Raw genomic sequence first — 56,387 nt, forward strand, 5'->3', positions numbered from 1 at the left:
GTACTGCGGGACACCACCCTGGCGATTGTGCGTGAGCGCGGTGTGATTTCAGATGAGGTATCAGAGCGGTTTTACGCAGTGGGCTATAACCGCCAAAACCTGCTGGAGATTATTGTTGGGGTTGTGCAGAAAGTGATGAGCAATTACATCAATCATCTTGCAGATACGCCGGTTGACCCCCAATTTGCCGCGTTTGTTCGTTAGATTGCGTGGGCCGGCACGGGAAAGCTATAAGGCCGGCATTTGCCGGCCTTTTCATAAAATCCACAAGCGGTGGCTATTTGGGGGAATCAGTTACTGGCCGCTGCCACTGCCGCAGCAGCGTCGACAATGCCAGAGCCACAGCGCGAGCAAGAGGATGGGAAACTGCGCGCGGTGCTGGTGAGAATAGACTCTACCTGATCGGGTGTCACATTGGGGTTCACCGAATAGATCAGAGCTGCGGCACCGGCTACATGGGGGGTGGCCATGCTGGTACCGGGATAGTAAGCATAGGAATCCGTACCGGCTACAGTGTTGCCGCTGTTGAGAGTGGATAGCACACCATCACTGCTCACCACATTGGTCTCACCACCCGGTGCGGCTACGTCGACCACATTACCGTAATTAGAGTAGTAGGCGCGACCACCGGAGCGATCAGTGGCGGCAACAGTAATAACCCCCGAGCAGCTTGCTGGCGTGTAACGGCGAGCGTTGCGAGCGGAGTTGCCGGCGGCAACCACGACGGTGGCACCGAGGCTGCGTGCGGTATTGATGGCATTCTGCGTTGTGGTAGCGCAGCTGCCGCTACCACCCAGGCTCAAGTTCAGTACCTGGGCGGGGTTGGCGTTGGTTGGGACACCGCTGACAGAGCCGCCGGCACTCCAGATGATACCGTCGGCAATATCTGAAGTGTAACCGCCACAGCGGCCGAGTACTCGCACGGGTACGATCTTCGCTTTGGAGGCCACACCGGCTACGCCCATATTATTGTTGGTCACTGCCGCTATGGTGCCGGCGACATGGGTACCGTGCCAGCTGCTGTCCGCTTCCGGATATCGTGGGTCACCACAGTAGGTATTGGTATACCAGTCGCCGGGGTCGGTGGCGTCGCTGTCGCGGCCGTCGCCATCCACAGAGACATCGGTATCGGAAATCATGTCATAACCGGGCAGCAGGTTAGCGGCCAGATCTGCGTGGGGCAGGAAGCCGGTATCGATAACTGCAACGACCACACCCTCGCCCTGAGTGGTATCCCAGGCTGCTGGCAGATTAAGGCCACCGGTGGACTCAAAATAGTGCCACTGGTCGTAATAGCTGGGGTCATTGGGTACGGCCATGGCCTTCATCATCAGGTCGGGCTCTGCATACTCGACATCGGGGTCCTGCTTAAGGCGGCTGATAATAGCCTCGAGCTCTGCTTTGTTTTTGCGTCCCTCGAGGCGCATCACCTGAGCACCTGTGGCCATACGGCGCAGGTGACGCATTTTATGGCCGGCGCGGCGGGAGGCTTTATCTACGGCTTCTGGGGCCAGTCTGGCCGCCTGCCCTATTTTAGCGCCCTGCTTGTATTTGACGATAATGCGGTCGGTGATTTGAGCGTTGCTGGTATCTTCGACCTGGGCGGCGAAGGGGCTTGCACACAGCAGTGAAAATACGCCGGCCAGTGCGGACTTATGCAATAGATTTTTCAGTGATGTTTTCATTATTGTTATCTCTCCGTGATGGATGGTTATCACCCTGGTCAGTATTTAGCTGACAAGAGGGGAAATCCGGGTGCTTGGCTTTCGGTTGAATTGCAAAAAAAGCGTGGCACCGTTAGAACACAGGCAAAATATGTGCCCGAAAAAAGTGCATTAAGGAATTTTGTCGATACAGCTGGCAAAGTTCGGGGTTGGTGCAGGGGGCAGAGGCAAGGCCTCTTACTTAGCCGCGTAACGCACAGCTCGTTATTTCCCTTTCCCGCGCACTAATTGGGTGAGGTACTTTGGTTCTTTATTGCTAATCCGCACCAAAATACCTCTTCCGTGGCCGGAGCTTTTGGCGCCGGCCTATGTCGTCAATTAGGGAGTGGTTTCAGCCTTAAGGGTGACGCCGCTGTAGGAGTCGTAACCGTAAACACTGACATACCAGGTACCCGAGTCAGGGTTGCTAATAGTACAGCTCTCTTCATTGCCCCAGAGGTAGGGGCGGCAATCGTACCGGCGCAGAGTGGGGTAGTTGGCATGGCGGACATAGAGGTCGACCTCGCCATTGCCGCCAGACATCTCTATATTCAAGCTTGTGGTACCCGCAGCGACTTCGATGGTGAAGTCGTTCCAACTGCCGGAGCTGCCGGAAAGGTTGGATTCGGTCCAGCTGACACCGCCGCCATTTCCGTTATCGCCACCGTTGTCTCCATCGCTACCGCCGCTCGCCATGGCCACTGCTGCTGTAGCATCGACAATACCGGCACCACAGCCGCTGCATGAAGATGGGAAACTGCGTGCGGTGGTGGTGAGTATCGATTCGATGTCGTCCGGGCCCAGGTCAGGGTTTACCGAATACAGTAGTGCGGCAGCACCGGCAACATGTGGGGCAGCCATACTGGTGCCTTGCATATAGACGTAGCTATCGCTGCCCGCGACGGTACTGCCACTATTGTGGGTGGAGAGAATGCCGTTCGGGTCGTTAGCAAAACTCTGCGCTCCCCCTGGTGCTGCAACATCCACTACGCTGCCGTAGTTGGAGAAGTAAGAGCGGCCGCCATCGCGGTTCGTTGAGGCAGTAGTTATTACGCCATCGCAGCTGGCGGGAGTGTATTGGCTGGCGTTATCGGATTCATTACCGGCAGCGACTACGATAGTGGCGCCTAGGCTGCGTGCGGTGTTGATAGCATTCTGAGTTGTCGTGGCACAGCTGCCACCACCACCAAGACTCAGGTTGAGTACTTGTGCGGGGTTGGGGTTGGATGGCAGGCCGCTGACAGAGCCGCCGGCGCCCCAGATGATGCCATCGGCGATATCTGAGGTATAGCCACCACAGCGGCCGAGCACGCGTATCGGTACAATCTTGGCTTTGTAGGCGACACCGGCGATACCCATATTGTTATTGGTGACGCCCGCGATGGTGCCGGCGACATGGGTGCCGTGCCAGCTACTGTCGCTTTCCGAGGGGATGCGAGGATCATCGCCACAGGCTTTGTCCGTATACCAGTCGCCTGGGTCTGTGGCATCGCTATCACGGCCATCGCCGTCTACAGACACGAAAGTGTCAGAAATCATGTCGTAGCCCGGCAGAATATTGCCCACCAGATCAGGGTGTGGGCGGTAACCGGTGTCGAGCACCGCGACAACCGCTCCCTCACCCTGAGTGACATCCCAGGCCGATGGCAGGTTCAGACCGCCGGTGGACTCAAAGTAGTGCCACTGGTTGAGATAGCTAGAGTCATTGGGCACAGCCATTGCGCGCATCATCAGATCCGGCTCAGCGTACTCCACATCCGGATCCTGTTTCAGACGGTTGATAATCGCGTTCATTTCCGTTCTGTTTTTGCGACCTTCCAGGCGCATTACCTGAGCACCAGTGGCCATACGGCGCAGGTGACGCATTTTGTGGCCGGCGCGACGGGAGGCCTTTTCCACCGTTTCCCTGGCCATGCTGGCAGCCCGGCCAACCTTGGCACTTTCCTTGTATTTAACGATGATGCGGTCCGTCAGCAGAGCGTTGTCTGCTTGTTGTGCCTGGGCAGTGAAGGGCGCAGTGCATAGCAGTGTAAAAACGCTCGCTAGAGCCGTCTTCTGCCGAAGGTTCTTGAGTGGTGAAGTCATTATTATTTGCTCTTCGAAATTATTGTTATCCGACAGCCAGCCAATCAGCTGGTCTATCGGTCACTCCTGAAAAGATCTTTCACTGACAGAAATATATCCGCCAATAGAAAGTCCCGAATAGCCGCCAGAATAGGCATTTGGCGGTTAAAAAGACCAAAATTAGTACCAAAGTTTCACATTGGCACAGATATATAACGACTTTGAGATTATTGTCCTCAGCTGAGGAACCTGAAATTGTGTGGCTTATGACGACAAATTTATAATTTTTTAGAAAAAAGTCAGGTAATGAGAACTTAGTCAGTGAGAAGGTGTGTCTTAGTTCACGAGCTCAGTTGGTGAGGGGTGGTTATCGGTTTTGCAGAAAAAAACAGTAAATCACTGTTTGGCAGGAAATGATTTTATGCCTTTCTGGTGCGAGGTAATTTTAAGTATTTTTGTCACAGCGCATGCTAATCCCCAGTGGTAGCTTCTTTCAGAGTTCGCGCTGAATACTGACTGGTAATTTTTCTGACATCACAATGACTTCAAAACAGCATTCAGCCGTCTATACGAACTATGGCCGGAAACTTGTTTTTATTTTTTTGAGTGCACACAGTGAGCGGTCATCCGGCTCCCTGTGTGCCTGCTGTGAATTTGCTAGAGAAAAACTATGAATTTTTAGATACAGCTTGTCGGTCCGTAATAGGGGTGGGTGTGTGGGCCCATATTTTTGCAGCCATTATACCAAACAGAAAACCGAATAGATGCGATTCCCAGGAGATATACATTCCTTGTGGCAGCACACCAAAAATAAGCCCGCCATAAACCAATCCGACAAAAATGGATATCAATAGTCGAACAAACTGCTTGCTGATAAAGCCGGCCAGCAATAAGAATCCAAAATAGCCATAAATTACTGAACTTGCGCCCAGATGATTCCCGCCTCTAGCAAATAGCCAAACGGCAAGACCAGTGGTGACAATAATCGTCAGAGTGACTTTTAGGTAGGTTTTCACTCCATATTGCAACAGCAAAAAACTGAAAACGCACAGGGTTACTATATTGGATAGAAAATGCCAGATGCTTCCGTGTAGCAATGGAGCGGTAAAAATATGGGGCAGATGGTCGATGGATCTAGGGACTAGGCCGAAGTCATTCAATGAGCGGCCGGATAATATATTAATAATTTCAATAATGGTTACAGCTAAGAATATAGCCCCAACCCATTTAATATTATTTCGCATATAAAATGTATTTCAATGTTAGTTGGGTAAAGCAGCAGATAGTTGTTTAGCAGAACGTGAATACGGGGCTCTTATTTTGGTTTTAAAAAAGCCCCATAATATGCTTACTCAATATTTTGTACTTGCTCACGCATTTGTTCGATCAAGACCTTCAGCTCTACTGCAGCCTGGGTGGTGTCGGTTACCACGGACTTGGAGGATAGAGTGTTGGCCTCGCGGTTAAATTCCTGCATAAGAAAATCCAAGCGCCGACCTATAGCGCCGCCTCCAGCGAGCACCCGGCGGGTTTCTACAGTGTGGGCATTTAGGCGATCGAGTTCTTCATCGACGTCGGCTTTTTGAGCGAGCAGCACAATTTCCTGTTCCAAGCGCTCTTTATCCAATTCTATAGAGAGCTCTTCCAGGCGGTTGCGCAGTTTTTCCCGCTGTGCCTCTAGAATCTGTGGTAGCAGTTCCCGCACTAGGGCGACTTGTTCTTCAATGCCTTTTAAGCGGGCTTCAATAAATTTGGCTAACTCCGCACCCTCACGCTCACGATTCGCGCGCAGTTGTTCTAGCGCTTCGCGAAACGCCTGCAAAATAGTGGCGGATTGCTGCTCAGTATTGGCTTCCGGTTCGCTAATAACACCGGGCCATTGGAGAATCTGCAGGGGGTTGAGTGGTTGGGCGCCTTCACCGCCGGTCACTTGTTTGGCGGCGTTAATCAATGCTTGTGCCAGCGGCTGATTAATTTCAAGCCCACTCGTTTCCACACTGTTGGGTTTTACTGTAAGCGTGAGTTCCACTTTTCCACGGGATAAACTTTTCCGCAAAATATCTCGTAACTGCGCTTCCAGAGGGCGGGCGACCTCGGGCAGACGGAAGTGCGGCTCCAGGTAGCGATGGTTGACCGAGCGCAGCTCCCAAATGGCGTTTCCTGTGGCATAAGCGGCTTCGGCGCGACCGAAGGCTGTCATGCTTCGCACTTTGTTCTGTTCCCGGTTATTGGCCATTGCTCATCCCCTGCAGGCGTATTTATCGGCTCGGCATCATAGCACAGCGTTCGGATATCCATGTGGGGGTATATAATGCAGGGCTTTCATTCATTGACCGAGGTGAGCTATGCAGCGTCCCAGTGGCCGCGCGGCGGCGCAGATGCGCCAGATAAAAATTACCCGAAACTACACCCGCCACGCCGAGGGCTCTGTGTTGGTAGAGTTTGGCGACACAAAAGTTCTGTGTAATGCCTCAGTGTCGAGTGAAGTACCGCGCTTCCTGCGCGGTCAGGGCAGCGGTTGGATCACCGCGGAGTATGGCATGCTGCCGCGCTCTACAGGTTCCCGCATGCCGCGTGAGGCAGCCAAGGGTAAACAGAGCGGCCGCACTATAGAGATCCAGCGTCTGATTGGCCGCTCCCTGCGCGCAGCGGTGGATCTGGAAAAGCTTGGAGAGAATCAGATCACCCTGGATTGCGATGTTATCCAGGCCGATGGTGGCACACGCACGGCGGCTATTACCGGCGCTTGTGTAGCCTTGGTGGATGCGCTGCGCCATATGCAGCGGGAAAAAATTCTCGCTGAGGATCCGTTGCTCAACCTTGTCGCGGCGGTCTCTGTCGGAATTTATGACGGCGAGCCGGTTTTGGATCTGGACTATCCAGAGGACAGCGCGGCTGATACGGATATGAATCTGGTGATGGCGGCAGACGGAGGTATGATCGAAGTACAGGGTACCGCTGAAGGTAAGCCTTTTTCCGAGAAAGAGTTCGCGCAGATGCTGGGCTTGGGTAAAGCGGGAATCGATGAACTGATCGAGATACAGCAAAAAGCCTTGGATGAGTGAGGCTTTGTATTTTGCTGAGTTAGGACCGCTCCCGCTGTAAAGCGGGTCGGTTCGCGACAGGACTCGGCTCCCCTACTCTCAGCCGAAATGGGCCGAGTCCTTAACGGTTTATACTTCCAGGTCGTAATCCATCATTAGTGGTAGGTGGCTGGAGAAATTCACATTCTTGTTAATCGCACCGTATTCAATACGATTTTTCAACCCGTGTGAAACGATCTGCATGTCGGTACGCCAGCCATCACCTTCGCCTACGGTGCCACTCGGCCACCAGGTAAATTCATCGGTGTCTTTGACCACGCGGCGAAAGGCATCGACATAGCCAATTTCATTGAACAGCTGGTCCAGCCAGCGCTGTTCGTGACGCATGAAACCAGGGTTATCCTGGTGGTCCTGCCAGTTCTGCACATCGGCACGACGGTGTGCCATGCCCCAGTTACCGCAGAAAATAAAATCGCGGCGCTTGCGGCTGATTTTGTGCAGGTGCGCTTGCATGTCGTCGAAAAACTGGACCTTTTTTTCCAGTGAAGCCTCGTCAGTGGCTATTGGCGCTAACAGAGAACCCACACTCAGGCGTTCAAAATCTGCCTGTAAATAGCGCCCATACATATCCTCGCCGTTGGCGAAACCCATACCGAAAATAATGGCTTTGGGCTGGTTGCGTGTATAGATCGCCACGCCGTTTTCATGGGGCGTTCCCGAATCGAAGAAGTAGCTGTAATAGCCATCGGGGTGGAATATGGGGTGGTCTAGCTCCGGCTCCAGAGAGCGCAGGTCTTGAAGGCAGATAATGTCTGCATCCTGCTCAGCTAACCAATCGTAGAGACCGCGCTGTGCGGCCTGATGAACGCCGTCTACAGACAAGCTTACTATTCGCATTATTAGCCCCTTACCAGCGGACTGTGTATCATTAGAAACATTATTTGCATGCCTATCCCCGGAAGAAATGCTACGGGGAGGTCTCCCTTCACCTTAGCTAATAGTTAACAATTTTCCATGCAGCAATATCAGCGCAATTTTATCCAATTGGCCCTGGATCATCAGGTGTTGTGTTTTGGTGACTTCACTCTGAAGTCAGGCCGTCAAAGCCCCTATTTTTTCAATGCTGGCCGCTTCCACACCGGTGCGGCATTAGCCGCACTAGGACAGGCTTACGCCGAGGCGATTATCGCTTCGGGAGTGGAGTTTGATGTCATTTTCGGACCGGCTTACAAGGGTATCCCGCTGGGTGCGGTGACTGCCGTGGCACTGGCTCAGAAAGGTATCGATAAGCCTTTCTGCTACAACCGCAAAGAGGCCAAGGATCACGGCGAAGGCGGAACCTTAGTGGGTGCGCCGCTGAATGGCAAGGTTTTGATCATTGATGATGTGATTACGGCCGGTACTGCGGTGCGTGAGGTGATGCAAATCATCGAATCTCACGGTGCCGAAGCGGCCGGTGTGGTCATCGGTTTAAATCGTCAGGAAAAGGCCAGCGAAGATTGTGAATTCTCCGCTATTCAGAAGGTCGAACAGCAGTTTAATATCCCAGTCATTAGCATTGTACAGCTGGATGATATAGTCAGTTTCCTCGAGCAGGAGTCTCAGGATAGTGAAACCCTGCAAAAAATTGTCGATTACCGGCAGCGTTACGGCGTAACGGGTTAAGTGAGAGGCCCGCTCGTTATAGCGGGCCGCATCAATTTAGTGAGAAGAGCGATGGCAATCGCCCCCATAAAATGTTTCCTGGTTCCTGCCATTCCGTTGTTTTGTACCCTGGCGAGTGCCGCCAGCGGTGAGCAGTTACTCTATCGCTATACCGATGAGCAGGGCATCATGGTACTCAATGAAATGGTGCCGCCGGAGTACGTGGCTAAGGGCTACGAAATTCTCAACCTTTCTGGCCGTGTTATAGAAGTGGTTCCACCGCAGTTGAGTCCCGAGGAGTTCAAAGCGCAGCGCCGACAGGAAGCACGCGAGGAAGCGGACCGCAAGCTGCTCAAACGCTATAACAGCCTTGCCGACATTGAGAGTGCGCGCAAACGCAAGCTGGCAATTGTTGAGCAGGATATGGCGATCATGCACTCGAATATCACCAGTCTCACTCGTCAAATTACCCAGGAAGAGACACAGGCGGCGCGCACCCAGCGCGGTGGGCGCGAGGTGGCTCCGGAGCTCCTGCAGCGTATTGCCGATTTGCAAAAAGAAGTGGCAGTACTGCGCGAGCGCCTTAAACGGCGCGCCGACGAGGCCAGTTCTATCGGTGAGGAATTTGATAAAGCCGCCGCGCGCTACGCAGAAATTACTAACAGATCCTGATAGTGCAGGACCATTAGCGCCTTTCTGGCTTCGTTACACGTGCGTCCTTCCAGTTATCTTTCACTTTCCATACCGCACAGCCAGTTACCTGGCTGCGGCGACGGTCTCGCGGAAAAAGCCGGAGGTCAAAACCGGCCATTGCTCGGCCCAGTACTCGGTGGGCTTGCGCTTAAAGCCGCTGCGTACATATTGCACGATACGGCCCTCGGCACTGGCCAATAACAGGTTGGCGGCACCGCCCAGGGGCAGGGTTGGACGCAGGTGTTCACGCAGTTCCGCTTCACGCAAAATCTGACGGATTTGGGTTTCCAGACGATCGAACAGCTGCAGGATACGCCCGTGCAAACGCTCGGTTTCGCCGGTCAACGCATCGCCAGTGAGAAGTCGGGTAATACCCGGATTGCGCTCACAAAAAGCCAGCAGAAGGTGCAGGATTCTCTGGCATCGCTCCAAAGCAGAGGGTTCTTCCTGAAGGATCAGCGCTATGCGACTGAAAATAGTCTCCTCGATAAACTCGATCAGGCCTTCGAACATTTTTGACTTACTGGGGAAGTGGCGGTAAAGCGCCGCTTCAGAAAAGCCAACTTCCTTGGCCAGGGCTGCAGTTGTAATACGTGCGCCGGGACTGGCTTCCAGCATATGTGCCAGAGATTCCAGAATTTGCTGGCGCCGATTGATTTTTTCGCTGCTCATTGATTGCCTTTAGTCCACTTGGGGGGTGGACGGTGATTTTTGCTCTTGTCGCCTTAATATTTCGGCGGCGGAATCCTACCGATTCGGACGTCTGTCTTCAATTGCCAAGCGCTACTGTGCGATGGCTTTATGTCTCACTATTGGTAATCAAGGTGCCGACGCCGGTATCGGTAAATATTTCCAGCAGGACCGCGTGAGGTACCCGACCGTCGATAATATGGGCAGAAGTGACCCCGTCTTTTACCGCGTCGAGTGCACAACTGATTTTCGGCAGCATGCCGCCATGAATGGTGCCATCTTCAATCAACCCTTCCACCTGAGGCGTCGTCAGGCCGGTGAGTACCTCGCCCTGCTTATCTTGCAGGCCCGCAACATTGGTGAGCAGCATCAGCTTTTCTGCCTGCAAGCACTCGGCGACCTTACCGGCCACCAGATCGGCATTGATATTGTAAGAAACCCCCTCTTTGTCGACGCCGATAGGGGCGATTACCGGAATAAAGCCGCCCTGGATCAGCATATTGATGACATCGGTATTGACCTTTTCCACCTCGCCTACCTGGCCGATATCAATAATTTCTGAGGCGTGCAGGCCGGCGCTCTCATTTTTGCGGCTCAGTTTGCGCGCTTCGATTAACAAGCCATCCTTGCCGGTAACGCCCACTGCGCGGCCTCCGTTCTGATTGATCAGATTGACAATTTGCTTGTTGACCGTGCCCCCCAATACCATTTCCACCACATCCATGGTCTCGCTATCGGTTACGCGCATGCCATCGACAAAGTGAGATTCGATATTGAGTTTGTTCAACAGCAGGCCTATTTGCGGGCCGCCGCCGTGTACCACTACCGGGTTCATGCCCACCAGCTTCATCAGGATAATGTCGCGGGCAAAGTCGCTTTGCAGTTCGTGATCCACCATGGCATTACCGCCAAACTTTACCACCACGGTTTTATTGGTGAATTGCTGGATATAGGGCAAGGCTTCATTCAAAACCTGAGCAATACGCAGAGCGGACTTCTTATCGAGGGACATGGCAATTCCTTTATGGTGGGGTGCGGTTGGATAGCTTTCCCGCTGTCCAGCCGCTGCTGTAGATACTGCGCGGTCGAGATTTTTTTGATTAAAGCACGGAGCGCTAGTCGGTTGCGGCACCTGCCTGTGCCACACAGGTTTAAAACTGGTGCGCTAGTTGAGCAGTTCCCAATTGGGAACGACAACTGTGGGAGCAATTTTCTTGATCTGCGCCATGACTACTTTGCGAATACGCTCCAGAGCCTCTTTATTTTCGGCCTCGAAGCGCAGGGTCAACGCGCTGGTGGTATTGGAGGCGCGCACCAGCCCCCAGCCATCAGAAAATTCTATGCGCAGACCGTCGGTAGTATTGATATCGGCATTGTCAAAATTGCCTTGTTCGCGCAACTGCTCAATCAGGGAGAACTTCTCCTGCTCCTCTACGGGCAACAATATTTCCGGGGTGCTCTCCATTTGCGGCAGTGAGTCGAGGAGTTCATCCAGGCTCTGTTCCCGCAGGGCCATAATCTCCAGGAGCCGCGCCGCTGCGTAGATACCATCGTCGAAACCAAACCAGCGATCCCGAATAAAAATATGGCCGGATAACTCACCGCCAAGAATTGCCTTGGTTTCTAGCATTTTGTTTTTCATCGGCGCGTGGCCGGTCTTCCACATTACCGGGCGACCGCCGTACTGGTTTATCAATTGAGCAAGGCTACGGCTGCTTTTCACATCGAAGACAATCGTCTCCCCTGGGTTGCGTGCCAGGATGTCTCTCGCCAGTAGCATAACCAGCTGATCGGCCCAGGCGATGCGCCCGCTGCTGGAAATCAGAGTGACACGATCACCATCGCCATCCAGAGCTATGCCCAGGTCTGCGCCGGTTTCCGCCACTTTGTCGATCAATGCTTGCAGGTTTTCCGGGCGCGTGGGATCGGGTGGATGGTTGGGGAAGTCCCCATCCACTTCACAAAACAGCGGAGTGACTGCGCAGCCCAGCTGCTCAAACAACCGGGGTGCCAAAACGGAAGTGGCTCCATTGCCCGCATCCACTACTAGGTGCGGTTGTCCGGCGAGGGCGACGTTGTTAAAGATCTCGTCAATATATTTGTCTTTAATATCCTGCTCGCGGTTACTGCCTTCCCCGCTTTTGAAGGGCCCCTGCTGCATAAGCTGGTGCAGGCCCTGTAGCTTTTCTTCAGAGAGGGGGCGGCCCTTGAGCACAATCTTGAAGCCATTGTATTCCGCCGGATTGTGGCTCGCGGTCACCATAACACCGCTGCTGGTGTTCTTGCCCTTGGCGCAGGCGTAGTAAAGCAGTGGTGATGGGATCAGGCCCAGATCGATACTGTTACAGCCGCTATCGAGAATCCCCTCCATCAGGCAGTTGCTGAGCAGTGCACTACTGTTGCGGCCATCGCGCCCCACTAGCAGGATTTGCTCTCCGGCGTGCTGTGCCAGGGTACCGAGGGCCTTTCCCAGCTGGTAGGCAAAGGGCTCATCAATTTCCTCACCGGCGATGCCGCGGATATCGTATGCGCGAAACACATGAGGGGGAAACTCGGTAGTTAGCGGATGTTGGGGCTTACCTGATTTGGTCGCAGACCTTGCCTCAGCGCGATTTGTCATATTCTGTTGTAAAGCTTCGGGAGCGATGCTGGGTGCCGATGCGAGCCCTTGGGGTAAAGCTTCATCCGCCAGCAGAGCATCCTGCTGCGACTCGGGCGCAGGGAATTTTTCACTTTCGCTTCTTCCACCTTTCTGGCTGCGCTCCCAGGGGGCACGGTTGTCTCGGGGCAGGAAGCGTAGAAGTACCAGCAAGGAGAGCAGTAGGCCGGCGCCGGCTGTGAGATAGATCCACAGAAGTGGCAAGCTGTGTTGCTGGATAAATGCAGGGGAGGGGCTGAACTGCACCTGCAGGTAGCTATCCGGAATTGCTTCAGAATGGCTGAAGCCACTGCCCTGCCCGCCGCGCCAAAGGGGCTGTGCAATCGAATCGGGAAATTTTTGAAGCAGCTGAATCTGTCCCTGGTTTTTATCGAGCGTTTCCAGGGATGTTTGCAAAACAGCGAAGGGCTGGCTGATCAGAAGTTGTTGCCCCGCCAGGTTAACAGCATTGTGAAGCTGCCAGCTGTTGTCGGGGCCGGTACGCAGTATCTCTAGGGGCTGTTGACTGTCTTGTCGGGTACGCTTAAGCAGATCTACTAGCGCGAAGTTCAGGGTTGGCTTTTCACCTGCGCCCACGCGGATTTGTGCCTCTGAAAAGACCTGAATTCGCGATTGTTTCGGTAGTTGTGCTGTTTTTAGCTGTTCTTCAAGGGGTTGTCCATTGCGTTCAATTTGTTGCAGCTGCCGCGTGCGTTCGGCTAACAGAGACTCTACATCTTGCGCGAAGATTTTTCCCTGCGCCCGGGCTGCCTGTTGTACTTGCGCTTGATTGTGGGGGGTGACTATATGCTCAACGATTAGATAGGCGCCGCAGAGCCAGGCGACGGCCGCCAGCAACGAAGGCAGCAGCAACCCCTTGTGCAATAGTCCTTGGCTCTGATTTTTCTTGTTGAAAACCACTGATTTTCCTGCCTGTTGATCTTTATTTCTGCGCTTTGACGGCAATAATTTCTATTAACTGTCGCGCTAGGTCGGCCTTTAGAGCCTCGGGCAGTTGTGTATTGCCGTGGCGATCTATCACCGTGACGGCATTGCGGTCACTATTGAAGCCGGTTTCACTGCCACTGACGTCGTTGGCGATAATCATATCGAGGTTTTTCCGTTGCAGTTTGCTTTGCGCATACTGTTCGACTTGCTGTGTCTCAGCGGCAAAGCCCACGGTAAAGGGGCGTCGCTCGCTGCGCGCGGCGATGCCGGCGACGATATCCGGGTTTTTAACCAGGGTAATAGCGCTCTCGTCGCAGCCCTCGCGTTTCTTGATTTTTTGTTCCGCCACCGAGGCGGGGCGAAAATCGGCAACAGCGGCAGCGCTGATAAAAATATCGCAGAGGTCGGCCGCACGCTCGGCGGCATCGCGCATATCCCGCGCATCGATGACATCGACGCGCTTCACATGTGCGGGAGTGGCCAAATTTATCGGCCCGGCGATCAGTGTGACCTCGGCGCCGGCCTTCCGGGCGGCCTCGGCCAGGGCGAACCCCATCTTGCCGGAGCTGTGGTTGCTCAGGTAGCGTACCGGGTCCAGGGCCTCGCGGGTTGGGCCGGCGGTAATCGCCACGCGCTTGCCGCGCAGACAGTCGCTAGAGCCGAACTGTGACTCGGCCTGCAGGGCCAAGTCAGCGGGCTCCAGCATGCGGCCGGGTCCCACGTCACCACAGGCCTGGCTGCCAGCCGCCGGTCCCCACAGCTGTACCCCACGGTCACGCAGGGTTTTGGCATTGGCAGCGGTGGCTGGGTGGCGCCACATGGCCTGATTCATGGCGGGGGCCAGGGCCACTGGTGCTTCGCTGGCGAGACACAAGGTGGTGAGCAGGTCGTCGGCCATGCCACAGGCCAGTTTTGCCATCATCTGGGCACTGGCGGGGGCAATCAGGATCAGGTCGGCCCACTTGGCCAGCTCGATATGCCCCATGGCGGCTTCAGCGGCTGGGTCCAGCAGATCGGTGTGTACAGGGTTGCCGGATAGGGCTTGGAAAGTCAGCGGCTGCACAAACTCGCGCGCGCCGGCGCTCATTACCACTCTCACCTGGGCACCGCGTTCTTTTAGGCGGCGTACCAGGTCGGCGCTCTTGTAAGCGGCAATACCGCCACTGATTCCCAAAAGTATGCGTTTATCGGCCAGTGAGGACATAGATACAGTTTCCGAATATATGCGAGCGGGTTAGATTAGCATTTCTGCGTCTGGACTTATAAGGCGCAGAATAGACGCGAAAATCGTGCTTGTGGTGAGTTGGGGAGAGAGTTCACAAAAAAAGACAGTCAGGGAAGGCGAGAAACGATTATGAAGATCAAGGATTGGCCGGCGGCTGAGAGGCCCAGGGAGAAGCTGTTGGCGCAGGGTGCCGCGGCGCTGTCGGATGCAGAGTTGTTGGCGATATTTTTGCGGGTGGGGCTGCCGGGCGTTTCCGCAGTGGATTTGGCGCGGGGCCTGCTCAGTGAGTTTGGCGGCTTGCGTGCCCTGTTGGAGGCAGGTAGGGAGCAGTTTTGTCGCGCCCGCGGATTGGGGGATGCCAAGTTTGTACAGCTGCAAGCGGCTCTGGAGATAGCGCGACGACACCTGGCAGAAACGGTGCGGAAGGGCAGTGCTTTGTGCAGTCCGGCGGCAGTGCGAGACTACCTGGCTATGCAGTTGCGCCATCGCTGCCGCGAGGTCTTTTGCTGCCTTTTCCTGGATACCCAGCACCGTGTTATCAGTTTTGAGGAATTGTTCGAGGGCACTCTGAATGCCGCCAGTGTTTATCCCCGTGAGGTGGTGCAGGCTGCTTTACAGCGGGGTGCGGCGGCAGTGATTCTGGCGCACAATCACCCTTCGGGCATTTGTGAGCCTAGCCAGGCAGATATCTGGATTACCGAGCGTTTGGTACAGGCCCTGGAGCTTGTGGATATCAAGGTGCTGGATCATCTGATAGTGGGCGAGGGCCAGGCCCTATCCTTTGCGGAGCAGGGGCTGCTGTAGGCACTGCAATTGAGAAGCTGCGATTGGCGCAGAAGTACTGTACAAAACTTGCTCCCTACGGGCTCTTTTGGTATAAAACGCCGCTCTTTGCGGCCGGGCCAGATTCTGCACAGGTTCCGCCGCCATCCAGGAACCGGATTAGAATCCCGATTTTTATGTTCCCGCACACCCTTTTCCTCTTCAGGATTGGCGCCATGCGGGCACAAGCGTTTTGAAGAGGCCAACAGATGTCCAAGGTATGTCAGGTAACCGGTAAGCGTCCGGTAACCGGAAACAATGTATCCCACGCTAAGAACCGCACCAAGCGTCGCTTCGTGCCGAACCTGCACAGCCACCGTTTCTGGGTTGAGTCCGAGAAGCGTTTTGTGAAACTGCGTGTTTCCGCAAAAGGCATGCGCGTTATCGATAAGAAAGGTATCGACGCTGTCCTGACTGAGCTGCGCGCCCGCGGCGAAAAAGTATAATTAGCTGTATTCAGCTAACTGATTGGAGATTGAGCAATGCGTGAGAAGATTCGTCTGAATTCCAGCGCCGGTACTGGCCACTTCTACACCACTACCAAGAACAAGCGCAACATGCCTGAGAAAATGGAGATCAAAAAGTACGATCCCGTTGTTCGCAAGCACGTTATGTACAAAGAAGGCAAAATCAAGTAATTGCCTTCCGCGTACTCGCAGAAGAGCCCGGTTCTTGCCGGGCTTTTTTGTGTCCGCTCCTCGGCTACAGCCATCGTGAGATGAGAAATGCCTGAACTCCCAGAAGTAGAAACCACCTGCCGTGGCCTCGCTCCCTATCTAGAGGGACAGTGGGTGCGATCGGTTGTGGTACGACAGGCGCGACTGCGCTGGCCTGTAGACCCGGACTTCGCCAAGCACATTAAAAATGCCCGTATTCTGAAGCTGGAGCGTCGCGCCAAATACTTACTGGTGCATACAGATAAGGGATGTGCCATCTGGCATTTGGGGATGTCTGGAAGCCTGCGCCTGGTCGAGCAGGAAGAATCCCCTGAGAAGCACGACCATATCGACTGGCGACTCGATAGTGGCCTGACCCTGCGCTACAGGGATCCACGCCGGTTTGGCGCTCTTCTGTGGACCGCAGCAGACCCCCTGGTCCACGATCTACTCAGTCATTTAGGGCCAGAGCCGCTGTCGGAGAGTTTTAGTGGTGACTACCTGTTCGCCGCTTCCCGCAAGCGTAAACAGTCGGTGAAAACGTTCATAATGGATGGGCGTATCGTGGTGGGGGTGGGGAATATTTATGCCAGTGAATCGCTATTCCTGGCAGGTATCCGCCCGGATCGTGAAGCGGGCTCTATTTCAAAAGCCCGCTATCTGCGCCTTGCAGAGGCGATCAAAAAGGTATTGAGTCGTGCCATTGCCCAAGGTGGCACTACCCTGCGGGACTTTATCGGTGGTGATGGCAAGCCGGGATATTTCGCCCAGGAACTCAATGTCTACGGCCGCGCGGGAGCACCTTGCCCCAGTTGTGGGAGTCCGGTGCGGGATATGGTTCTGGGCCAGCGCAGTACCTTCTTTTGCACTCGTTGCCAGCGTTGAGCTTACTTTGCGCTAGGGCATTGGCGGGAATTTACTACTAATATCAGAGTATTGCTGTCTGTGGAGATGGCCCGTGGTATTGGTACTGCCTTTTCTCACCGTTCTGATTGCAGCCTGGTATATATGGAAGCGCCGCCAGCGCGCGGCCACCCTGTGGTGGTTGTTGACTATGGTGATTTACATCATCTGGTTGATTTATCACTCGAACACAACGCTGGACCTCTCCTTCTAGCCGGGGTGCCGCTATGGTGTATATGGTCCGAAGGCTCGATGCCCTGGCTCTTCTCGGCCTCTCTGCGGTTCTCTGGGCGGCTTTTATCATCGAGCTTTACGAGCACCAACTGCCCTGCCCCATCTGCCTGCTTCAGCGTGTAGCCTTTACCATGGCTGGCTTGGGCTTGCTGATGAACCTGCGATTTGGTGTACGTCCCGCTCACTACGGAATTGTTATCCTCTCGAGTATTGCCGGGCTGGCTGCTGCCGGGCGCCAGGTGTTGTTGCATATTCTGCCCAATAACCCCGGATTTGGAGAGCCCTTTCTCGGCTTGCATCTCTATACCTGGGCGGCCGTGGCTTTTTTTGGGCTGCTTACTTATTGCGGGGTCGCAATGATGTTGGGCTTCTTGCGGCGCAACCTGTCACCGCGTCGATTCACCTTTCCCGAGAAATTTATCGCGGTGCTGTTTCTCACTATTGCCATGGCGAACCTGGCCAGCACCCTATTGGAGTGCGGGCTAGGCCCCTGTACGAGAGGCTCTTTCGGCTATCACTGGCTGTGGCCTTGAGAGAATCGTTGAATTACTAGTCTCGCTGAATTTTTTCACAGTGGAAAATTGAGGGGATAGGGCAAATCCGTGGGAAGCTATATGCGTTTATTCAGTTTGCTATCGGTTCTTTTGCTCCTCTCCTGTGATCCTCTAGAAAAGAGCGTAGGCTCCATTCCCACCGCCAATCCCACCCCAAGCAAGCCCGCTCAGTTAATTATCCGCAACGCCACTATTTATACCGCGGATAAAGCCCGATCTATTGCTGCGGCGATGGCAATCAGGGATGGGCGAATTGTCTTTGTCGGCACTGAGGCAGGTGTTGAGGCTTATATTGGCGGGGATACTGAAATTGTAGATCTGAATGGTAAGCTGGTTTTACCTGGCTTTTTCCAAAGGGCAAAAATTCGGGGGGCGGCATCCAGAATCAACTTATTTTCTGGAGGCTCCATTGAAGATTACCGTTTTGCGGTAGCGCGTTATATTCGAGAGAATCCGCAACAGCAAGTGATTGTGGGTGATGGTTGGAATTTGCAGGCATTTTCTGTTGAGCCTCCGCACAAAGGGATTCTCGATCAAATTAATGACCTGATCCCGATTATTTTATTTTCTTCAGACCGAAACAATATCTGGACAAATTCAGAAGGTCTGGCTGCCGCAGGAATTAATAACGATAGTGTGAATCCTCCTAATGGATTTATAGAAAAAAACGAACACGGCATTGCTACTGGTTGGTTGCGGGGTCCTGGCGCTGTCGCACTAATAGAGAAATTGATCCCGCAGGACATAAACGGAGATTACCGAAAAGACTTGCTCAGTATGCAAGATTTAGCGGTTAGTAATGGTGTGACAAGTCTCTATGATTCCGTTGTTGTATTAAAAGATGAGGAAGGTCAAAAGCGTTATTTTGATCAAATATCCGAAATTGAACCCATGGGTTTTCGCGTGCTGGCCTCAATGGCGGTTAGTACAGATTTTGCCGACAAAGATTTTAGTTCGTTGCAGCAAAAGGTTAGTCAAATAACAATCGATGACTTTAGGCTGATTTCGATAAGTTATATTGGATGGTTACCAGAAAATTTAAGGGTATGGATCACTACTGAACCAATCTCAAGAACTACTGGTTCGCTTAAAGAGGTTATTAGTTTGGCGCAAAGGGCGAACGCTCACCAATTTCCCATACAGATTTTGGTTTCTGGAGGAGAGGAAACTGATAAAGCTTTAAATATACTGGAAAATTTGGAGGGGGGCGACACCAAAATACGCAATGCAATTGTTAATGCTTCTTTAGATAAAGAGTCCACTCTGGATCAGCTTTCCCAGATGCATAGTGCCGTATTTGTACAGCCAAAAAATATTTTCCTCTTGTATAGCGGCCGAGAAGGTTCAACTGGGGGTGGAGTTTTAGAGGGTGGAGAAAAATATATTCCCATGAGTGTCTCTTTATTATCTTCTGACCCCTCTCAGATTCGTGGCATGGTGGATCCAATGGCGGTTATTTATCGGGGATTAAATCTAGGAATTTCTATTGATGACCTGGTTGAGGCTTTTACAATTAATGCTGCCTATTCTGGAGGCTTGGAAAAGGAAACGGGCAGTATCGAAAAGGGTAAGTGGGCTGATTTTATTGTTTTAGATAGAAATATATTTAATGTTTCTAAAAGTCAGGTTGATGAAGCCAAAGTGATAAAGACTTTTTATAAGGGGCGCTCGGTATTTGACCGGAAATCTTTAAGAAATTCAGACAATGAACCAAGATCAATACAACTAGACACCTTCTGACCTTTGTTGCATTGGGTTAAATTCAAATATAAGAAAGATATTCAGCTTTATAAGTATGTTTTTCTATAAATTCTAAAAAATCTTTTGGCGGCTCCAGTGTGCTGAGCCCAAGTTCAAAGATTTTCTTGCTGACTTTTGCGGCTGTATTTTGGGATATTTCTAAAATTTTTGATTGTGGCGGAAACAGACAGCCCTGCTGCAGCAGATCTTGACCAACTTGCTCAGCAACTCCACGGGCGGCCTCAATAAATAGTGAATCGGGCACACGTTTAGCACTTGTTGCATAAATTGCCATTGCTACCGCGGGGAAGATATATAAATTATTCGCTTGGCCTGGCAAATAGGTTTTTCCATGCAGTGTGACCTTGGGGAATTGTACGCCGGCGGCATAGATGGCTCGGCCCTGGCTCCAACTGTAGGCCTGCTCCGCACTGCATTCGGCATGTTCGGTTGGGTTGGACAGAGCAAAAATAATGGGTCGCGGGTTGTGTGCGGCCATAGTTTCCACGACTTCCTGGGTAAATAATTGACCAACAGTACTGACGCCAATCAAGGTGGTTGGCTTGTGAGTTTTTATGGCCTCCAATAATTGTGAAGTTGGGGATTGGTCGTGTGCGTAGGGGCGCTGGAAGTCGAAAAGGTCTTCACGACTTTTTACCAGCAGTCCCTTTTCATCGAACATAATAATGCGGGCTTGGGCCTCTTCCTTACAGAGCCCTTCATTGACCAGTTCACTCACAAATAAATCTGCAAGCCCTATGCCGGCAGAGCCGGCACCGGCGAAGAAGATTTTTTCATCCTTTAACGAGCCCTGTTTGATTTTCAGGGCGTTGATCATGCCGGCCAGGGCAATACCCGCAGTGCCTTGGATATCATCGTTATAGCAGCAGGCCCTGTCTCGATATCGTTGCAGCAGGTGGACGGCGTCACTACCGGTCCAGTCCTCAAAGTGCAGGCAGCAATGTGGATAGCGCTGCTGGATAGTGTCCACAAATTCATCCACAAAACGGTAAAGCGTCTCGGTATCCGGGCGTTTACGACGCAGGCCTACATAGAGTGGGTCTGCGAGTACTTGTTCATTATCGGTGCCGGCATCTAAAAAGAGTGGCAGTAAATGTTCTGGCGGTACGCCCCCGGCGGCGGTGTAAAGCTGCAGTTTACCAATGGGGATACCCATGCCATTCGCGCCGATATCCCCGAGCCCCAGAATTCGTCCGCCATTGGTGACACAAATAAATCGAATGTCCCGGTCCGGCCAGTGAGACAGGGAGTCGGCGATACTGCCCTTCTGTGCAATAGACAGATAGACACCCCTGACCCTGCGCATGATATGGCTGAACTTGGTACAGGCTTCACCGATAGTGGGGTCGTAAATGATCGGAAGGAAGCGCACCGGATCAGATATCACCACTCGGTAAAAGAGCGTCTCGTTGGTATCCAGTAGACCGGTCAGGTAGACAAATCGATCGATATCCGAATGTTTGTGGCTCAGCTGCATCATCACCCGCTCTACCTGGGTTTCGATGGTTTCCAGAGCATAGGGGATCAGGCCGTTAAGGCCAAACTTGTTGCGTTCCGCTTCTGTAAAAGCAGTGCCCTTATTGGTGCTGGGGTCGTGCAGGAGTTCGATGCCAGTGGCATCTACTTTGCGGTGGTCCAAGAGGGGCCCTCCAGTTGCGTTTTGGCTTACGCTAGTTAGGAGGAAGTATGGACCACTCTAAAGAAGGGGCACGCTATCCGGAAAGCTGGTTTATGAATGGCAGCTTTCTAGGGGGGATGGTTTTGAGGAGGCATGCAATATGCCTCCTCCAGAAAATCAGTGCCCTAGCGCACTACCTTCCCGGCGGGGGTCGGCACCGCCGTGGAGTGTATTGTTTTTTACCGCGATTGCATGAATGCCGCTGTTGAGATCGCGCTCGACGACCTCGTGCCCGCGTGCCCTGAGTTTATTGATGGTTTCCTGGCTAAAGAAACCGGGTTCAAGTTCAACACGCCGCCCGATAGCGCCAATGTTGCCGGCTGCGATGGCATCGGCAATCGGCATATTCAGCCCCAGGTGGTAGAGAATGGTGCGGGCGGTGTAGTCGATAATACGTGACCCCCCGGGTGAGCCCACCAGTAGGCGCAGGCTGCCATCTTTATTAAATACCACCGTTGGCGACATGGAAGAGCGAGGTCGCTTGCCGGCCTGGATACGATTCGCCACCAACTGCCCTTCGGCCGTTTTTGGGGTAAAGGAAAAATCGGTCAACTGGTTATTCAGCAGAAAACCCTTTACCAGCAGGCGAGAGCCAAAGCCCGTTTCGATGCTGCTGGTCATGCTGACGCCATTGCCGTAGCGATCTACAACGACCAAATGGCTGGTGTTGGGCATCTCAGGTGATTGGGCCGTGAGGCGCTTTGTCGCCCCAGTATTCGGATTGCCGGGCTTGGCTATGCTGGCGCTGTCAGGGTCAATTAGGGTCGCACGTTCGCTCAAGTAAGCGGGGGATACCAAAGCCTTACTGGGCACTTTGATAAAATCTGAGTCGGCCGAATAGGTGTTGCGATCGGCAAAGGCCAGTTCTGAGGCTTCGATAAACAAATGGGTGAGCAGGTCGTCCCCGGCTTCCATTTCAGCGATGGGAAAAGCTTGCAGCATGCCCAAAATGCCGCCCACGGTGGTGCCGCCCGATGAGGGGGCATCCGCACCACAGATCTGGTATTCGAGAAAAGCGGAACAGAGAGGCTGGCGCAGTTTGGCCCGATAATTGGCCATATCCTCAAGGTTGAGCAGACCGGGGTTTTCAATGTCGCCGCGAACGGCCTTGACGACCGCCTCGGCGATCTCTCCTTTATAAAAAGCGTCCGCACCATCGCTGGCAATCATGCGCAGGGTGCGGGCATATTCCGGATTCTTCAGCCGGTGGCCCACCGGCAGGGGCCTGCCGTCGCTGTCAAAGAAATAACTGGCGATCGCCGGTCTTGCATCTACATGGGGTAGCCTGCTCAACAATTTGTGCAGACGCGGAGAGACTTCAAAGCCGCTTTCGGCTAGCTGGATGGCTGGCTGGAATAAAACTTCCCATGGCAGTTTGCCATCGCGCTGGTGCGCCATTTCCAACATGCGGATGACGCCAGGGACACCCACGGAGTAGCCGCCAATAACCGCCTGCATAAATGAACGCGGTCTACCGTCGTGCATAAAGTAGTTTTCATCCACCTCTGCCGGAGCGGTTTCCCGGCCATCGTAATAGCGCAGCTGTTTATCTTTGGCGTCGTAGCTCAGCATAAAGGCGCCACCGCCAATACCTGATGACTGGGGCTCCACCAACCCGAGCACCAACTGAGCGGTGATGGCTGCATCCACGGCACTACCGCCCTGCGCGAGGATTTGTTCGGCGGCGCGACTCGCGTGGGGGTTGGCGGTCACCGCCATATAGGATTTGGCCGTGGCAGACTTGATGGCACTGCGGCCGGTATCGACTTCCGGTTGCGGCTCATCGGCCATGGCCGGAGATAGAACAAGGGCGAGAGCGAGGAGAATGTGACGCACGAAACACTCCGCGGATTGTGGAAAAATCCGCTCGAGTGTATCAGAAATAACCAATTCGGGAGTTAGCGGAATTTCTCTTCCAGTGCCGCTTGTACAGCACTTGGAACAAATTTTGCGACATCTCCACCGAGAGAGGCAATTTCTCTAACCAAAGAGGAAGAAATATAGGACAAATGTTCTGCTGGGGTCAGGAACAGGCTTTCCATATTCGGCGCCAGTTGGCGGTTCATATTAGCCAGCTGAAACTCGTATTCGAAGTCGGATACTGCGCGCAGGCCGCGTAGAACCCCATAGGCATCCACCTGGCGCACCAGGTCAGCCAGCAGGATATCGAAGCCGATGACTTCCACATTGGGCAGGTGGCCGAGTACGCGCTGGGAGAGCTCCACTCGCTCATCCAGTGTAAATAAAGGATTCTTTCGATTACTGGCGGCTACGGCCACGATGACGTGGTCAAACAGGCGACAGGCCCGCTCCACCAAATCGAGATGACCATTGGTGATTGGGTCGAAAGTTCCGGGGTAGACAACTTTTTTCATACGCCAAGGATAAATGCGGGCTGAAAGGGATGCGAATGGTAAACAATTTACGGCTAAGGCTCAAAACCGAATGCGTTAACCTGACCCGCTGACCAGTCAGTGTTCAGTGGTTGCATCGGAGTTATTACGAAACAGTCGCATACAGACCTGACCAGCGCGCTTTTCCTTGATTAACGACCAGTCGTTCGCAGCAGAAATAACAATGTCTCGGGGTGTCTCGATATAAATCAGAGCACCTTCTGAGAGCCTGCCAGTGAGAGCGCCGAGACTCTCCTGCCACAAATCGTCTGCAAAGGGCGGATCGATAAAGACAATATCGTAAGGCTTGCCACCACCGACCAAAAAATCTGCTGCCCGGCAGTTATGCACCTCGCCATCTGTGGCTTCGAGTAGCTGGAGTTGCTGGTTTAGGGTGCGTGCAGCCTGGGGATTCAGTTCGACGAAATCCACTGAGGCCGCGCCACGGGATAGAGATTCCAGACCCAGGGCGCCGGAGCCGGCGAAGAGGTCGAGGCATTGTGCGCCAGGTAGGTGAAACTGCAACCAGTTGAACAGGGTTTCGCGCAGGCGATCGCCGGTAGGCCTCAATCCCTCAACCGGGGCAAATTGCAATTTGCGCCCGCGCCACTGCCCTCCGATGATGCGCAATTGGGAAAGGGGCTGTGTGCTTTGCTTGCGCGATGAACTTCTGGCCAAGGTAACTCTCTACTGGGGGCTTAGCGATGCTAAGATTAGCGTCTTTCTGCAAGCGGTACACCCGGATAAACGAATGATCTTTGATTTCCTGCGCAAAAAGAAAAAGCGCAAGCCCGAACAAAGCGAGCCCCAAGGGGAGCAGGCCGAAGCGGTTGGCTCACCAGAGGAGGCCCCGGCGGAAGAGTGGCAGGAGCCATCTGTCACCGATAAAGAGCCCGCTGCACCCCAGGAGGCCGCTGCCGAGTCAGCAGAGGCGCCCGCTCCAGAGATGGAACAAGCGACTGCTGATGTGCAGGAACCTTCCACAGAAGCTGTTGAGCCGTCGCCCGCTAGTACAGCCAATGCGCAGCCCGAAATTCCGTCTAGCCCTGAATCTGAGTTGCCAGCCGATACTACAGCAGCAGCGTCAGAACCGGCTCCTCGGGTTCAGGAGCCAGCGCCCAAGCCCACCCCCGTGCAGGAAAAACCCGTAGCGAAAAAGAAAGAGGGTTTCTTTGCACGTATTCGCCGCGGGCTCAGCCGCACCAGCAATCAGTTTGTCGAGGGCATGGGCAACCTGTTCCTCGGAGCCAAAGAAATCGATGAAGATCTGTTGGAAGAGCTGGAAACCCAGCTGCTGATGGCAGATGTGGGTGTCGAGGCCACCAGTGAAATTGTTGAGCGCCTCACTGAGCGCGTCTCGCGCCGCGAGCTGGCCGATGGGGATGCGCTCTATAAAGCGCTGCAGCAGGAGTTGGCAGAGCTGCTCGACAGTGTCGACGGGCCTTTAGTGTTGGATACCAGTAAAAAGCCCTATGTGATTTTGGTAGTCGGCGTTAACGGCGTTGGTAAGACCACCACTATCGGCAAGCTGGCGCACCGTTTCCTCGGCGAAGGCAAATCGGTAATGCTCGCCGCCGGCGACACTTTCCGCGCCGCTGCGGTAGAGCAGTTACAGGTTTGGGGGCAGCGCCACGATGTGCCGGTGGTGGCTCAGCATACCGGTGCGGACAGCGCCTCGGTAATTTTTGATGCTGTCCAGTCGGCCCAGGCCCGTGGTATTGATGTGGTGATCGCCGATACAGCCGGCCGCCTGCACACCAAGTCCAACCTGATGGAAGAGTTGACCAAGGTGCGCCGCGTAATGGGCAAGCTGGATCCCAGCGCTCCCCACGAGGTGCTATTGGTGCTGGATGCCGGCACCGGCCAGAATGCAATTAACCAGGCTGCGCAATTCCGTGAGGCGGCCGGTGTCACCGGCCTGGTACTCACTAAGCTTGACGGCACCGCCAAGGGTGGGGTGATCTTTGCCCTGGCGCGGCGTTTCGGTATTCCTGTGCGCTTTATCGGTGTGGGTGAACAGGCTGAGGATCTGCAGCCGTTCCGCGCGCGCGAATTTGTCTCGGCGCTGTTTGGCCGCGATACCGCTTGATCGCTACTAAACCCTCTTAGGGAATAACAAGAACAAAATCGTGATCACCTTTGACAATGTGAATAAGCGCTATGCATCGGGGCAGGACGCCCTGGTGCGTATCAGCTTGGAAGTCCCCCGCGGCGATATGGTGTTTCTCACCGGTCATTCAGGTGCGGGTAAGAGCACACTTTTGCGGCTGTTGACCGCCATCGAGCGCCCCACTAAAGGCTCGATTTTGGTCGCAGGGCAGAATCTCAACCGCCTGCGCAATAGCCAGATCCCCTATTACCGCCGCAACCTGGGTATCGTTTTTCAAAACCACCAGCTGCTGTTTGATCGCAGTGTGTTCGACAATATCGCTCTGCCACTGGCAGTGGCCGGCTGCAGCAAACGCGAAGTGGGCCGCCGGGTGCGTGCCGCTCTAGACAAGGTAGGCCTCCTGGACAAGGAGAAACATAATCCCATTACCCTGTCTGGAGGGGAGCAGCAGCGGGTGGGTATCGCCCGCGCAGTGGTGAACAAGCCGGCGATCCTGGTAGCGGATGAGCCTACAGGTAATCTGGACCCTCAGCTGTCACAGGAGATCATGCAACTGTTTTCCGACTTTAATGCTGTGGGCGTCACTGTATTGGTGGCAAGCCACGACCTGGAATTGATAGCGCGCATGCGCCGGCGGGTATTGACCCTGCAAGCCGGTCAGTTGATCTACGACGGAGTCCCGAGCCGTGAAGCACACCCAGTCTAGAGCCCAGCGCCCGGCGAGTAGTGGCATTGAAAAGCGCCCGCGTAGCAGTGGCGCGGTGGCTGCTCGCACCGGTATTTCGGATCGCTGGCAGTCCTGGCTCGACCACCATCGCCAGGTAGCGCGGGAATCCCTGCATCGTTTTTTCGCTACGCCCATGGCTAGTGCTATGACCGCCCTGGTGATCGCTATCGCCCTGGCCCTGCCCGCCGCTTTGCAACTTGGGTTGGCAAATTTTCAGCGCGCTGTGGCTGGCTGGGATGGCCAGCCGCAGATTTCAGTATTTCTCAATAAGAGAGCACAGAAAACGGCAGTAGACTCCTTCGCCGCCAAACTGCGCAGCGACCCGGCCATCGCAGAGGTGACTTATATTTCTCCGGAAGCGGCGCTGGCGGAATTCGAGCAGGCATCCGGGCTCGGCGACCTCCTGGTGGGGCTCGATGCCAACCCTCTGCCGGCAGTATTGCTGCTGCGCCCGCGAGATACCCATAACAGCGAAAAATTGCAGCGCATTGTGGATAACCTACAGGAGCACGCCCTGAGTGACTCGGTGGTGCTCGATCTGGCCTGGGTGCAGCGCCTAACCCAGCTGACGGAGCTGGGGCAACGGATGTCCGCAGGGCTCGCGCTGCTGTTGGCGCTGGGGGTTATCCTGGTGGTGGTCAATACGATTCGCCTGCACATTGAGAGCCGCCGAGAGGAAATCCTGGTGGTAAAGCTTGTGGGTGGCACAAACGCTTTTGTGCGCAGACCTTTCCTCTACAGTGGTCTCTGTTATGGGGCTTTTGGCGGACTGCTGGCATGGGCTCTGTTACTGGGGGCGGTGTTGCTATTGTCCGGGCCGATCTCAGGCCTCTCCTCCAGCTACGGCAGTAATTACAGCCTAGTGGGGCCCGGTTTCAGCTATTTTGTTGGCCTTATCGGTGGCGCTGCTTTGCTTGGGCTGCTGGGGGCCTGGCTGGCGGCGGGCCGTCACTTGCGCGAGATCGAACCCAGCTGAGACGAGTGTTTACACGCCTTGGTTTAGCCAAGAAGCGTAAAGCTGTAGCGAATTGGGGAACCTAGGTGGGATTTGGTCCCTCTAAACGGCTGCAATACAAGGGAATACGGCAGTTGGCGGCGGACTTTCTTAACCGCTCGTGCAAGTGCTACACTGAGTCCAGCCTGTTGCCGGATAAAGTGTCCGACGACAGCGGCCGCTGGAATCGGCCGACTAATAATGAGAGGAGAAACCTGAATGGGAACCAGCCTACAGCCAGTGCATACGCTGTCTCCGGGCGCCAACCTGGGAGCTTACATCCAGACCGTCAGCAGCTTCGATGTGCTGTCCGCGGAGGAAGAAAAGCGCCTGGCAGAAGACCTCTATTATCGCGAAGATATTAACGCGGCCCGCCAACTGGTCATGTCCCACCTGCGCTTTGTCGTACATATTGCCAAGTCTTATTCTGGCTATGGACTCAACCAGTCGGATCTGGTGCAGGAAGGCAATGTTGGTCTGATGAAGGCGGTTAAACGCTTTAACCCCGAGAAAGGGGTGCGTTTGGTCTCCTTTGCGGTGCACTGGATCAAAGCGGAAATTCACGAATTTATCCTGCGCAACTGGCGCATCGTGAAGATCGCTACCACCAAGGCACAGCGCAAGTTGTTCTTCAACCTGCGTGGTCAGAAGAAGAAACTGGCCTGGCTGAGCAACGATGAAGCCAAGGCGGTGGCTAAAGATTTGAATGTAGATGTCGCCCAGGTCCATGAGATGGAGGGCCGCCTTGCCGCTCATGATGCCGCATTTGATGCGGGGGTGGACGACGATGACGACACCGCCTGGCAAGCGCCGGCACACTACCTGGAAGACCGCAGTTATGATCCGGCAGCTCAGTTGGAGCGGGATAACTGGCAGGAAACCAGCTTCAACAGTCTGGCCAATGCTATGGAGCAGCTCGACGAGCGCAGCCGCGATATTATCCAGGCACGCTGGCTGAGCGAGGAGAAATCCACTCTGCACGAGTTGGCAGATAAATACGGAGTCTCCGCCGAACGTATCCGTCAGCTGGAGAAGAACGCCATGAAAAAAGTGCGTGCGGCTATGGAGGCCTGATAGCGCACTTTGGCAGTTCGGAAAAAACCGCGCAACAGCGCGGTTTTTTTATTTCTGCGATGCATGGACCCGCTTCGTCGGGCGCAAAAAAATGGGATAAGCCATGGCTAAAGTTTACCTTCTACTCGCCGCATTATTTGGCGCCAGTGGCGTTGCTCTCGGTGCCTTTGGCGCACACGGCCTGCGTGGCAAGGTCGCCGAGCCGCTATTGGAAGCCTACAAGACCGGTGTGCAGTACCAGATGATCCACGCCCTGGCGCTATTGGCTGTGGCGCTGCTGATACAGAATTGGGGAGAACGTCTGTCACTCACTCTGAGCGGCGCTTTCTTTATATTTGGCTTGGTGTTTTTTTCCGGTAGTCTCTACGCCCTTACCCTGGGTGGGCCGCGTTGGCTGGGGCCGATTACACCGATTGGTGGGTTATTGATGATCGCCGGCTGGGTGACACTGTTTATTGCCGCCGTGAATGCCCCCAAATAGCCGGGCTGTCGCCTATCAAAACCCGAATAAGAGAAAACCGTTTCGCATAAGAGGTCGCGAACAATGCAAGACGAATCCGCGGAAGAGTTTCCCTACCGCACCGAGTACAAGAAAAAATCTATCCGCAGCTACGTGATTCGTGCGGGGCGGATGACTGAGGGGCAGCGCCGCGCCTTTGATACTTACTGGGGAAAATATGGTCTGTCGCTCTTCGATGGCCCTCTGAATCCAGTTGAGGCATTTGGCCGTGAGGCTCCGCTTGTGTTGGAGATCGGTTTTGGTATGGGCGACTCACTGCTTGCCATGGCCCAGGCCGAACCGGATAAGAATTTTATTGGTATTGAGGTGCATCCTCCCGGTGTGGGTCGGCTGATTAACAATGCCGGTAAAGCCGGGGTTGAGAATCTCAAAATTTATATGGCCGATGCGGTGGATGTTTTGAATGACTGCATTGGGGATGGCATTCTGGACAGGTTCCAATTGTATTTTCCCGACCCCTGGCATAAGAAGAAGCACCATAAGCGCCGCATCGTGCAGCCGCAGTTTGTGCGCCTGATTTGCAGCAAGCTGAAAACCGGCGGTGTTATGCATATGGCTACGGACTGGCAGAATTATGCCGAGCATATGCTGGAAGTGTTGCAAGCGGAGTCGCTGCTGGAAAATACCTCCTCCAATGATGACTATGTCGAACGTCCAGAGTGGCGCCCGGAAACCAAGTTTGAGCGCCGCGGCCAGCGTCTTGGGCACGGTGTCTGGGACCTGGTGTACCGCCGCCTGCCCGGAGAAGCTCCTGCTCTGGCGCCGAGCGAAGAGACTGTTGAAAAGCCTTCCAAGCCGGCACCGGAGGTCGAATAACATCCAATTTGCCACTTGGAGAGTTTTAGCAATAAGCGCCGACTGTAAGTCGGCGTTCTCCCCCACCTGCGGCAGTACCCCACCCTTTCTTTAAACGTACAGCTGCCAGTTCTTCTTGAAAGATTCCCAGCGCTGTTTGTCTGCGGTGATACGAATATTTCTTACCGAGTTTTCGTTGTAGTACATCCAATCCGATAACACGATATTGTTTTGGCTGCCGGCATAGTAGCGCATACGGAAGCGGCGAATATATTGGTTGGGAATTGCCAGGAAGGCTACCTCACGACCGGGGGTGACGTTGGCGACCTCAACGCATTCATGTCCAGTTTTGTCGAACTCATAGACAAATCCGGCGATGGCTTTATCCACCCTGTCGGTTTGGTGCAGGTAGTAGTAACGCACCGGACAGTAAGTTTTGTTGTGCCAGGCAAAGCGCGCTACCACGTTGGGATCGTCAGTGCTGGATATCACCTGGCAGGAAGCGCCGCTACCGAGATGGGGGTCGTGGCGGTTGTTGTTATCCATTTTTGGAAAAAACCCCCCTGACTGCCACAGCATTTGTGGCGGCCGGGTATCCCCCCGGTACAGGCGCCCCGGTGTCATATGCAGGTTAAAACCTGAGCGGCTAAAACGATAACGATACAGATTGAAAGGGATGTCATTGTGGTTCTGAATATTGCCCACAGCCAAAGGTTCTGACAATGCGGCTTCACTAGCTTGGCGATACCAGCAATAGGCGCCGCCCAGCAATGTGGTAATGGCGTTTTGACGTCGCTGTATTCCATCCGAGGTGAGCTGTTGTATCGGGTTAGAGGGATTGAAGCCGGTCAACCAGGTATACATTGCCTCTATAAGGCTTTGGGATGTGTTGGATATGCGGGTGTAATCCAGAGTCTGGATCAGTGCAGCCTGAGTCACTAACTGATCAATTCGGGTTAGTCCATCTTTACTGCGGCTGTACTTCCAACTGCAGCGAGAATTCTGTTGAAAATCGGTGGCGTATTCTCGAATAGTTTTTGGTGGGCGGCACGAAGTTTGAATCAACTCTGGGCGAACCAGGTTTCTTACGTAGTTATCTATGTTTGGCGCCAGCATCGGTTAACTCTCCGCTGTTTATAAGTATATTTTTTATTTCCCGTCTATGATTTTCATATTGGGCGCGGCATTAAATAGTAGTTTTATTAAAAATGCAGAACAAATAACACAAAGATAATCGAATTAATTTGAATTTAAAGTAGTTAATCAAATTAATAAAAATTGAAAGGGGGATAGTTTTAAAAAGATTTCGGTGTCAGTAATGGGTAAATGCCATACTTCCATTTCAATCCTCTGCGGTGCTGTGTTGCTTTTTTCTGTCAGCAATGTTTCGGCCGATTTTGTCGGTACCCTCAATCTCTATGCCAATGGCGGCAAATACTGGTTTAACAGTGACCGTTTAAACGGAACTCCTTTTCACGGATTGACTTTGCAGGATACCACCGGTGGTGGTGGCGGCCTGGGATTTAATATGACCAACTACTGGGCGATGGAGGGGGTGGTCGATTACTTTATTGTTGGAGTGGATGATTTTCCCGAAAAACTCGAGATTTACAATTACCACCTGGACCTACTCTACCAATTTGGTGGGCAATTTTGTGGTGATTTTTGTTGGCAGCCATATGTGGCTTTTGGCGTTGGCGAGATGCGCATTAATTATGATAAAGCGCCGAAAAAACGTTACAGGAGATATTACACGGACGAGGATGGGATAGAACGTTACGACTGTAAATATCGGTATAAACACGGTTATAAATATCCTGACTGGCACCCCTACCGGAGATATCTGTGCAACTGGCACGATCGCCAAACCATGGTCAATCTCGGTCTGGGGATAAAATATAGCCTCGGTCCCCGCTGGCAGGCCCGTGCGGATGTGCGACTTTTTCAGGGGGTGGATCACGGTGGGTTGGATGGTTTTGCCAGCGTTGCGATTGGCTACCAGTGGATCGAGTACCCGGACTTTTGGTACGACGAGGATGCGGACGGGATTATCGATGCAACCGATCAGTGCCCACAGACCCCGGTAGGTGTGGATGTTGGCCCCGATGGCTGCCCCATGGATATCGACTTTGATGGCGTGCCGGCCTATATCGATCAGTGCCCGAATACACCGGTCGGTACCGCCGTGGATGAATATGGCTGTATTCGCAGATAGCTAATGCCTTTTTAAAGACTTCCGGGGTAGCTCCTGGAGGGCGGTGACGATGCCCTCCAGGAGCTACTTTGATAGGCAAACGGTCTAGTTACTCCCCGCGCAATTGTTCAAGTTGCTCGGAAATTTCCAGCCATTCCATTTCCAGAAGGTCGAGAGCTTCGCGATATTCGGTTTGCTCTTTATTGAGACGTGCAATTTCATCTTGCTGATCTCCCATGTAGAGTTGCTCATCGGCCAACTTGCCTTGAACTTTTTGAAGTTTTTCCTCTGTTGCGGCCATTTGCCGCTCAATATTTTTTAATTTATTGGTCAAGGGTTTTAGTTGTTCTCGCAGGGCGGCAGCGGCACGGCGTTGGGCCTTTTTATCTTCTGCAGGTTTTTCCTGATTATCACCGCTTTCTACTGATTTTTCCTCACGCCGCTTTTCCCGGTTAAAACCCAGTAGCCACTGTTTGTAGTCCTCGAGGTCACCGCTATAGGGTTCCGCACGACCATTTGCGACCAGAATAAATTCATCGGCGGTATTGGCGAGTAGATGGCGATCATGGGATACCAAAATAACCGCACCGGGGAACTCAGCCAGGGCCATGGTAAGAGCATGGCGCATTTCCAGGTCTAGGTGGTTGGTGGGCTCATCGAGCAGTAGTAGGTTGGGTTTTTGCCAGGCGAGGATCGCCAATGCCAGGCGGGCCTTCTCTCCACCAGAAAAGCCGGCTACGGTTTCAAAGACCCGGTCGCCAATAAAGCCGTATCCGCCGAGGAAGTCGCGCAGAGACTGCTCACTGGCCTCGGGACTCAGTCGTTGCAGGTGTAATAAAGGAGAGGCCTTTCCATCCAGAGCTTCGAGCTGGTGTTGGGCAAAATAGCCAATAGCCAGGTGTTCGCCACACTGGCGCTCACCGCTCTTGGGGGCAAGCTCGCCGGCAAGGGTTTTAATTAGCGATGACTTACCCGCGCCATTGGGACCGAGCAGGCCGATACGGCGGCCGGGCTGAATACCCAGCTGTACTTTCCTCACGACCACTTTGTCGGCATAGCCGATATCAGTTTCGCGCAGGTCGATCAGTGGATTGGAAGTTTTATCCGCAGATGGCAAGGTGAAGTGAAAGGGTGAGTCCACATGGGCTGGGGCGATTTGTGCCATGCGGTCCAGTGCCTTTAAACGACTCTGCGCCTGTTTGGCCTTGCTGGCTTTGGCACGAAAGCGTCGCACAAAGTCTTCCATGTGGGCGCGTTCGGATTGCTGTTTTTCGTATTGTATTTGTTGCTGGGCTAAGCGCTCGGCGCGTGTGCGTTCGAAGGCGCTGTAGTTGCCGCTATAAAGCACGAGTTTTTGCTGTTCAAAACTGACAATGCCATCAACCACTGCATCGAGGAAATCGCGATCATGGGAAATAATTAACAGGGTGCCGGGGAAACGCTGTAACCACTGTTCCAGCCAGAGGGTCGCGTCTAGATCCAGGTGGTTGGTGGGTTCGTCCAGCAGCATCAAATCCGCGGGGCACATCAATGCTCTAGCCAAATTGAGGCGAATGCGCCAGCCACCGGAAAAGCTGCGCACCGGGCGCTGTTGTTCCGCGTGCGCAAAACCCAGGCCGTCGAGTAACTGTGCGGCACGCGCGGGCCCGCTATAGCCGTCGATGCTGGCCATACGCTCGTGCAGCTCGGCCAGTTTGTGGCCATCGGATTCCCCGCTGGTTTCAGCCTTTTTGAGCTGGTCTTGCAGGTTGCGCAGTTCCCGATCGCCGTCGAGTACATAGTCGAGGGCCGACTGATCGCTAGCCTCCACTTCCTGGGCCATATGGGCAATTCGCCAGCCGCCGGGGATATCCACCTGTCCAGCGTCGCTTTCCAGTTGACCCAGTAGCAACTTAAACAGTGTTGACTTACCACAGCCATTCGCGCCGATAATTCCCACCTTGTGGCCGGGGAATATACGGCAGTCTGCACCGTTTAGCAGGTCGCGCTCGCCTCGATGCAGGGAGACACCTTGCAAATTAATCACTGGAAAAAACCTCTTATGAACAGGCCGATGAATGCTAGGCTATTCGACGTATTTGTACGTATTCGCCGCCGCTTGAGCGCGCCGAACCGCAAAGGGCCTGGATTTTAACGTGACAGATAGCACACCTCCATCCTCTTCCAAGGAAAACCCACTGTGGCAGTTCAGTCTGGACTTCTATCGTCATCAAGGGGTTGAAGACTTCTTGCTCGACTGCCAGGACACGAAAGGGGCCGACGTGTGTTTAATGCTTTGGGCTAGCTATGCAGTGGTTTGTGGACACCAGTTGAGTGAGGAGGGGTGGCGTGTGGCTGATCGCGGTTTGGCACCGCGTCGTAGAATGATTATCAGTGTGCGCCACCTGCGTCGCTTACTGGGGCGCTTTCGCCCTCATACAGTGCGTGTGTACGAAATGTGTAAGCGTTATGAATTGAAATTGGAACGCTTGCAGCTGGCGGCACTTTGGAAAATTTGCCTGGAGGCATGGCCGGGAGATAAGCCTGCGCTACAGCTTGCGGGGCAGCAATATGGGCTTTTACAAAAAGATCAGGTTCACTGGGCAGGTCTGATTGAGAGTTTTATGGCTTCGGTCGAAAATCTGGATGCCGTCTGAATTTTTCAGGCAGCGGCTTTAGCAAACACAGTGTGCTGCCAATAAAATTGGAAGGTTTCTACCTACTACCAATCCCATACTTCCAATAAATTACACCGTAATGGACTGGCTACTTGGCACCCACCCTAATAGAACCGGCCGGGTGCCAATCTGTTTACAAAGTATTAGGAGCGCCTATTCGCCACGGTGACCCTCTGTGGAAAACAGGCTATTGGCCGGTGTAGTTGGCGTAATCGATGGTGCTGGTGGAGTTTGTTCCAGTGGTTTTTGCTGCTCATCAGATGCCAGGTTCTTTGCTTCTTCAGTGGGTTTTTCCTGAATTTTGCTTTCACTGGGTGCGGCTTGCTTGGGTTTTTCCTGTTGCGGCTTTCCTTCTTTGGCCTTTACCTGCTCAGGTTTAGCAACTTCAGAAGTTTTTGTCGCTGTTGCGGCTTTAGTTTGGGTAGCTTTCTTGCTGGCGGGTTTTGCTACTTTTTGCTTGCTCGCGGTGGTAGTTTTTGCCGGCTTGGTAGCGGTTTTCTTTGTGCTACTAACTGCTGCCTTCTTAGACGGTTTAGCAGTACTCGTCTTTTTCGCAGCAGCTTTCTTTTCGCTGGCCTTTGCTGCTACCGTCTTTCTCGTAGATTTTGCCGTGCCAGCTTTTACAGACTTAGCAGAGGTTTTACTGGTGGCTTGCTTAGTGGCGGTGGGTTTTTTCGCCTTAGGCTGAGTCTTAAGCAGCTCTTTTTCCGTTTTGGCTGCGACTTTGCGTACGGTTTCCGCCGCTTTGAGCTCTGCCTTGGCTCTGGCTTGCAGATACTTGGCGTCGGCAGCAGCTTGCTTAGCCTGTTGAAATACCTCGTTAAATTTCTCTACATTGCTTTTAGCGGTTTCCACACGCTTTAGAGCTGCGGGCGTCTTGGTGGTTTTCGCCTTAGCGCGGGCTTCACCCAGCTTGTCCTTTGCCTTACTCAGCTTGTCTTTTGCTGAGGTCAGGTTTTTTCCGGCCTTAAGTACCGCTTTGCCGGCATCGGTGATTTTCTTATTGCGGGCTTTGTCCAGTTTTGCGGCGAGTTTGGAAATTTGTGCTTCCAGCTCTGCAACCGGATTGACAGCTTTTGGTTTGGCAGCCATGAGTAAATGTCCTGACGTTTATTATCGATTGGCACTTCCGGATAGTGCGCTCTTCTTCCTTTAAATACGATGGATACCGCTCTAGCAAGAGATATGCGCACCGCGCACTGCCCCAAACTGAAAAGCACTTCAAACAGTCCAGAACAATAACCGGTTACTGGCCGATAATAGCGCTGTTTTTAAAAAAAATGTATGCCGTGTACTGCGAAAAAAGCGTTGTCTGCAGATTTTTTGTGAAGCGGCTGGAACCAGCAAGGGGAATGTGGTGTCCTGCACAGTGTGCGCGTCATCAGTATGCACTGGGAGTCGCCTTGGGTTAGACTTGGGCGCACTGGCGGAAACTGTGCGCCTGGTGGCTTAGGGCCTGAACAGAGTTGCTTGAAATACCGCTGTTGGCGTTGGACCAAGGTCAAGCGCGAATCTATAAACGCAATACGGACAAAGAGACAACACCCATGAATAAATACCCTTTGGCTGCAGCAATTGCCCTTGGCCTGGCGCTGACCGGCTGTAACGAACAGGGACAGAAGCAGGAAAAAGAAGTTGCCCTGGATACTCAGGAGAAGAAGGTCAGCTACATCATTGCCGAAGATATGGCTAAGCGCCTCAAGGCTCAAGATGTGCAGCTGGATCCCAAAGTGGTTGCGATGGCACTGAACGACGTTGCCAGTGGCCGCGAGGATCGCTTGTCCGATGAAGAAAAGCAGCAGACTATTGCCGCTTTCCAGGAGCAGATGCAGAAGAAACAGCAGGAAATGCTGGCTCAGCAGGAGAAAGAATTTAAAGAGAGCGCCGACAAAAATATGCAGGAAGGCAAGACTTTCCTCGAAGAGAACGCTAAGAAAGATGGTGTAGTCACCACTGATTCTGGCCTGCAGTATAAAGTGATTAAAGAGGGTAGCGGCAGCAAGCCAAGCGCTACCAGCACCGTTGAAGTTGATTACAAAGGCACCCTGATTAACGGTGAGGAGTTCGACAGCTCTTACGCGCGCGGTGAGCCGGTTCAGTTTCCGGTAAACGGGGTAATCAAGGGCTGGACAGAAGCTCTGCAACTGATGAAAGAAGGCTCCAAGTGGGAACTTTATATCCCCTCTGAGCTTGCTTACGGTCCCGGTGGTGCAGGCGGTAAAATTGGCCCCAATGCCACTCTGATTTTTGAAGTGGAACTGCACAAAGCAAATGTTGCTGGTGATGAGGGTTCCGAGAAAAAAGAAGAAAAGAAAGAAGAAGCTCCATCTGAATAATCTGACTTTTCGAACTTTACTGAAAAAGGGCGCCAATAGGCGCCCTTTTTTTTGTGCTTGAATTTATTTCACTTGGCTACCTGGTTTTATTTAAAGATTAAATGCATTCGCAGATATATTCCGGCTAACTGGTCGTCAGCCGGCGAGTGAAGGCGAGCAGAAAATAGGAGTCCCTGGGCAACGAAAAATTGCATGCAACACGAAGTGGCTGTGCTAGGCGATCCGATTTTTGTGAGCGGTGTGTAACAGGGCGATCATTCTATCTTCGGAGCTAAAGCGGGTTTCTAGCGCCTCTCCCAGTTCGGACAGATCCGGTGCCAGGCTGGAAAGGTCGTCCGTCTCCAGATATTTATCGTTGAAATCAACGGCGATATCTGTAGTTCTATCGATATCATCGTAGAGTTCACAGGCTTTTTGCAGACCTTGTTTATCATCGAAGGCCTGCCCCTCACGCATCAGTTGTTCATAGACCTCAAAATGACCGGCCGAGACATAGTCCACCAACAGCTGGCACAGCTGACGGACACGGTCTTCGGTTTCGGGATCATCCTCACTGAATTCCTTTTTTTCGGATAGGTGGTAGAAACTCACTAATAGGTTTTGTCGTGACTGAAGCCAGCGGTCAATAATTTCGCTGACACCACCCCAGCGCTCCCGCGCCGACTTGCAATTTTCCAGCATCGCCAAGATGTCCTTTTGTTACTGTTACTGTTGCTGCAGTGGCAGCTTATTAGCTTTTTGCTGATCTCGAAGGCCCTTAGGAAGATAGGAGATTCCCCCGCCGGCAGCAAGGAGTCAGGCGCAAAGTACGTCAGAATGCTGTGACGGCTGTGTGAATTTCACTGCTCGCGTCGGCAGGTGACTCAGGGGGCGATAATTAGCGGTAACAATAGCGCGCTTAAGGCGCCACAGAGTCCCATAGCGAGGGCGGCACAGGCGCCACATAGCGCACTGATTTCCAGTGCGCGCGCCGTGCCCACGGCGTGGGCATTGATACCGAGCACCACGCCGAGAATCCGCTCGTCGCGAATACCTAGGCGGCGCACCAGCGGTGGTCCGGCCAGGGCTCCTACTACGCCGGTGAGCACCACGATTGCTGCGGTCAGGCTTAAGCTCGCGTGAACTTTTTCGGCAATTGCAAGTGCGATGGGTGTGGTAATGGATTTTCCGCTAAGGGCGAGTAGTACAGACTTCCCCACTCCGAGTAACAGTGCGATCCCCACAGCAATTGCTGGGGCCAACAGGGCTCCGACGGTGATGGTTACCAGCAGGGGCCAGCCAGCGCGGCGAATCACTGTCAGGTTTTGTTTCAGCGGTACGGCCAGCGCGACTACGGCCGGACCCAGTAAGACGTAGAGTAGACCGCTGGCATCCTGGTAGTCGCGGTAGGGAATATCCAGGCTATAGAGAGCTGCAAAAACTAGCAGACTTGCGGTGATTATCGGGTGTAACAGTACCGTACCCGTGCGTCGGTACAGCAGTACCCCAAACCAGAAGGCACCGCAGCTCAATGGCAGGGCAAACAGCGGGCTGTGTAGTAACTCACTGTTCATTGTTGTGCACTATATCGGTTTTTCTGAGTAGGCGGCGCAGCAACAGAGTACACAGCGTAAGGCTGATCAGGGTGCCAAAAAGAATTGCGGCGAGCAGGCCCAGCCAATCGGATAAGGAGATATCGCGCAGAAAGAAGACCCCAGTGGCGGCGGGTAAAAAGAGCAGTGGCAATAAAAAGAGCAGCTGTGCACTGACTTTTGCCAGGCCGCGGGGCACGCAGCCGTAGACCATTAGGCCCACCAGTAGCAGCAACATCCCCACTACAGCACCGGGCACCGGTAGGGCGAGTGCCTTTCCGATCAGGCTACCGAGCCGTTCGCAGCCAAACAGGATTGTGAGACCGAGCACCCAATGGGCTAGCTCGCGTGGGGATGGTGCTGTCATTGGCAAAGGGCGGCTCCGCTGAGCCGCGGTTTAGTGTCCGGTTGATTCAGGCTTTGCGAAATGCCTGCCAGCCGCCAAATAGGATCAGTCCGGCAAAACCGATAGCGGACCAGCCGGGGATACTGAGGCCCATCATGGTCCATTGGACCTCGGCGCAGTTGCCGTCGCCGGTGAGCAGTGCCTTAAGTACATCGGCCATAGGAAAGACCTCCATCATGTAGCTGACACTGGGTCCGCAGGCGGGCACCTGGCCCTCCGGCAGGCTCTGCAGCCACAGCTGGCGCCCGGCAAAATAGAGGCCGCCCAGAGCCCAAATGGAAACCAGCAACCCATAAACGCGCCGGCCGATCGTTGCTGGATTGTGCAGGAAGGCTATGAGAGAGACCAGTCCAATGCCAAGTAACATCACCCGCTGGGTAATACACAGCTTGCAGGGCTCCAGGCCCCGAGCGTACTCCAGATAAAAGGCGGAGCCGAGCAAAAAGACGACAATTAGAAATACCAACAGAAAGGTAATGCGCGGGTTGGGTAAGGTCATGGTTTATCGGATCCTGAATAGTGCTGCCGAAAGCGCTGGGCTTCGAGATTCAAGTCGGTTAGTAGTTTATTGAAATTGTTTTCCAGTTTTGCCCGCCCGCTACTGAGCTCAGGCAGTATTTCCTGCAGCGCAACCGGTTGGCGCAGGCGCTGACCTACCCGCTCCAGGGTAAGGCCGATGATGCGTTCCTCGCGGTAACTCTGCAGTAATTTAATTTGCTCGGCACGGGCCATAAATGCCCGTGCCTGCGGCGGAATATACCGGCTGTGGCTGCGAAAGTCTCTCCAGCACTGGTCGCAAAATTCTTCCAGGCTCTGTGGATGCCACTCCTGCCAATGCTGTGCCAACAGATGGTCGAACCAGATATCCAGTGCGATACCGGCATAGCGGCGCCAGCTGGGGTCCAACTGCGCCAGGGCCTCACGATAAGAGGCATTGCTGTCGGTGCTGGCATCAATGCGGCGGTGCAGTTTGATACCGGCCTCAATGGCCTCCGGTCGCTCGCCTTTGAGTGGACCCTTCACAAAATCTCCGAGTAGCCCACCCAGGCGCCAGCGGGTGTCGGGACCAGAAAGCAGCAGGTGGGCGAGATAGTTCATGCGCTCAATCCCTATGGGCGGATATCCGGACCCTGCGCCGGTGCTCTATGTTGCCAGGGCTAGCCATGGCAACACATATATTGCGCGTAGTAGTGGCTGAGGAATTCCTCGAAGGAGCCCTTGTCTTCCGCTTCCACACGCTTTTGTCTGAGCAGGGACTCCTCGGCTTCACGAGAGAAATCACGCACCGACTCGCTGTCGAGAGGGCGCTCGAGAAAGTAGCGGCGGTGTTGCTCGGCTTTGTGCATAGCCCAATGGTAGAAGTTCAGGTTTTGCTCCTGCATTTCTGCCAGGATCTGCTGGGCCGGGGTGGGTATCTCCCCTTTGACCTTGGCGCACTGAACTCCTACGGCACTGCGGTATTGGTCGCCGCCCCAAGCGCTGTCGAGCAACTCGGCTACAGTATCCACCTCCCCGAGTAGCTGGGAAGCCCACTCACTGAGCTCCCGTTCGCTTCCATTGCAGCGCAGCTTGAGGCCGGGCTCGTGGCCGCGATAGACGATACGCTGTTGGTTTTCCTGGGTAGAACGGTAATCGACCTCATCGGTCTCCGGGCTCTCTGTCAGCAGGCAGTGCAGCAGGAAGCTGTCGATAAATCGCATTTGTTGCGCATCGATGCCCAGCGGCATAAACGGGTTTAGGTCTAGGCAGCGCACCTCGATATATTCGACCCCGCGATTATCCAGTGCCGCCAGGGCAGTCTCGCCGCGTTTGGCGGGATTTTTTGGCCTGATCGGTGAATAGAATTCATTTTCGATTTGCAGCACGCCGGCGGAAAGCTGCTGATACTGTCCATCGCTATCCTTGACTCCGAGCTCGTTGTAGGGGCCATAAGGCCGGCTTATCGCTGAACAGAGCGTGGAGAGGTAGCTGCGCAAGTTGTTATAGCAAACCACCAGAGACTGCTGCACTTCGCTGTTGTAGCCCAGGTCGCCCATGCGCAGGGAGGTGGCGAAGGGAGCGTGTAGGGTGTGACCGTCGCCGTTAAAAGCTTCGAGCTTATGCTGGCGTCCTTCGACAAAAGAGGAACACACCGCAGGTGCGGCTCCAAACAGGTAGATCAGCAGCCAGTAGTTGCGGCGGAAATTACGGATCAGGTCGAAGTAGCGGCGGGTCTTGAATTCGCACAGGGCTTCACTGCTGCCTTCGAACTCGTGCAGCCACAGCCAGAATTCATCCGGCAGAGAAAAGTTGTAGTGGATACCGGCGATGGTCTGCATGGCGCGGCCGTAGCGCAGTCCGAGTCCCAGCCGATAAATGGTCTTCATAGTGCCGCTGTGGGAATCTCCGTAGCGGGCTACCGGGATATCGCTATCGGCGCCGATAACACAGGGCATGCTGTTGACCCACAGGCGCTCGTCTCCGATCTGGCTGTAGGTAAAGCGATGAATGCGGTCGAGAATCCGCAGGGCTTCCTCCGGGGTAGCCACCGGAGGGGTAATAAATTCCAGCAGCGCCTCAGAAAAATCGGTGGTGATGCTCTCGTGGGTCAGCGCGGAGCCCAGTGTCTGCGCGTGTGGCGTTTGCGCCAGGGTGCCGTCGTGGGCGACCCGCAGACTCTCTTTTTCCAGGCCGCGACGTATGCCCTTGAGCAGTTGCACGGGTTTGGCCTGGGATAGGGCAGCCAGGTGGGGAATAGGCACTCGAATCTCCTTGGTACTACCGGAACTCTTTCTTGTTGTCGCCGTTGGGGCTACTTGTGCCGGTGCTAAAAGAATCTCCGCTCAGGCGGCAGACTCCGATTCCGATTTGTGCTCGCCGGGTTGTGCGGGCGTCTCATCCGGGGTTTGTGCTGGCGCGACCTCAGGAGCCTGTTCCGGGGCCACTTCCGGCTCTGGCTGTGGTTCCAGCTCGGTGGGCTCTGCAGCCGGGATCTCCTCTGGTACACCGGGCTCGATCTCTGGATCCTCGGGCGCCGCAGATAAATCAGCCAGGGCTTCTTCTGGTATCAGTGGCTGGGCCTTGGGGTTCAGCGCACACTGCAGCAGTTCGATACGCAAGCCGACATCACGGGTATTGGCCTCGAACATCTGGTTGATGGCGACATCTTTATGTTCGCTGCGAAACAGTTTATTGGGCTCGCGGCCATCAAGCCATTCGCCGCTTTTGCTCAGGAACTGCTGGTGCTGGTTTGTCAGCACATACACGTGACTCATTGTGTTGGGCAACTTTGATGCTGTGACAGAAAGGCAGTTTAGCGACGGGTGCTTTATGGCTCAAGAAGTCTGTGGGGGTGAAAGCGGCAAACGCCCGCCCCGGAAGGATAAGGCGGGCTGCTAGGGATGAATTAACCGGCCCTAGAGTATTTGCAGCGGGTAGTTTTCGGGGTAAGGCAGGCGGGCACAGCCGCTGTCTACCGCTGCGCGCGCTACTGCGGCGGCAACTTCCGGAAGCAGGCGTGGATCCGTGGGTTTGGGCAAGATATAACTTGGGCCAAAGCTCAGTTCTACCCCGCCGTAGCCCTCGCGTACCGAGTCTGGCACCGGTAAATGGGCGATCTTACGGATCGCTTCAATTGCGGCCAGCTTCATCTCTTCATTGATACGCGCCGCACGCACATCCAGCGCGCCACGAAATATGAAGGGAAAGCAGAGTACATTGTTGACCTGGTTGGGGTAATCCGAGCGCCCGGTAGCCATGATCAGGTCGTCGCGTACGCTGTGGGCCAGCTCTGGTTTGATCTCCGGATTTGGATTTGAGCAGGCGAATACCACTGGCTTCGGCGCCATGCGCTGCAGCTGTTCGGCGGAGAGCAGATCTGGGCCCGATACTCCGAGGAATACATCGGCACCGGTGATAGCGTCATCGAGGGTGCGCATATCGGTATCCCGCGCCCACTCACCTTTATAAGCATTGATATCGGTGCGGCCGGAGTGAATTACCCCACGGCTGTCGAGCATGGTGATTTGATCTTTGCGTGCGCCGGCGGCCAGCAGCAGTTTGCAGCAAGCGGTGGCGGCGGCACCAGCTCCAAGGCACACCATGCGCACGTCGCTGATTTTCTTACCCTGGATCTCCAGGGCATTTAGCATGCCGGCAACGGTCACAATTGCAGTGCCGTGCTGGTCGTCGTGGAATACGGGTACTGGGCAGCGCTCAATCAGTGCCTCTTCAATATGGAAGCACTCAGGCGCTTTAATATCTTCGAGATTGATGCCGCCGAAGGTATTGGCGATGGCGGCAACTGTCTGAATAAACTGCTCCGGGCTGTTGACGTCCACCTCGATATCCACCGAGTTGATATCGGCGAAGCGCTTGAACAGTAGTGACTTGCCCTCCATCACCGGCTTGGAGGCCAGTGGGCCCAGGTTACCGAGGCCGAGGATGGCGCTGCCGTTGGAAATGACCGCCACCAGGTTGCCTTTGCCGGTATAGCGATAGGCAGCTTCTGGGTCCTTGGCAATTTCACGCACAGGTTCCGCCACACCGGGACTATAGGCCAGCGACAGGTCCTCCTGAGTTTCAGCGGGGGTGGTCAGCTCGACTGAAAGTTTGCCGGGGCTGGGGAGTGCGTGGTAATCGAGCGCTGCCTGGCGCAATGAATCCGTCATTTGGGGGCTGTTCTCTCGAAAACGGGGGGCGACACTTCAGGCGTCATCCCGGTTACTGCGGGTTTCAGAGAATAACCGAGGGGTGCTTGCGGTCACAAGCTCACAGAGGCAATGAAACAGCTGCTTATTACTATTTTGCCCTTAACATCTGGCCAAATTCAGGATGATCAGCCGTCTAATATTCAATTTGAAGGATAAATTTACTGCTAATAACGAATATATTAAGCGATACAAATCGATTTCGCCCCAGCGCTCTGGATCTGTGCAGAGCGCTGAATTTGCAGCACAAAAAAGGGCGCCGTGGAAAATTCCAGGGCGCCCTTTCTGAAGTACCAAAGTACCTCTTTATTCGGATTACTTGCCGATGCGGCTGCCGAAACGCTTCTTGAAGCGGTCCACGCGTCCACCGGTAGTAGCCTGCTTCTGCTTGCCGGTATAGAAGGGGTGGCACTGGGAGCAGACGTCGATCTGCAGATCTTTGCCCAGGGTGGAGCGGGTCTTAACAACATTGCCGCAGGAGCAAGTAGCGGTGATGTCGGTGTAGTTAGGATGGATATCTGCTTTCATGATTGCCTCTTTCCGAAACCGCCACCCGATCTGTTGCCGGGCACGGCATCGTCGTTGGAGCAGGAACCGGATTGGTTCCAGGCTGATTAAAAAGTCGGCGCATACTATCAGATTAGCGCCGGGGTTCAAGTCCAAATACAAGGTCGGGTAATGGTGTTATTCCGCGGCGGCGATAAGTTGCTGCAGAGCCTGCAGGTGCTTGTTCAGCGCCTCTCGCCCGCTCTCAGTGAGGCGGTACCAGGTGACGGGTTTACGCTCTACAAAGTCTTTGCGCAGAGCAATATAGCCCTGCTCTTCCAAGCGGCGCAGCTGCGCGCCGAGGTTGCCATCGGTCACCTGCAACTGCTCCTTGAAGAGAGAGAAGCTGATTTCCTCGTATTTCGCTAGCATCACACAAATTGCGAGGCGTACCCGGTGTTCGAGGACCGGGTCCAAGTCCGCAAGGGCTTTCATTGCGTCGCTCCATTAGCTTGCCTGGCCCGCTGTACCAGGCCGGTCCAAACAAGTCCAAAGCCGATCGCCAGGCCGCTCAGTACCCAGGCGTAGGGCGGTGTCAGCAAAATGATCAGCAGGTAACTGGCCAGCATCAATATACCGCTATAGAGCAGTGGACGGATCAGGTGGATACCGGCGAGGCTATAGGAGAGTCCGGCTAAAAGCAGAAATTGCTCCGGGCCAGCAGCGTTGGGCTTGGCGATCATTGTGGCCAATATCAACAGGAAACCGATCCCAGTTACCATCCAGTGCCAACCATACTTGCGACCAAAGGTACTGTTATTGATGCCAGTGCGGCGTGCCGTGCGCTCGCCCAGCCACCAGCTGAACAGTCCGCCGGCGGTACTCGCCACCAGGAAGTAATACACGGTAAGTTGCGGGGCCAGGTCCGCCAAAGCGAATCCGATAAAAATTAGTAGTCCCCACAAGAAATAGAGTGATGGGATGCCGTTCTCCACTTGGTTGCTGCGCACGGCATCGCTGACAAAATCCAGGCTGTCTTTGAGTTTTTCCATATCGGTCATGGCTGTCTTCCTTGCTAACTTAGTGAACTCTAAATATTAGAGTTGATTTATAGAGTACTCTGAATTTTAGAGGAGGCAAGTAAAATTTGCAGTCTCTGTACCTTGTCGTAACAGCCAGTACACTAGCGCCTTTTACCGAGGTTATTGGGGGCGGGGTGCAGCAGACGGTACCAAAGACAGTGCAACAGGGAGTTATCCTGCGGTTGGCGGTGCCAGTGCCACTGCGGCGTCTCTTCGATTATCTGCCCCCGGAGGGCCTCAATCCCGCTGAATTGAAACCCGGCCAGCGCTTGTGGGTACCTTTTGCTGGGCGCAAATTGGTAGCCGTGTTGGTGGAGGTAGTGCTGGAGTCGCCGCAGGCACAGCTGAAACCGGCGCAGGAACTGATTGATAGCAAAGCCCTGTTTGACAGTGGCGCGCGCAAACTTCTCAACTGGATCGCCGATTATTACCAGGCCCCGGTTGGAGAGGTTTACGCCGCCGCCCTGCCCGCCGCCTTGCGCAAGGGCAAGCCGGCTGATCATTGGGCTGAGCAGTGGTTGCAACTCACTACCGAAGGCAAGGGGCTACCGGAATCTGCACTGGCGCGGGCGCCCAAGCAGCAGGCCCTGTTGCAACAATTACTGCGCGCCGGCCAGCAGAGCCGCACCTACCTGAAAACCCAGGGGCATACTCCGGCGGTGATTCGCGCCTTGCAGGAGCGCCAACTGGTGGAGTGGGTTTCGGGTCCTACGGTGCCGCCGCCGATGCCGGCTGCGGAGGCCACTCCGCCACCGCAGCTGAATAGTGAGCAGCAGCAGGTACTCGCTGCGGTAGATTGCAGTTGCTTTTCCGCCACCTTGTTAGAAGGCACCACTGGCAGTGGCAAGACCGAGGTCTACCTGCGGTTAATGGAGCGGGTTCTGGCCGAAGGGCGCCAGGCCTTGTTATTGGTGCCGGAAATCGGTCTCACTCCGCAGACCTTGCGGCGCATCGCCGCGCGCTTTCCCGAGCACAGTATCGCCGCCCTGCACTCGGGGCTGGCCGAGGGCGAGCGTGCCCAATCGTGGCTCGCCGCCTCTGAGGGCCAGGCGGATATCGTTATTGGCACCCGCTCGGCAATTATGACGCCACTGCCGAGACTCGGTGTGGTGTTAGTAGATGAGGAACACGACGCTTCATTTAAGCAACAGGATGGTGTGCGCTATTCCGCCCGTGACCTGGCGGTGGTTTTGGCGCGCAACAGTGATGTGCCGGTGCTGCTGGGTTCTGCAACGCCTTCCCTGGAAACCTTGCACAACGCCCTTAATGGTCGCTATCAACATTTGCGCATGCGCCAGCGCGCCGGCGATGCGCGCCCGCCGCAGATCCACGTGGTGCCGACCCTACGCGAGCCCCTGGAAGAGGGTTTTTCGCCTCAGGTTTTACGTCATATCGGCGAGACACTGGCTCGCGGAGAGCAAGTGCTGGTGTTTATTAACCGGCGTGGCTTTGCACCGGCACTCAACTGTGATGATTGCGGCTGGATTGCCGACTGTCCGCATTGTTCCAGTAAACTCACCATGCACCGACGCCAGCGCCAGCTGCGTTGTCACCACTGCGATTATCGCCGCCCCCTGGTGGATACTTGTCCGCAGTGCCACAGCCGCTCAATCTCTGCCCTGGGAGGCGGCACCGAGCGCAGCGAAGAGTTGCTGGCGCGGCGCTTTGCCGATTACCCGGTAATTCGCGTTGACCGGGATACCACCACCAGTAAGCAGGCTCTCGATCGCTTGCTGGCGCCGGCCCGCGATGGCGAACCCTGTCTGTTACTGGGCACTCAGATGCTGGCCAAGGGGCACCATCTACCGAGGGTGACCCTGGTGGTGATCCAGGATGCCGATGGCGGCTTGTTCAGTGCCGATTTTCGCGCGCCCGAACGCACAGGTCAGTTGCTGGAGCAGGTGGCGGGGCGCGCCGGGCGCGGCAGCTTGAGTGGCCGCGTATTGGTGCAGAGCCGCTTCCCGGAGCACCCGCTGCTGCAAATGTTATTGGAAAAAGGCTATGGGACTTTTGCGCGCCAGCTGTTGCGCGATCGTGCGGTGGCACAGCTGCCCCCGACCCACGCCATGGCACTGGTGCGAGCCGAGTGTGAGGAGCCCGCCTGGGCCGAGGAATTTTTGCATAATGCACGCCTATTTATGCAATCCCTAGTGCCGCCCTCACCCCAGTTGCAATATCTGGGTCCGGTGCCGGCGCTGCTTGAGCGCAAATCTGGTCGCTACCGTTTTTATGTTCAGGTGACCGCACAAAATCGCGCCCAGTTACAACCCCTGTTGGCCCGGGTATGTGACTGGGCCGAGAGCAATAAGAATCGCCGCTTGCGCTGGGCGGTGGACATGGATGCGCAGGAATTGTCGTGAATTTTGCGAGAGAGCAATGCCCTTGTGTAAATTGGCGGTACAATTTGCCCGCTGAGTAGACTATCCAGGGAAGAATTCCACCATGAGCCGTCGCAACACGAAACGCCGCAGCAAAAGTGCCTCGGGCAAACCCGCATGGGTGTGGTTTGTACTGGGCAATGCCGTGGGTGGCTTTGCGGTGTTTTTGCTGCTGCAGTTCGGTGTGGCCGGCAATGGCAAAGGTGCCGCTGGTGACAGAGCTCCGGCAACCAAACCGACGGCGCAGGCGCCGTCCGAACCGCGCTTTGATTTCTATACCATGCTCAAGGAAAACGAAGTTTCGGTACCGCCACCCAAGGTGGCCAAGCCCGCCATTCGTGGGGAGTCTTCCTCCAATAAACAAGGGGCTGCTGATAAGGTCAAAGCGCAGGTTTATATCTTGCAGGCCGCCTCTTTCCGGGAGGCGGCGGAAGCCGAGCGCCTGCGCGCCCAGCTCACCCTGGCCAATCTGGATGTCAAAGTGGAGTCTGCCAGTGATAGCCGCGGCACCTGGCATCGGGTCTTGGTTGGACCCTTCGACAACCGCTCGCGCATGGCCAAAGCCCGCCAGGTTCTGGCAGAACATCGCCTGATGCCGCTGGTATTGAAGCGACCTGCAAATTAAATCAACTGCTGGATTCCTCGTCTGGCGCCGCCAGTTTGCCCAGCAGACTTTTTATTACCGGTCTGATCAGTGGCGGCAATCCCAGTGAAATTATCCAGGCCAGTAACCAGGCCCGGCCCCATATCGGCAGAAATCCTTCGCTGAATCCCTGGTGGGAGTAGGTAATCGCCCCAGAGATTACTCCCGACATCACGCAGGTCATAACCAGGGTGAAAAGCGGCTTGAAGTAGCGGGAGGGAAGCAGAGCCAAGAGGCGAATCCGCAATGGATGACGGGTTCTCAGTATAGCAATTGGCCCTTCTCTTATTGAAATCGGTGCGTCCCGTCCTCACTTATCTAATCTGACTAATTTTCCCGGCGTGTAAGGCAACAGGCCTTGCACAGCCACAGTACACGCGTAATCCGAGAGGTCTCCATTGGAACAGTATCGCGGAACCACCATTTTATCCTGTCGCCGCAACGGCAAAGTTGTGATTGGCGGCGACGGCCAGGTGTCTCTGGGCAACACCATTATGAAAGGCAATGCCCGCAAGGTGCGCCGACTTTATAAAGATAAGGTTATCGCTGGTTTTGCCGGTGGCACCGCCGATGCCTTCACCCTGTTTGAGCGTTTTGAAGCCAAGCTGGAAGCTCACGGTGGCCAGTTGACCCGCGCTGCGGTGGAGCTGGCCAAAGACTGGCGCACAGACCGCGCCCTGCGTCGCCTGGAAGCTCTATTAGCGGTGGCAGATGACAGCGCTAGTTTGATTGTGACCGGCAACGGCGATGTGATTCAGCCGGAAGATGACCTGATTGCTATCGGTTCCGGCGGCCCCTTTGCCCAGTCGGCGGCGCGTGCGTTGCTCGACAATACCGATATGGACGCGCGCTCGATCGTTGAGCAGGGCTTGAAAATTGCCGGTGATATCTGCGTCTACACCAACCACAACAACACTATCGAAGAATTGACTTACTGACCGGGCGCTCTCAGAAGAAGCGCCTGAGTCCAGCGGGCTGCAACCTGGCCCGCATAACCGTTTTGCAGGAATTTGTATGTCCCAGATGACCCCCCGTGAAATCGTCCATGAACTCGATCGCCACATCGTTGGCCAGCAGGATGCCAAACGCGCGGTAGCGATTGCGCTGCGCAACCGCTGGCGCCGTATGCAGGTGAGAGAGGATCTCCGTGCCGAAATCACCCCGAAGAATATCCTGATGATCGGCCCCACCGGTGTGGGTAAAACCGAAATCGCGCGCCGTCTGGCAAAGCTCGCCAACGCGCCTTTCATTAAGGTTGAAGCGACTAAGTTCACCGAAGTGGGCTATGTCGGCCGCGATGTGGAATCTATCGTGCGTGATCTTGTCGAGATGGCAGTGAAGCAGGAGCGCGAACTGGCCATGGCCGGCGTGCAACAGCGCGCTATGGATGCGGCCGAGGAACGCATTCTCGACGCCCTGCTGCCACCTGCGCGTTCGGCTGAGCCCAACGACAAGGATTCCAGCACCCGCCAGCTGTTCCGCAAGAAGCTGCGCGAGGGCGATTTGGATAGTAAGGAAGTGGAAATTGATATGGCCGCCGCGCCTATGGGTGTGGAGATTATGGCTCCTCCGGGGATGGAGGAAATGACCAACCAGCTGCAGGGCATGTTCTCGAATATGTCCCAGGGCAAGACGCGCAAGCGCAAGCTGCCGGTCAAGCAGGCGTTGAAACAGCTTACCGATGAGGAAGCCGCCAAGCTGGTGAACGATGAAGATATCAAAACCCGTGCGATTCGCGCTGCCGAACAAAACGGTATCGTTTTTATCGATGAGATCGACAAGGTGGCCAAGCGCCAGGAGAGCGGCGGTGCCGATGTCTCCCGTGAAGGGGTGCAGCGCGACCTGTTGCCACTGATCGAAGGCAGCACCGTCAATACCAAGTACGGCATGATCAAGACAGACCATATTCTGTTTATCGCTTCCGGTGCCTTCCACCTGTCCAAGCCCTCAGACCTGATTCCCGAGCTGCAGGGGCGTATGCCGATCCGCGTGGAGCTGAGCTCGCTGACTTCCGCGGACTTTGAGCGTATTCTCACCGAACCCTCCGCGTCTCTGACCGAACAGCAGAAGGCTTTGCTGGCGACAGAGGGTCTGGAACTGCAATTTACCGAAGACGGCATTCGCCGTATCGCTGAAGTGGCTTACGAAGTGAATGAACGCACAGAGAATATCGGTGCACGCCGCTTGCATACGGTACTGGAGCGCCTGCTGGAAGAAGTTTCCTTCGATGCCGGCGATGGCGACAAGTCTCTCAAAGTGGATGCGGCTTATGTGGACAGCCACCTGGGTGAGTTGAGTAAAAACGAGGACCTTTCGCGTTTTATCCTGTAAATGAAACTGCAAAAAATCCGTTTAAATCGCGCAGAGAAAAACCTACTGCTGGTGTACACCGACGCTGAATACACCCTGCCGGCAGAGTATCTGCGTGTCTATTCCCCCAGCGCTGAAGTGCGCGGCCACGGCAATAGCCCCGCCCTGCTGGTGGATGGAAAAATCCATGTGGGTATCGACAGGGTCGAAGCTGCCGGTCGTTACGGTCTGAAAATCGATTTCGATGACGGCCACGACACCGGCATTTACACCTGGGAATACCTGCGTGAACTAGCCGAAAAACACACCGCCAACTGGGAGGCCTACCTGGAGCGCTTGCGCGCGGCGGGCAAGGGGCGCGACCCGGATGAAAGTGTGGTGAAATTTATCGGTTAGCTGCCAAGTGCGCCCTTCAGTGGCGCACTTTCCTTCCCTCACAAAGTATTAAAAAAGCGAGGAAAAACAATAATTTCCCGCATTATTTCGCAATACTGTAACAATTATATGGCTGTCTTTTTGCAGTTGTAACAAGAGTACAAATCTTTATGACAAAGAAAACGAGATGTTAATCGGCGCGTAATTCTTTTGTCATATTTCCGGACTCTAATGCTCGCCAAATTCACGAGTTCCGGAGGCCCACCGTGGCAAAAAAACTTGCCCGCGCACTCAGCGCCTTTTGTTTGATTCCTCTCGCTTCTGCAGTTTCTGCCGCGAGCCTGCCCGATTACCAAACCAATAGCGACTGGTTCACCGAGGCATCCGATCGCCTGGAAGAACGCACTTCCCTCTCCCGTGAAGCCAAAACTGCCAAAAACGTCATCCTGTTTGTTGGCGATGGCATGGGGATTTCCACCCTGACCGCAGCCCGTATCTTTGAGGGCCAGCGTCGCGGTGAACCCGGTGAAGAGAACAGCCTTTCTTTTGAGGAGTTTCCTCACAGTGCCCTGATCAAAACCTACAACACTAACCAGCAGACCCCCGACTCCGCCGGCACCATGACCGCGATGATGACCGGGGTGAAAACTCGCGCTGGTATGATCAATGTGGATGGCAAGGGCCTGGTGGCTGACTGTGCTGCGAGTAAGGAGCTGGGTTTGAACAGCTTCCTTGAGATGATGGAGAGCCGCGGCAAGGCTACCGGCATCGTCTCTACCGCACGCCTCACCCATGCCACTCCGGCAGCCACTTATGCACATAGCGCCAGCCGCAAGTGGGAACACGCGGCCGATGAGGGCTGTACCGATATCGCTACACAAATGGTGGAAATGAACATCGGCGATGGCATGGAAGTCATGCTCGGTGGTGGCCGCAACTACTTTACACCGGTGGCTGAAGGTGGTCTGCGTGAAGACGAGCGCAATCTAACGGGTGAATGGCTGCTGCGCTATGACGGTGAGCAGAATGCGGTTTACGTCGAAAATGGTTTCGAACTGTCGGCAGTGGATATCGCTAAAACAGATAAGCTGCTGGGTCTCTTTACCGAAGATCACATGAGCTACGATGCTGACCGCATCGCCAAGAACAGCGAAGAGCCCAGTATCGTCGAGATGACCACCACCGCTATCGATATGCTGCAAAAGGATGATGACGGCTTCTTCCTGATGGTGGAATCTGGCCGAGTCGATCACGCTCACCATTCCGGTAACGCCTATAACGCGCTGAATGAAGCGATCGAGTTATCTGACGCGGTCAAGGCAGCGCTACAAAAAGTGAACCTGGAAGAAACCCTGATCCTGGTGACTGCTGACCACAGCCACGTAATGAATATGGCGGGCTATCCCACCAGGGGTAACCCTATCCTGGGCAAGGTGATTGGTAACGATGACAGCGGTGCGCCAAATCAGGCCGTCTCCCTGGCCGAGGACAATAAGCCTTACACCACCTTGACCTACACCAATGGCCGTGGCTTTGCCGATTTGGGTACTGAAACCGATGCGGACAAGCGCGATGACTACGATATCGCCGCCGGTCGCCATGATTTGACACATGTGGATACTGAGATGCCTGGTTTCCATCAGGAATCCCTGGTTGCCCTGGGGGGCGAAAGCCACGGCGGTGAGGATATCAGTCTGCACGCGATCGGCGCCGGTGCCGAAAAAGTGCAGGGACATCTGGAACAGAACGCGGTTTTCCACATAATGACTGCCGCGACCGACCTGTCGCTGTCAGAAGAATAATTGGGGGTATTGACCATGAAACAGTTTAAAAAGACCCTGCTGGCCTTTTCCGTTGCCGTACTGGCCAGTGCCTGTAGCGACGATAACTCCAGCTCCAACAATGTTGCCGAAGTGCCGGATGCTACTGAAACACCGCAGCAGCAGAATTACTTAGGCCTTTCCTCAACCCAAAGTGAAAGCAGCTGGTTCGAAGATGGCCAGAAAGCGGTAGCTGCGGCGAGCGCAGAGAAAATCAACAATACGCCGGGTGCCGCAAAAAATATTATTCTGTTTGTGGGCGATGGCATGGGTATTTCCACCGTCACCGCCGCGCGTATCTTCGCCGGCCAAAAACTGGGCCTCGACGGCGAGGAATACCAGCTGAGCTTCGAAAAAATGCCCTTTGCCGGTTTGGTAAAAACTTACAACACCAACCAGCAGACCCCGGATTCCGCTGGCACCATGACCGCTTTGGTTACCGGTGTGAAAACCAAGGCCGGTATCCTGAGTGTGGCCGAAGATGTCGCTCGCGGTGACTGCGCCGCCAGCCTTGAACGCCCCCTGACCACCTCCCTGGAGCTGGCCGAGGAACTGGGGAAAAGCACCGGTATCATCAGCACCGCGCGTATCACCCACGCCACGCCCGCAGCCACCTATGCCAAGGTGCCTGAGCGTGAGTGGGAATACACTGCTCCGGATGGCTGTCGCGATATCGCCACCCACCTGGTTGAATTGGAGGCCGGCGATGGTATCGACGTGGTAATGGGCGGCGGACGCCGCAACTTCCTGCCAGCGGACTTCACCGATGCGGAAGGCAAGACTGGTAAGCGCACCGATGGGCGCAATCTGATTGAAGCGTGGAAAACCCGTTATAACGATGGCGTAACCACCGCGCACTACATGGAAGACAAAGCCGGGTTTGACCAGCTGGATGTGACTAACACCGATAAGCTATTGGCGTTATTTAACTCCTCTCATATGCGCTATGAAGCCGATCGTGGCAACGATGTTGGCGGCGAGCCTTCCCTGAGTGAGATGACTGCCAAGGGCATCGAGATGCTGCAGCAAAACGACAAGGGTTACTTTCTGATGGTGGAGTCCGGGCGTATCGACCACGGTCACCACGCCAACAATGCCTACAATGCTCTCAGCGATGCGGAAGAGTTTGCCAAGGCGGTGCAGGTAGCCCTGGATAACACCAGTGCCGAGGATACTCTAATCGTTGTTACCGCGGATCACAGTCACGTGATGACCATTGCCGGTGGGACTACCCGTGGCAACCCAATCCTCGGTAAGGTAGTTAAAAATGACAAGACCGGTGTGGCTGAAGAGATGCCCAAGCTGGATAAAACCGGCTTGCCTTACACCACCCTGAACTATGCCAATGGTCGCGGTTTTGCACATTACGGCGACAATACCGATGCTGATGACCGCTACTATGACGATATTGTTCAAGGGCGTCAGGATCTTACCGATGTGGACACCACCGCTCCTGGTTTCCACCAGGAAGTTCTTGTTCCTCTTTCCGGGGAGACCCACGGCGGTGAAGATGTAGGTGTCTGGGCCCGAGGACCCGGTGCGCACCTAGTAAGCGGCACCAATGAGCAGAACTACCTGTTCCATGTGATGGCCCGCGCCGGCGGCCTGCTGGAGCAGAGCGCCAAATAAGTTGGCGAGTTTAAGGCGCGGGAAACCCTCCTGCGCCTTTTTAGTTTTTTGGTGAGTAGTTTCAGCGCCCTCGGTGCCAGCATCACTTAGATCACAAGTGTTTTGTGGGCAAAGAAAATGGCGCAACCGTCTTCTATTTTCCTGCGCAGTCGCATCTTGTGCCAGTCCCCCATCTCCAATAACTTGATTAACTCTTCCCCTAATGGCTCTCCCACAGTGATGGCAAAGCGACACAGTAGGTATAGATCACGCCAGTCCCCTAGTATTTGTGCGAGTTGTTTGAGCGGTTCACAGCGCAGCGCAATAGATTGGGGGTGTTTCTCTCTGAGTAGGCGACAGTGGTACCAGTGATCTTTTACCCTTTTACGCAATTGATGTAGTTTATGGGCGCTGTCTCCTTCGCGTGTTTCTAGCCAGGTTTTGTGCGCGCGCTGGTAGCCGCGTAAATATCCTACGTCGATATCTCTCCAATCAATATTTTGCAGGGGCCAACACTCAATACTCTTTTGTGCCTCATGCAGTAACCCTTCGACCCGAATAAGGCTCTCCTCATCTCGCAGCGACCGCTGTAATTGGTGCAGCACTCTATGCATTTTTTCAAAGTGGTTGGGGGGAGCTAGGGTAAGTAGCGCGGTGCGCATGGAGACAAGATCGCGGCCCGCCGATAGGGATCGCGCTAATTTCCGGTAGCGATCGTTCTCGAGTTGGAAGAGTGAATTTTCTTTCGGAAAAATCAGTCGCAGTAGAGCACGTAGTTTCTTGCAGTGTTTACGTAGCTCATGAATGGCATGTTCACCTGGCAGAAGCCGGGCATTATCACAGGCGGCGCGTATTTCTGCGTGAGCCGCAGTGCGCAGACTCAGTGCAGCGGGCATGTCGCTGTCGAGTCGGTAATCCATGAATTGGCCCTGGACTCAGTATTTTCTCTAGTGTGATTTAATTTTAGTGAGTTGCCACTGGGCGAATCATGGGCACTGTTCCGCCGGCTTGGTCGATGTACAATGGCGCACTGAATTTGGCTCAGCAGGCAGCACAGCATGAAGGATCGCAAGACCACCCACTTCGGCTACCAAGAGGTCCCGGTGGAGGAAAAGGCCGGTCGTGTGGCGGAAGTGTTCCACTCAGTGGCGGCGCGTTACGACGTAATGAACGACTTGATGTCCGGGGGTATTCACCGCCTCTGGAAGCGTTTCACCATCGAATTGTCCGGTGCGCGGCCGGGACAGAAAATTCTGGATATCGCCGGGGGCACCGGTGATCTCACCGCGCGTTTCTCGCGTATTGTGGGCGCCAGCGGTCAGGTGGTGTTGGCAGATATTAATGAATCGATGCTTAGGGTAGGCCGCGACCGCCTGCTCGATCGTGGCATTGCCGGCAACGTAGTGCCGGTACAGGCGGACGCCCAGTACCTTCCCTTTCCGGACAACACCTTCGACTGTATTACCATCGCTTTTGGTCTGCGCAATGTCACCGATAAAGACTTGGCGCTGCGCTCCATGTTGCGGGTACTGAAACCCGGTGGGCGCTTACTGGTACTGGAGTTCTCCAAGCCGGAATCGAAACTGCTGGAAAAAGTCTACGATCACTACTCGTTCCGCCTGCTGCCATTTATGGGGAAATTGGTGGCCAACGACGCGGAGAGTTACCGCTACTTGGCGGAGAGCATCCGCATGCATCCGGATCAGGAAACGCTCAAGCAGATGATGGTGGATGCTGGATTTGTCGATTGTGAATTTCACAATATGACCGGTGGCATTGTGGCGTTGCACCGTGGTATCAAGCCCTGAGAGGTGCCCGTCGTGATTGACCCCCAAGTGATGGCACGAGGCCAATAACCACCATGAGCGATCCCACCTATCGCGCGGGTTTTGACGCCGCGCTGGAAACCGCTATTAATACTGCCTTGCAATATGATCCCGCGACCCGAGCACGCCTGCAGGAA

The 56,387-nt window shown here is 54.5% G+C and carries 58 protein-coding genes (2 of these 58 cut by a window edge); 29 read left to right on the forward strand and 29 right to left on the reverse strand.

The window, feature by feature from the left end; translation table 11 throughout:
• Positions 1-204, forward strand: partial view of a carboxymuconolactone decarboxylase family protein gene (locus ACJJIT_RS20060; protein WP_444899470.1) — the 3' end only. It extends 339 nt beyond the left edge of the window; the window shows 204 of its 543 coding nt (coding positions 340-543); the start codon falls outside the window, past its left edge; its stop codon occupies positions 202-204.
• Between the two features lie 86 nt (positions 205-290).
• Here ACJJIT_RS20060 and ACJJIT_RS20065 read toward each other — a convergent pair whose 3' ends face one another.
• The 4 genes from ACJJIT_RS20065 to ACJJIT_RS20080 all read right to left on the reverse strand — a co-directional run bounded on the left by ACJJIT_RS20065 (position 291) and on the right by ACJJIT_RS20080 (position 6,003).
• Positions 291-1,685 carry a S8 family peptidase gene (locus ACJJIT_RS20065; RefSeq protein ID WP_444899471.1) on the reverse strand — a complete coding sequence of 465 codons (1,395 nt, stop codon included), beginning with the start codon at positions 1,683-1,685 and terminating at the stop codon, positions 291-293.
• A gap of 357 nt (positions 1,686-2,042) precedes the next feature.
• Positions 2,043-3,788 (reverse strand): S8 family peptidase, encoded by a 1,746-nt coding sequence (locus ACJJIT_RS20070; RefSeq protein WP_444899472.1) that lies wholly within the window; start codon positions 3,786-3,788, stop codon positions 2,043-2,045.
• Between the two features lie 647 nt (positions 3,789-4,435).
• On the reverse strand, positions 4,436-5,011 hold the full coding sequence (locus tag ACJJIT_RS20075; RefSeq protein WP_444899473.1) for a rhomboid family intramembrane serine protease: 576 nt from the start codon (positions 5,009-5,011) through the stop codon (positions 4,436-4,438).
• Between the two features lie 104 nt (positions 5,012-5,115).
• Positions 5,116-6,003, reverse strand: coding sequence for a YicC/YloC family endoribonuclease (locus ACJJIT_RS20080; protein ID WP_444899474.1), 888 nt, complete (start codon positions 6,001-6,003; stop codon positions 5,116-5,118).
• 109 nt (positions 6,004-6,112) lie between these two features.
• Between ACJJIT_RS20080 and rph the strand changes: the two genes are divergently transcribed.
• On the forward strand, positions 6,113-6,832 hold the full coding sequence (rph, locus tag ACJJIT_RS20085; protein ID WP_444899475.1) for a ribonuclease PH: 720 nt from the start codon (positions 6,113-6,115) through the stop codon (positions 6,830-6,832).
• Between the two features lie 108 nt (positions 6,833-6,940).
• Here the strand turns inward: rph and ACJJIT_RS20090 are convergent, their stop codons facing one another.
• Positions 6,941-7,708, reverse strand: a complete 768-nt coding sequence (locus tag ACJJIT_RS20090) for an exodeoxyribonuclease III (protein WP_252083884.1) — start codon at positions 7,706-7,708, stop codon at positions 6,941-6,943.
• Between the two features lie 117 nt (positions 7,709-7,825).
• On the opposite strand from ACJJIT_RS20090, the gene pyrE reads away from it, so the two are divergent.
• Together pyrE and ACJJIT_RS20100 are read left to right on the forward strand one after the other, a co-directional pair.
• Complete coding sequence (gene pyrE / locus ACJJIT_RS20095; RefSeq protein WP_444899476.1) at positions 7,826-8,476, forward strand: orotate phosphoribosyltransferase; 651 nt, start codon at positions 7,826-7,828, stop codon at positions 8,474-8,476.
• Between the two features lie 51 nt (positions 8,477-8,527).
• A complete protein-coding gene (locus tag ACJJIT_RS20100) occupies positions 8,528-9,127 on the forward strand; it encodes a hypothetical protein (RefSeq protein WP_444899477.1) in 600 nt (199 codons plus the stop codon).
• Positions 9,128-9,211: 84 nt separating this feature from the next.
• On the opposite strand, the gene slmA is transcribed toward ACJJIT_RS20100, so the two are convergent.
• The 4 genes from slmA to coaBC form a co-directional block, all read right to left on the reverse strand.
• Positions 9,212-9,820 carry a nucleoid occlusion factor SlmA gene (gene slmA / locus ACJJIT_RS20105; protein ID WP_252083881.1) on the reverse strand — a complete coding sequence of 203 codons (609 nt, stop codon included), beginning with the start codon at positions 9,818-9,820 and terminating at the stop codon, positions 9,212-9,214.
• A gap of 127 nt (positions 9,821-9,947) precedes the next feature.
• Positions 9,948-10,850, reverse strand: coding sequence for an acetylglutamate kinase (gene argB / locus ACJJIT_RS20110; RefSeq protein ID WP_444883199.1), 903 nt, complete (start codon positions 10,848-10,850; stop codon positions 9,948-9,950).
• 153 nt (positions 10,851-11,003) lie between these two features.
• Entirely contained in the window at positions 11,004-13,397 is a 2,394-nt protein-coding gene (locus ACJJIT_RS20115) for a phosphomannomutase/phosphoglucomutase (RefSeq protein ID WP_444899478.1), read from the reverse strand.
• Between the two features lie 22 nt (positions 13,398-13,419).
• Positions 13,420-14,628, reverse strand: a complete 1,209-nt coding sequence (gene coaBC, locus ACJJIT_RS20120) for a bifunctional phosphopantothenoylcysteine decarboxylase/phosphopantothenate--cysteine ligase CoaBC (RefSeq protein ID WP_444899479.1) — start codon at positions 14,626-14,628, stop codon at positions 13,420-13,422.
• A 150-nt stretch (positions 14,629-14,778) separates the two neighbouring features.
• Here coaBC and radC point away from each other — a divergent pair, with 150 nt between their 5' ends.
• The 7 genes from radC to ACJJIT_RS20155 all read left to right on the forward strand — a co-directional run bounded on the left by radC (position 14,779) and on the right by ACJJIT_RS20155 (position 19,558).
• Positions 14,779-15,453 (forward strand): RadC family protein, encoded by a 675-nt coding sequence (gene radC, locus ACJJIT_RS20125; RefSeq protein ID WP_444899480.1) that lies wholly within the window; start codon positions 14,779-14,781, stop codon positions 15,451-15,453.
• Between the two features lie 227 nt (positions 15,454-15,680).
• A complete protein-coding gene (gene rpmB / locus ACJJIT_RS20130) occupies positions 15,681-15,917 on the forward strand; it encodes a 50S ribosomal protein L28 (protein ID WP_020413982.1) in 237 nt (78 codons plus the stop codon).
• 36 nt (positions 15,918-15,953) lie between these two features.
• Positions 15,954-16,109 carry a 50S ribosomal protein L33 gene (gene rpmG / locus ACJJIT_RS20135; RefSeq protein ID WP_020413983.1) on the forward strand — a complete coding sequence of 52 codons (156 nt, stop codon included), beginning with the start codon at positions 15,954-15,956 and terminating at the stop codon, positions 16,107-16,109.
• Positions 16,110-16,196: 87 nt separating this feature from the next.
• The gene (mutM, locus tag ACJJIT_RS20140; protein WP_252083876.1) at positions 16,197-17,012 is read left to right on the forward strand and encodes a bifunctional DNA-formamidopyrimidine glycosylase/DNA-(apurinic or apyrimidinic site) lyase; all 816 of its coding nucleotides are present in this window, start codon (positions 16,197-16,199) and stop codon (positions 17,010-17,012) included.
• A gap of 73 nt (positions 17,013-17,085) precedes the next feature.
• The gene (locus tag ACJJIT_RS20145; RefSeq protein WP_252083875.1) at positions 17,086-17,244 is read left to right on the forward strand and encodes a DUF5993 family protein; all 159 of its coding nucleotides are present in this window, start codon (positions 17,086-17,088) and stop codon (positions 17,242-17,244) included.
• 13 nt (positions 17,245-17,257) lie between these two features.
• A complete protein-coding gene (locus ACJJIT_RS20150; protein WP_252083874.1) occupies positions 17,258-17,797 on the forward strand; it encodes a disulfide bond formation protein B in 540 nt (179 codons plus the stop codon).
• 81 nt (positions 17,798-17,878) lie between these two features.
• Positions 17,879-19,558, forward strand: a complete 1,680-nt coding sequence (locus ACJJIT_RS20155) for an amidohydrolase (protein WP_444899481.1) — start codon at positions 17,879-17,881, stop codon at positions 19,556-19,558.
• A gap of 22 nt (positions 19,559-19,580) precedes the next feature.
• Here the strand turns inward: ACJJIT_RS20155 and ACJJIT_RS20160 are convergent, their stop codons facing one another.
• From ACJJIT_RS20160 to rsmD, 4 genes are all read right to left on the reverse strand, one after another.
• On the reverse strand, positions 19,581-21,218 hold the full coding sequence (locus tag ACJJIT_RS20160) for an NAD-dependent malic enzyme (protein ID WP_444899482.1): 1,638 nt from the start codon (positions 21,216-21,218) through the stop codon (positions 19,581-19,583).
• Positions 21,219-21,374: 156 nt separating this feature from the next.
• Complete coding sequence (ggt, locus tag ACJJIT_RS20165) at positions 21,375-23,093, reverse strand: gamma-glutamyltransferase (protein ID WP_444899483.1); 1,719 nt, start codon at positions 23,091-23,093, stop codon at positions 21,375-21,377.
• A gap of 62 nt (positions 23,094-23,155) precedes the next feature.
• Positions 23,156-23,632, reverse strand: coding sequence for a pantetheine-phosphate adenylyltransferase (gene coaD, locus ACJJIT_RS20170; RefSeq protein ID WP_444899484.1), 477 nt, complete (start codon positions 23,630-23,632; stop codon positions 23,156-23,158).
• A gap of 96 nt (positions 23,633-23,728) precedes the next feature.
• A complete protein-coding gene (gene rsmD / locus ACJJIT_RS20175; RefSeq protein WP_444899485.1) occupies positions 23,729-24,328 on the reverse strand; it encodes a 16S rRNA (guanine(966)-N(2))-methyltransferase RsmD in 600 nt (199 codons plus the stop codon).
• A gap of 268 nt (positions 24,329-24,596) precedes the next feature.
• Between rsmD and ftsY the strand changes: the two genes are divergently transcribed.
• From ftsY to trmB, 6 genes are all read left to right on the forward strand, one after another.
• Positions 24,597-25,739 (forward strand): signal recognition particle-docking protein FtsY, encoded by a 1,143-nt coding sequence (gene ftsY / locus ACJJIT_RS20180; RefSeq protein ID WP_444900937.1) that lies wholly within the window; start codon positions 24,597-24,599, stop codon positions 25,737-25,739.
• A 40-nt stretch (positions 25,740-25,779) separates the two neighbouring features.
• Entirely contained in the window at positions 25,780-26,466 is a 687-nt protein-coding gene (ftsE, locus tag ACJJIT_RS20185) for a cell division ATP-binding protein FtsE (RefSeq protein ID WP_252083868.1), read from the forward strand.
• The gene (gene ftsX / locus ACJJIT_RS20190; RefSeq protein WP_444899486.1) at positions 26,447-27,463 is read left to right on the forward strand and encodes a permease-like cell division protein FtsX; all 1,017 of its coding nucleotides are present in this window, start codon (positions 26,447-26,449) and stop codon (positions 27,461-27,463) included. The genes ftsE and ftsX overlap by 20 nt, the downstream gene beginning before the upstream one ends.
• A gap of 237 nt (positions 27,464-27,700) precedes the next feature.
• Positions 27,701-28,555 carry an RNA polymerase sigma factor RpoH gene (rpoH, locus tag ACJJIT_RS20195; RefSeq protein WP_252083866.1) on the forward strand — a complete coding sequence of 285 codons (855 nt, stop codon included), beginning with the start codon at positions 27,701-27,703 and terminating at the stop codon, positions 28,553-28,555.
• Positions 28,556-28,658: 103 nt separating this feature from the next.
• Positions 28,659-29,036, forward strand: a complete 378-nt coding sequence (locus ACJJIT_RS20200) for a DUF423 domain-containing protein (RefSeq protein WP_444883187.1) — start codon at positions 28,659-28,661, stop codon at positions 29,034-29,036.
• 63 nt (positions 29,037-29,099) lie between these two features.
• Entirely contained in the window at positions 29,100-29,891 is a 792-nt protein-coding gene (gene trmB, locus ACJJIT_RS20205) for a tRNA (guanosine(46)-N7)-methyltransferase TrmB (RefSeq protein ID WP_444899487.1), read from the forward strand.
• A 90-nt stretch (positions 29,892-29,981) separates the two neighbouring features.
• On the opposite strand, the gene ACJJIT_RS20210 is transcribed toward trmB, so the two are convergent.
• Entirely contained in the window at positions 29,982-30,986 is a 1,005-nt protein-coding gene (locus ACJJIT_RS20210) for a hypothetical protein (RefSeq protein WP_444899488.1), read from the reverse strand.
• A gap of 202 nt (positions 30,987-31,188) precedes the next feature.
• On the opposite strand from ACJJIT_RS20210, the gene ACJJIT_RS20215 reads away from it, so the two are divergent.
• Positions 31,189-32,085 carry an outer membrane beta-barrel protein gene (locus tag ACJJIT_RS20215; protein ID WP_252083862.1) on the forward strand — a complete coding sequence of 299 codons (897 nt, stop codon included), beginning with the start codon at positions 31,189-31,191 and terminating at the stop codon, positions 32,083-32,085.
• Between the two features lie 88 nt (positions 32,086-32,173).
• Here the strand turns inward: ACJJIT_RS20215 and ACJJIT_RS20220 are convergent, their stop codons facing one another.
• Positions 32,174-34,090: an ATP-binding cassette domain-containing protein gene (locus ACJJIT_RS20220; protein ID WP_444899489.1), complete on the reverse strand. Its 1,917-nt coding sequence runs from the start codon at positions 34,088-34,090 to the stop codon at positions 32,174-32,176.
• Positions 34,091-34,199: 109 nt separating this feature from the next.
• On the opposite strand from ACJJIT_RS20220, the gene ACJJIT_RS20225 reads away from it, so the two are divergent.
• Positions 34,200-34,700 carry a TIGR02444 family protein gene (locus tag ACJJIT_RS20225; protein ID WP_444899490.1) on the forward strand — a complete coding sequence of 167 codons (501 nt, stop codon included), beginning with the start codon at positions 34,200-34,202 and terminating at the stop codon, positions 34,698-34,700.
• Positions 34,701-34,874: 174 nt separating this feature from the next.
• Here ACJJIT_RS20225 and ACJJIT_RS20230 read toward each other — a convergent pair whose 3' ends face one another.
• Complete coding sequence (locus tag ACJJIT_RS20230; RefSeq protein WP_444889050.1) at positions 34,875-35,813, reverse strand: hypothetical protein; 939 nt, start codon at positions 35,811-35,813, stop codon at positions 34,875-34,877.
• A gap of 455 nt (positions 35,814-36,268) precedes the next feature.
• On the opposite strand from ACJJIT_RS20230, the gene ACJJIT_RS20235 reads away from it, so the two are divergent.
• Complete coding sequence (locus ACJJIT_RS20235; protein WP_252083858.1) at positions 36,269-37,057, forward strand: FKBP-type peptidyl-prolyl cis-trans isomerase; 789 nt, start codon at positions 36,269-36,271, stop codon at positions 37,055-37,057.
• 213 nt (positions 37,058-37,270) lie between these two features.
• On the opposite strand, the gene rsd is transcribed toward ACJJIT_RS20235, so the two are convergent.
• The 11 genes from rsd to ACJJIT_RS20290 all read right to left on the reverse strand — a co-directional run bounded on the left by rsd (position 37,271) and on the right by ACJJIT_RS20290 (position 45,269).
• The gene (rsd, locus tag ACJJIT_RS20240; RefSeq protein ID WP_252083857.1) at positions 37,271-37,738 is read right to left on the reverse strand and encodes a sigma D regulator; all 468 of its coding nucleotides are present in this window, start codon (positions 37,736-37,738) and stop codon (positions 37,271-37,273) included.
• Between the two features lie 182 nt (positions 37,739-37,920).
• Complete coding sequence (locus ACJJIT_RS20245; protein ID WP_444899491.1) at positions 37,921-38,610, reverse strand: LrgB family protein; 690 nt, start codon at positions 38,608-38,610, stop codon at positions 37,921-37,923.
• Entirely contained in the window at positions 38,600-38,995 is a 396-nt protein-coding gene (locus ACJJIT_RS20250; protein WP_444899492.1) for a CidA/LrgA family protein, read from the reverse strand. Before ACJJIT_RS20250 ends, ACJJIT_RS20245 begins: the two co-directional genes overlap by 11 nt.
• Positions 38,996-39,041: 46 nt before the next feature.
• Complete coding sequence (locus tag ACJJIT_RS20255) at positions 39,042-39,533, reverse strand: disulfide bond formation protein B (protein ID WP_252083854.1); 492 nt, start codon at positions 39,531-39,533, stop codon at positions 39,042-39,044.
• On the reverse strand, positions 39,530-40,132 hold the full coding sequence (locus tag ACJJIT_RS20260) for an acyl carrier protein phosphodiesterase (RefSeq protein WP_252083853.1): 603 nt from the start codon (positions 40,130-40,132) through the stop codon (positions 39,530-39,532). Before ACJJIT_RS20260 ends, ACJJIT_RS20255 begins: the two co-directional genes overlap by 4 nt.
• Before the next feature lie 59 nt (positions 40,133-40,191).
• Complete coding sequence (gene gshA, locus ACJJIT_RS20265; protein ID WP_444899493.1) at positions 40,192-41,775, reverse strand: glutamate--cysteine ligase; 1,584 nt, start codon at positions 41,773-41,775, stop codon at positions 40,192-40,194.
• An 81-nt stretch (positions 41,776-41,856) separates the two neighbouring features.
• A complete protein-coding gene (locus ACJJIT_RS20270) occupies positions 41,857-42,288 on the reverse strand; it encodes a hypothetical protein (RefSeq protein WP_444899494.1) in 432 nt (143 codons plus the stop codon).
• A gap of 141 nt (positions 42,289-42,429) precedes the next feature.
• Positions 42,430-43,683, reverse strand: a complete 1,254-nt coding sequence (locus ACJJIT_RS20275) for a malic enzyme-like NAD(P)-binding protein (protein ID WP_444899495.1) — start codon at positions 43,681-43,683, stop codon at positions 42,430-42,432.
• Positions 43,684-44,037: 354 nt separating this feature from the next.
• Complete coding sequence (gene rpmE, locus ACJJIT_RS20280) at positions 44,038-44,250, reverse strand: 50S ribosomal protein L31 (RefSeq protein ID WP_083922744.1); 213 nt, start codon at positions 44,248-44,250, stop codon at positions 44,038-44,040.
• A gap of 156 nt (positions 44,251-44,406) precedes the next feature.
• On the reverse strand, positions 44,407-44,703 hold the full coding sequence (locus ACJJIT_RS20285) for a winged helix-turn-helix domain-containing protein (RefSeq protein ID WP_444883177.1): 297 nt from the start codon (positions 44,701-44,703) through the stop codon (positions 44,407-44,409).
• Positions 44,700-45,269, reverse strand: coding sequence for a hypothetical protein (locus tag ACJJIT_RS20290; protein WP_444899496.1), 570 nt, complete (start codon positions 45,267-45,269; stop codon positions 44,700-44,702). The genes ACJJIT_RS20285 and ACJJIT_RS20290 overlap by 4 nt, the downstream gene beginning before the upstream one ends.
• Positions 45,270-45,355: 86 nt before the next feature.
• On the opposite strand from ACJJIT_RS20290, the gene ACJJIT_RS20295 reads away from it, so the two are divergent.
• Both ACJJIT_RS20295 and ACJJIT_RS20300 read left to right on the forward strand, forming a co-directional pair.
• The gene (locus tag ACJJIT_RS20295; protein ID WP_444899497.1) at positions 45,356-47,650 is read left to right on the forward strand and encodes a primosomal protein N'; all 2,295 of its coding nucleotides are present in this window, start codon (positions 45,356-45,358) and stop codon (positions 47,648-47,650) included.
• A gap of 82 nt (positions 47,651-47,732) precedes the next feature.
• Positions 47,733-48,293 carry an SPOR domain-containing protein gene (locus ACJJIT_RS20300; RefSeq protein ID WP_252083843.1) on the forward strand — a complete coding sequence of 187 codons (561 nt, stop codon included), beginning with the start codon at positions 47,733-47,735 and terminating at the stop codon, positions 48,291-48,293.
• A gap of 1 nt (position 48,294) precedes the next feature.
• On the opposite strand, the gene ACJJIT_RS20305 is transcribed toward ACJJIT_RS20300, so the two are convergent.
• The gene (locus tag ACJJIT_RS20305) at positions 48,295-48,543 is read right to left on the reverse strand and encodes a DUF2798 domain-containing protein (protein WP_444887555.1); all 249 of its coding nucleotides are present in this window, start codon (positions 48,541-48,543) and stop codon (positions 48,295-48,297) included.
• Between the two features lie 166 nt (positions 48,544-48,709).
• On the opposite strand from ACJJIT_RS20305, the gene hslV reads away from it, so the two are divergent.
• The 5 genes from hslV (at position 48,710) to ACJJIT_RS20330 (ending at position 54,445) form a co-directional block, all read left to right on the forward strand.
• The gene (gene hslV / locus ACJJIT_RS20310) at positions 48,710-49,249 is read left to right on the forward strand and encodes an ATP-dependent protease subunit HslV (protein ID WP_252083840.1); all 540 of its coding nucleotides are present in this window, start codon (positions 48,710-48,712) and stop codon (positions 49,247-49,249) included.
• 76 nt (positions 49,250-49,325) lie between these two features.
• The gene (gene hslU, locus ACJJIT_RS20315; RefSeq protein ID WP_444899498.1) at positions 49,326-50,642 is read left to right on the forward strand and encodes an ATP-dependent protease ATPase subunit HslU; all 1,317 of its coding nucleotides are present in this window, start codon (positions 49,326-49,328) and stop codon (positions 50,640-50,642) included.
• Entirely contained in the window at positions 50,643-51,017 is a 375-nt protein-coding gene (locus ACJJIT_RS20320) for a gamma-butyrobetaine hydroxylase-like domain-containing protein (RefSeq protein WP_252083838.1), read from the forward strand.
• Positions 51,018-51,262: 245 nt separating this feature from the next.
• The gene (locus ACJJIT_RS20325) at positions 51,263-52,798 is read left to right on the forward strand and encodes an alkaline phosphatase (protein WP_444899499.1); all 1,536 of its coding nucleotides are present in this window, start codon (positions 51,263-51,265) and stop codon (positions 52,796-52,798) included.
• A gap of 15 nt (positions 52,799-52,813) precedes the next feature.
• Positions 52,814-54,445, forward strand: a complete 1,632-nt coding sequence (locus ACJJIT_RS20330; protein ID WP_444899500.1) for an alkaline phosphatase — start codon at positions 52,814-52,816, stop codon at positions 54,443-54,445.
• Positions 54,446-54,531: 86 nt separating this feature from the next.
• Here the strand turns inward: ACJJIT_RS20330 and ACJJIT_RS20335 are convergent, their stop codons facing one another.
• Positions 54,532-55,344, reverse strand: coding sequence for a CHAD domain-containing protein (locus tag ACJJIT_RS20335; RefSeq protein ID WP_444899501.1), 813 nt, complete (start codon positions 55,342-55,344; stop codon positions 54,532-54,534).
• Positions 55,345-55,482: 138 nt separating this feature from the next.
• Here ACJJIT_RS20335 and ubiE point away from each other — a divergent pair, with 138 nt between their 5' ends.
• Together ubiE and ACJJIT_RS20345 are read left to right on the forward strand one after the other, a co-directional pair.
• Positions 55,483-56,232: a bifunctional demethylmenaquinone methyltransferase/2-methoxy-6-polyprenyl-1,4-benzoquinol methylase UbiE gene (ubiE, locus tag ACJJIT_RS20340; RefSeq protein ID WP_252083834.1), complete on the forward strand. Its 750-nt coding sequence runs from the start codon at positions 55,483-55,485 to the stop codon at positions 56,230-56,232.
• Between the two features lie 53 nt (positions 56,233-56,285).
• On the forward strand, positions 56,286-56,387 hold the 5' end (the start) of the coding sequence (locus ACJJIT_RS20345) for a ubiquinone biosynthesis accessory factor UbiJ (RefSeq protein WP_444899502.1). It continues 528 nt past the right edge of the window; the window shows 102 of its 630 coding nt (coding positions 1-102); its start codon is at positions 56,286-56,288; the stop codon falls past the right edge of the window.

It is taken from the genome of Microbulbifer mixtoriginis (SeqCode), assembly GCF_052467515.1.

Bases quoted from the DNA above. Each gene is read 5' to 3' on its own strand.
- ACJJIT_RS20285 (WP_444883177.1), bottom strand. From the start codon at position 44,703: ATGAAAGCCCTTGCGGACTTGGACCCGGTCCTCGAACACCGGGTACGC.
- rpmG (WP_020413983.1), top strand. From the start codon at position 15,954: ATGCGTGAGAAGATTCGTCTGAATTCCAGCGCCGGTACTGGCCACTTC.
- ftsY (WP_444900937.1), top strand. From the start codon at position 24,597: ATGGAACAAGCGACTGCTGATGTGCAGGAACCTTCCACAGAAGCTGTT.
- coaD (WP_444899484.1), bottom strand. From the start codon at position 23,632: ATGAAAAAAGTTGTCTACCCCGGAACTTTCGACCCAATCACCAATGGT.
- ACJJIT_RS20245 (WP_444899491.1), bottom strand. From the start codon at position 38,610: ATGAACAGTGAGTTACTACACAGCCCGCTGTTTGCCCTGCCATTGAGC.
- coaBC (WP_444899479.1), bottom strand. From the start codon at position 14,628: ATGTCCTCACTGGCCGATAAACGCATACTTTTGGGAATCAGTGGCGGT.
- ubiE (WP_252083834.1), top strand. From the start codon at position 55,483: ATGAAGGATCGCAAGACCACCCACTTCGGCTACCAAGAGGTCCCGGTG.
- ACJJIT_RS20235 (WP_252083858.1), top strand. From the start codon at position 36,269: ATGAATAAATACCCTTTGGCTGCAGCAATTGCCCTTGGCCTGGCGCTG.
- trmB (WP_444899487.1), top strand. From the start codon at position 29,100: ATGCAAGACGAATCCGCGGAAGAGTTTCCCTACCGCACCGAGTACAAG.
- ACJJIT_RS20100 (WP_444899477.1), top strand. From the start codon at position 8,528: ATGGCAATCGCCCCCATAAAATGTTTCCTGGTTCCTGCCATTCCGTTG.
- ACJJIT_RS20300 (WP_252083843.1), top strand. From the start codon at position 47,733: ATGAGCCGTCGCAACACGAAACGCCGCAGCAAAAGTGCCTCGGGCAAA.
- rpmE (WP_083922744.1), bottom strand. From the start codon at position 44,250: ATGAAAGCAGATATCCATCCTAACTACACCGACATCACCGCTACTTGC.
- ACJJIT_RS20270 (WP_444899494.1), bottom strand. From the start codon at position 42,288: ATGAGTCACGTGTATGTGCTGACAAACCAGCACCAGCAGTTCCTGAGC.
- ACJJIT_RS20335 (WP_444899501.1), bottom strand. From the start codon at position 55,344: ATGGATTACCGACTCGACAGCGACATGCCCGCTGCACTGAGTCTGCGC.
- radC (WP_444899480.1), top strand. From the start codon at position 14,779: ATGAAGATCAAGGATTGGCCGGCGGCTGAGAGGCCCAGGGAGAAGCTG.
- mutM (WP_252083876.1), top strand. From the start codon at position 16,197: ATGCCTGAACTCCCAGAAGTAGAAACCACCTGCCGTGGCCTCGCTCCC.
- ACJJIT_RS20090 (WP_252083884.1), bottom strand. From the start codon at position 7,708: ATGCGAATAGTAAGCTTGTCTGTAGACGGCGTTCATCAGGCCGCACAG.
- ACJJIT_RS20260 (WP_252083853.1), bottom strand. From the start codon at position 40,132: ATGAACTATCTCGCCCACCTGCTGCTTTCTGGTCCCGACACCCGCTGG.
- ACJJIT_RS20215 (WP_252083862.1), top strand. From the start codon at position 31,189: ATGGGTAAATGCCATACTTCCATTTCAATCCTCTGCGGTGCTGTGTTG.
- ACJJIT_RS20210 (WP_444899488.1), bottom strand. From the start codon at position 30,986: ATGCTGGCGCCAAACATAGATAACTACGTAAGAAACCTGGTTCGCCCA.
- ACJJIT_RS20155 (WP_444899481.1), top strand. From the start codon at position 17,879: ATGCGTTTATTCAGTTTGCTATCGGTTCTTTTGCTCCTCTCCTGTGAT.
- argB (WP_444883199.1), bottom strand. From the start codon at position 10,850: ATGTCCCTCGATAAGAAGTCCGCTCTGCGTATTGCTCAGGTTTTGAAT.
- hslU (WP_444899498.1), top strand. From the start codon at position 49,326: ATGTCCCAGATGACCCCCCGTGAAATCGTCCATGAACTCGATCGCCAC.
- rpoH (WP_252083866.1), top strand. From the start codon at position 27,701: ATGGGAACCAGCCTACAGCCAGTGCATACGCTGTCTCCGGGCGCCAAC.
- ACJJIT_RS20275 (WP_444899495.1), bottom strand. From the start codon at position 43,683: ATGACGGATTCATTGCGCCAGGCAGCGCTCGATTACCACGCACTCCCC.
- rsd (WP_252083857.1), bottom strand. From the start codon at position 37,738: ATGCTGGAAAATTGCAAGTCGGCGCGGGAGCGCTGGGGTGGTGTCAGC.
- ACJJIT_RS20330 (WP_444899500.1), top strand. From the start codon at position 52,814: ATGAAACAGTTTAAAAAGACCCTGCTGGCCTTTTCCGTTGCCGTACTG.
- ACJJIT_RS20230 (WP_444889050.1), bottom strand. From the start codon at position 35,813: ATGGCTGCCAAACCAAAAGCTGTCAATCCGGTTGCAGAGCTGGAAGCA.
- slmA (WP_252083881.1), bottom strand. From the start codon at position 9,820: ATGAGCAGCGAAAAAATCAATCGGCGCCAGCAAATTCTGGAATCTCTG.
- ACJJIT_RS20255 (WP_252083854.1), bottom strand. From the start codon at position 39,533: ATGACCTTACCCAACCCGCGCATTACCTTTCTGTTGGTATTTCTAATT.
- ACJJIT_RS20200 (WP_444883187.1), top strand. From the start codon at position 28,659: ATGGCTAAAGTTTACCTTCTACTCGCCGCATTATTTGGCGCCAGTGGC.
- ACJJIT_RS20070 (WP_444899472.1), bottom strand. From the start codon at position 3,788: ATGACTTCACCACTCAAGAACCTTCGGCAGAAGACGGCTCTAGCGAGC.
- pyrE (WP_444899476.1), top strand. From the start codon at position 7,826: ATGCAGCAATATCAGCGCAATTTTATCCAATTGGCCCTGGATCATCAG.
- ACJJIT_RS20080 (WP_444899474.1), bottom strand. From the start codon at position 6,003: ATGGCCAATAACCGGGAACAGAACAAAGTGCGAAGCATGACAGCCTTC.
- ACJJIT_RS20250 (WP_444899492.1), bottom strand. From the start codon at position 38,995: ATGACAGCACCATCCCCACGCGAGCTAGCCCATTGGGTGCTCGGTCTC.
- ACJJIT_RS20075 (WP_444899473.1), bottom strand. From the start codon at position 5,011: ATGCGAAATAATATTAAATGGGTTGGGGCTATATTCTTAGCTGTAACC.
- ACJJIT_RS20290 (WP_444899496.1), bottom strand. From the start codon at position 45,269: ATGACCGATATGGAAAAACTCAAAGACAGCCTGGATTTTGTCAGCGAT.
- rpmB (WP_020413982.1), top strand. From the start codon at position 15,681: ATGTCCAAGGTATGTCAGGTAACCGGTAAGCGTCCGGTAACCGGAAAC.
- ACJJIT_RS20320 (WP_252083838.1), top strand. From the start codon at position 50,643: ATGAAACTGCAAAAAATCCGTTTAAATCGCGCAGAGAAAAACCTACTG.
- rph (WP_444899475.1), top strand. From the start codon at position 6,113: ATGCAGCGTCCCAGTGGCCGCGCGGCGGCGCAGATGCGCCAGATAAAA.
- ACJJIT_RS20150 (WP_252083874.1), top strand. From the start codon at position 17,258: ATGGTGTATATGGTCCGAAGGCTCGATGCCCTGGCTCTTCTCGGCCTC.
- ACJJIT_RS20065 (WP_444899471.1), bottom strand. From the start codon at position 1,685: ATGAAAACATCACTGAAAAATCTATTGCATAAGTCCGCACTGGCCGGC.